This window comes from Photobacterium sp. GB-50, from assembly GCF_003026755.1.
In the GTDB taxonomy this organism is placed as follows: Bacteria; Pseudomonadota; Gammaproteobacteria; order Enterobacterales; family Vibrionaceae; genus Photobacterium.
In genome coordinates this window covers 173,015-230,685 of record NZ_PYNX01000004.1, presented here as the reverse complement: position 1 = coordinate 230,685, position 57,671 = coordinate 173,015, and the positions used below count along the sequence as shown (strand labels likewise).

The 57,671-nt window shown below is 38.5% G+C and carries 53 protein-coding genes (1 of these 53 cut by a window edge); 25 read left to right on the top strand and 28 right to left on the bottom strand.

Annotated features, from left to right (window positions below; all coding sequences use genetic code 11):
• A protein-coding gene (locus tag C9J41_RS08225) for a lactoylglutathione lyase family protein (RefSeq protein WP_105061909.1) crosses the window boundary here: on the bottom strand, window positions 1-19 show its start. The gene continues 488 nt to the left of window position 1, outside the view; only the first 19 of its 507 coding nucleotides appear in the window; it begins with the start codon at window positions 17-19; its stop codon lies beyond the left edge, outside the window.
• A gap of 99 nt (window positions 20-118) precedes the next feature.
• On the opposite strand from C9J41_RS08225, the gene C9J41_RS08220 reads away from it, so the two are divergent.
• The 5 genes from C9J41_RS08220 (at window position 119) to dtpA (C9J41_RS08200) (ending at window position 6,022) form a co-directional block, all read left to right on the top strand.
• Window positions 119-994: a LysR family transcriptional regulator gene (locus C9J41_RS08220; protein WP_107208337.1), complete on the top strand. Its 876-nt coding sequence runs from the start codon at window positions 119-121 to the stop codon at window positions 992-994.
• A gap of 55 nt (window positions 995-1,049) precedes the next feature.
• Entirely contained in the window at window positions 1,050-1,463 is a 414-nt protein-coding gene (locus C9J41_RS08215) for an NUDIX domain-containing protein (RefSeq protein ID WP_107246787.1), read from the top strand.
• Between the two features lie 572 nt (window positions 1,464-2,035).
• A complete protein-coding gene (dtpA, locus tag C9J41_RS08210; protein WP_107208335.1) occupies window positions 2,036-3,514 on the top strand; it encodes a dipeptide/tripeptide permease DtpA in 1,479 nt (492 codons plus the stop codon).
• 189 nt (window positions 3,515-3,703) lie between these two features.
• Window positions 3,704-3,997, top strand: coding sequence for a SemiSWEET transporter (locus tag C9J41_RS08205; RefSeq protein WP_107208334.1), 294 nt, complete (start codon window positions 3,704-3,706; stop codon window positions 3,995-3,997).
• 552 nt (window positions 3,998-4,549) lie between these two features.
• Entirely contained in the window at window positions 4,550-6,022 is a 1,473-nt protein-coding gene (dtpA, locus tag C9J41_RS08200; protein WP_107294447.1) for a dipeptide/tripeptide permease DtpA, read from the top strand.
• Between the two features lie 87 nt (window positions 6,023-6,109).
• On the opposite strand, the gene C9J41_RS08195 is transcribed toward dtpA (C9J41_RS08200), so the two are convergent.
• Window positions 6,110-7,366: an adenylosuccinate synthase gene (locus C9J41_RS08195; protein ID WP_005364252.1), complete on the bottom strand. Its 1,257-nt coding sequence runs from the start codon at window positions 7,364-7,366 to the stop codon at window positions 6,110-6,112.
• 179 nt (window positions 7,367-7,545) lie between these two features.
• Here C9J41_RS08195 and C9J41_RS08190 point away from each other — a divergent pair, with 179 nt between their 5' ends.
• Window positions 7,546-8,451, top strand: coding sequence for a LysR family transcriptional regulator (locus tag C9J41_RS08190; protein ID WP_107208332.1), 906 nt, complete (start codon window positions 7,546-7,548; stop codon window positions 8,449-8,451).
• 102 nt (window positions 8,452-8,553) lie between these two features.
• On the opposite strand, the gene C9J41_RS08185 is transcribed toward C9J41_RS08190, so the two are convergent.
• The 6 genes from C9J41_RS08185 to C9J41_RS08160 all read right to left on the bottom strand — a co-directional run bounded on the left by C9J41_RS08185 (window position 8,554) and on the right by C9J41_RS08160 (window position 14,720).
• Window positions 8,554-9,018: a copper resistance protein NlpE gene (locus tag C9J41_RS08185; protein ID WP_107246790.1), complete on the bottom strand. Its 465-nt coding sequence runs from the start codon at window positions 9,016-9,018 to the stop codon at window positions 8,554-8,556.
• An 82-nt stretch (window positions 9,019-9,100) separates the two neighbouring features.
• Window positions 9,101-9,406, bottom strand: coding sequence for a hypothetical protein (locus C9J41_RS08180; RefSeq protein WP_107208330.1), 306 nt, complete (start codon window positions 9,404-9,406; stop codon window positions 9,101-9,103).
• Between the two features lie 90 nt (window positions 9,407-9,496).
• Entirely contained in the window at window positions 9,497-10,285 is a 789-nt protein-coding gene (locus tag C9J41_RS08175; RefSeq protein ID WP_107208329.1) for a hypothetical protein, read from the bottom strand.
• A 999-nt stretch (window positions 10,286-11,284) separates the two neighbouring features.
• A complete protein-coding gene (locus tag C9J41_RS08170; RefSeq protein ID WP_107259799.1) occupies window positions 11,285-11,623 on the bottom strand; it encodes a hypothetical protein in 339 nt (112 codons plus the stop codon).
• A gap of 227 nt (window positions 11,624-11,850) precedes the next feature.
• Window positions 11,851-13,761 (bottom strand): alkaline phosphatase D family protein, encoded by a 1,911-nt coding sequence (locus tag C9J41_RS08165; protein WP_107294446.1) that lies wholly within the window; start codon window positions 13,759-13,761, stop codon window positions 11,851-11,853.
• Between the two features lie 80 nt (window positions 13,762-13,841).
• Window positions 13,842-14,720, bottom strand: coding sequence for a LysR family transcriptional regulator (locus C9J41_RS08160; RefSeq protein ID WP_107206981.1), 879 nt, complete (start codon window positions 14,718-14,720; stop codon window positions 13,842-13,844).
• Between the two features lie 119 nt (window positions 14,721-14,839).
• Here C9J41_RS08160 and C9J41_RS08155 point away from each other — a divergent pair, with 119 nt between their 5' ends.
• Window positions 14,840-16,216, top strand: a complete 1,377-nt coding sequence (locus C9J41_RS08155; protein WP_107246801.1) for an MATE family efflux transporter — start codon at window positions 14,840-14,842, stop codon at window positions 16,214-16,216.
• Window positions 16,217-16,314: 98 nt separating this feature from the next.
• On the opposite strand, the gene C9J41_RS08150 is transcribed toward C9J41_RS08155, so the two are convergent.
• The 7 genes from C9J41_RS08150 to C9J41_RS08120 all read right to left on the bottom strand — a co-directional run bounded on the left by C9J41_RS08150 (window position 16,315) and on the right by C9J41_RS08120 (window position 24,090).
• On the bottom strand, window positions 16,315-16,974 hold the full coding sequence (locus C9J41_RS08150) for an alpha/beta hydrolase (RefSeq protein ID WP_107206983.1): 660 nt from the start codon (window positions 16,972-16,974) through the stop codon (window positions 16,315-16,317).
• A 38-nt stretch (window positions 16,975-17,012) separates the two neighbouring features.
• Window positions 17,013-18,290: an ABC transporter substrate-binding protein gene (locus tag C9J41_RS08145; RefSeq protein ID WP_369917491.1), complete on the bottom strand. Its 1,278-nt coding sequence runs from the start codon at window positions 18,288-18,290 to the stop codon at window positions 17,013-17,015.
• 19 nt (window positions 18,291-18,309) lie between these two features.
• Entirely contained in the window at window positions 18,310-19,755 is a 1,446-nt protein-coding gene (locus C9J41_RS08140; protein ID WP_107206984.1) for an ATP-binding protein, read from the bottom strand.
• An 84-nt stretch (window positions 19,756-19,839) separates the two neighbouring features.
• Complete coding sequence (locus tag C9J41_RS08135; RefSeq protein WP_107206985.1) at window positions 19,840-20,571, bottom strand: response regulator; 732 nt, start codon at window positions 20,569-20,571, stop codon at window positions 19,840-19,842.
• Window positions 20,572-20,841: 270 nt separating this feature from the next.
• Complete coding sequence (locus tag C9J41_RS08130; RefSeq protein WP_107206986.1) at window positions 20,842-22,101, bottom strand: glycine betaine/L-proline ABC transporter ATP-binding protein; 1,260 nt, start codon at window positions 22,099-22,101, stop codon at window positions 20,842-20,844.
• Entirely contained in the window at window positions 22,098-22,991 is an 894-nt protein-coding gene (locus C9J41_RS08125; protein WP_005364222.1) for a proline/glycine betaine ABC transporter permease, read from the bottom strand. The genes C9J41_RS08130 and C9J41_RS08125 overlap by 4 nt, the downstream gene beginning before the upstream one ends.
• A 97-nt stretch (window positions 22,992-23,088) precedes the next feature.
• On the bottom strand, window positions 23,089-24,090 hold the full coding sequence (locus C9J41_RS08120; protein ID WP_107206987.1) for an ABC transporter substrate-binding protein: 1,002 nt from the start codon (window positions 24,088-24,090) through the stop codon (window positions 23,089-23,091).
• 324 nt (window positions 24,091-24,414) lie between these two features.
• Here C9J41_RS08120 and yidA point away from each other — a divergent pair, with 324 nt between their 5' ends.
• Window positions 24,415-25,224 carry a sugar-phosphatase gene (gene yidA / locus C9J41_RS08115; RefSeq protein ID WP_107206988.1) on the top strand — a complete coding sequence of 270 codons (810 nt, stop codon included), beginning with the start codon at window positions 24,415-24,417 and terminating at the stop codon, window positions 25,222-25,224.
• Window positions 25,225-25,287: 63 nt separating this feature from the next.
• Here the strand turns inward: yidA and C9J41_RS08110 are convergent, their stop codons facing one another.
• Entirely contained in the window at window positions 25,288-25,665 is a 378-nt protein-coding gene (locus C9J41_RS08110; RefSeq protein WP_107290746.1) for a YgiW/YdeI family stress tolerance OB fold protein, read from the bottom strand.
• A gap of 200 nt (window positions 25,666-25,865) precedes the next feature.
• Window positions 25,866-26,465: a TetR/AcrR family transcriptional regulator gene (locus C9J41_RS08105; RefSeq protein ID WP_107207113.1), complete on the bottom strand. Its 600-nt coding sequence runs from the start codon at window positions 26,463-26,465 to the stop codon at window positions 25,866-25,868.
• 187 nt (window positions 26,466-26,652) lie between these two features.
• Here C9J41_RS08105 and C9J41_RS08100 point away from each other — a divergent pair, with 187 nt between their 5' ends.
• The 7 genes from C9J41_RS08100 (at window position 26,653) to C9J41_RS08070 (ending at window position 35,443) form a co-directional block, all read left to right on the top strand.
• Window positions 26,653-27,765, top strand: coding sequence for an efflux RND transporter periplasmic adaptor subunit (locus C9J41_RS08100; RefSeq protein ID WP_369917489.1), 1,113 nt, complete (start codon window positions 26,653-26,655; stop codon window positions 27,763-27,765).
• A 4-nt stretch (window positions 27,766-27,769) separates the two neighbouring features.
• Complete coding sequence (locus C9J41_RS08095) at window positions 27,770-30,814, top strand: efflux RND transporter permease subunit (protein WP_107206990.1); 3,045 nt, start codon at window positions 27,770-27,772, stop codon at window positions 30,812-30,814.
• Between the two features lie 178 nt (window positions 30,815-30,992).
• The gene (locus C9J41_RS08090) at window positions 30,993-31,856 is read left to right on the top strand and encodes a phospholipase A (protein ID WP_107207115.1); all 864 of its coding nucleotides are present in this window, start codon (window positions 30,993-30,995) and stop codon (window positions 31,854-31,856) included.
• A 171-nt stretch (window positions 31,857-32,027) separates the two neighbouring features.
• A complete protein-coding gene (locus tag C9J41_RS08085; RefSeq protein ID WP_107206991.1) occupies window positions 32,028-32,516 on the top strand; it encodes a TIGR00645 family protein in 489 nt (162 codons plus the stop codon).
• 139 nt (window positions 32,517-32,655) lie between these two features.
• Complete coding sequence (locus tag C9J41_RS08080; RefSeq protein ID WP_107206992.1) at window positions 32,656-33,000, top strand: hypothetical protein; 345 nt, start codon at window positions 32,656-32,658, stop codon at window positions 32,998-33,000.
• Between the two features lie 111 nt (window positions 33,001-33,111).
• Window positions 33,112-35,028, top strand: a complete 1,917-nt coding sequence (locus C9J41_RS08075; RefSeq protein ID WP_107246811.1) for an ATP-dependent DNA helicase RecQ — start codon at window positions 33,112-33,114, stop codon at window positions 35,026-35,028.
• 115 nt (window positions 35,029-35,143) lie between these two features.
• Window positions 35,144-35,443, top strand: coding sequence for a DUF406 family protein (locus C9J41_RS08070; RefSeq protein WP_005364200.1), 300 nt, complete (start codon window positions 35,144-35,146; stop codon window positions 35,441-35,443).
• A 63-nt stretch (window positions 35,444-35,506) separates the two neighbouring features.
• Here C9J41_RS08070 and C9J41_RS08065 read toward each other — a convergent pair whose 3' ends face one another.
• The 7 genes from C9J41_RS08065 to C9J41_RS08035 all read right to left on the bottom strand — a co-directional run bounded on the left by C9J41_RS08065 (window position 35,507) and on the right by C9J41_RS08035 (window position 42,349).
• The gene (locus C9J41_RS08065) at window positions 35,507-35,803 is read right to left on the bottom strand and encodes a DUF1496 domain-containing protein (protein ID WP_233219066.1); all 297 of its coding nucleotides are present in this window, start codon (window positions 35,801-35,803) and stop codon (window positions 35,507-35,509) included.
• Window positions 35,804-35,900: 97 nt separating this feature from the next.
• Window positions 35,901-36,305, bottom strand: a complete 405-nt coding sequence (locus tag C9J41_RS08060) for a DUF4332 domain-containing protein (RefSeq protein WP_107206995.1) — start codon at window positions 36,303-36,305, stop codon at window positions 35,901-35,903.
• 111 nt (window positions 36,306-36,416) lie between these two features.
• Window positions 36,417-37,826, bottom strand: a complete 1,410-nt coding sequence (locus C9J41_RS08055) for an undecaprenyl-phosphate glucose phosphotransferase (RefSeq protein ID WP_107294445.1) — start codon at window positions 37,824-37,826, stop codon at window positions 36,417-36,419.
• Between the two features lie 211 nt (window positions 37,827-38,037).
• A complete protein-coding gene (gene phaC / locus C9J41_RS08050) occupies window positions 38,038-39,813 on the bottom strand; it encodes a class I poly(R)-hydroxyalkanoic acid synthase (protein WP_107206997.1) in 1,776 nt (591 codons plus the stop codon).
• Between the two features lie 121 nt (window positions 39,814-39,934).
• Entirely contained in the window at window positions 39,935-40,285 is a 351-nt protein-coding gene (locus tag C9J41_RS08045) for a phasin family protein (protein ID WP_005364186.1), read from the bottom strand.
• A 70-nt stretch (window positions 40,286-40,355) separates the two neighbouring features.
• Window positions 40,356-41,561, bottom strand: a complete 1,206-nt coding sequence (locus C9J41_RS08040) for an acetyl-CoA C-acetyltransferase (RefSeq protein ID WP_107294444.1) — start codon at window positions 41,559-41,561, stop codon at window positions 40,356-40,358.
• Between the two features lie 47 nt (window positions 41,562-41,608).
• Window positions 41,609-42,349 (bottom strand): SDR family oxidoreductase, encoded by a 741-nt coding sequence (locus C9J41_RS08035; RefSeq protein WP_107206999.1) that lies wholly within the window; start codon window positions 42,347-42,349, stop codon window positions 41,609-41,611.
• Window positions 42,350-43,050: 701 nt separating this feature from the next.
• On the opposite strand from C9J41_RS08035, the gene C9J41_RS08030 reads away from it, so the two are divergent.
• The 7 genes from C9J41_RS08030 to sstT all read left to right on the top strand — a co-directional run bounded on the left by C9J41_RS08030 (window position 43,051) and on the right by sstT (window position 51,852).
• Window positions 43,051-44,007 carry a MoxR family ATPase gene (locus tag C9J41_RS08030; RefSeq protein WP_105061879.1) on the top strand — a complete coding sequence of 319 codons (957 nt, stop codon included), beginning with the start codon at window positions 43,051-43,053 and terminating at the stop codon, window positions 44,005-44,007.
• A complete protein-coding gene (locus C9J41_RS08025) occupies window positions 44,004-44,948 on the top strand; it encodes a DUF58 domain-containing protein (protein WP_107294443.1) in 945 nt (314 codons plus the stop codon). The genes C9J41_RS08030 and C9J41_RS08025 overlap by 4 nt, the downstream gene beginning before the upstream one ends.
• Before the next feature lie 3 nt (window positions 44,949-44,951).
• Window positions 44,952-45,461 carry a DUF4381 domain-containing protein gene (locus C9J41_RS08020; RefSeq protein ID WP_107294442.1) on the top strand — a complete coding sequence of 170 codons (510 nt, stop codon included), beginning with the start codon at window positions 44,952-44,954 and terminating at the stop codon, window positions 45,459-45,461.
• Window positions 45,454-46,419 (top strand): VWA domain-containing protein, encoded by a 966-nt coding sequence (locus tag C9J41_RS08015; RefSeq protein WP_107259822.1) that lies wholly within the window; start codon window positions 45,454-45,456, stop codon window positions 46,417-46,419. Before C9J41_RS08020 ends, C9J41_RS08015 begins: the two co-directional genes overlap by 8 nt.
• The gene (locus C9J41_RS08010) at window positions 46,412-48,529 is read left to right on the top strand and encodes a VWA domain-containing protein (protein WP_107294441.1); all 2,118 of its coding nucleotides are present in this window, start codon (window positions 46,412-46,414) and stop codon (window positions 48,527-48,529) included. The genes C9J41_RS08015 and C9J41_RS08010 overlap by 8 nt, the downstream gene beginning before the upstream one ends.
• Window positions 48,530-48,548: 19 nt before the next feature.
• Window positions 48,549-50,243 (top strand): BatD family protein, encoded by a 1,695-nt coding sequence (locus C9J41_RS08005; RefSeq protein WP_107246820.1) that lies wholly within the window; start codon window positions 48,549-48,551, stop codon window positions 50,241-50,243.
• Window positions 50,244-50,610: 367 nt separating this feature from the next.
• Complete coding sequence (gene sstT / locus C9J41_RS08000; RefSeq protein WP_107207005.1) at window positions 50,611-51,852, top strand: serine/threonine transporter SstT; 1,242 nt, start codon at window positions 50,611-50,613, stop codon at window positions 51,850-51,852.
• 118 nt (window positions 51,853-51,970) lie between these two features.
• Here the strand turns inward: sstT and C9J41_RS07995 are convergent, their stop codons facing one another.
• On the bottom strand, window positions 51,971-52,294 hold the full coding sequence (locus C9J41_RS07995) for a hypothetical protein (RefSeq protein WP_107246821.1): 324 nt from the start codon (window positions 52,292-52,294) through the stop codon (window positions 51,971-51,973).
• 314 nt (window positions 52,295-52,608) lie between these two features.
• On the opposite strand from C9J41_RS07995, the gene C9J41_RS07990 reads away from it, so the two are divergent.
• Both C9J41_RS07990 and C9J41_RS07985 read left to right on the top strand, forming a co-directional pair.
• The gene (locus C9J41_RS07990; protein ID WP_105061871.1) at window positions 52,609-52,923 is read left to right on the top strand and encodes a hypothetical protein; all 315 of its coding nucleotides are present in this window, start codon (window positions 52,609-52,611) and stop codon (window positions 52,921-52,923) included.
• Window positions 52,924-53,132: 209 nt separating this feature from the next.
• A complete protein-coding gene (locus C9J41_RS07985; protein WP_107207006.1) occupies window positions 53,133-54,305 on the top strand; it encodes a cation:proton antiporter in 1,173 nt (390 codons plus the stop codon).
• Between the two features lie 57 nt (window positions 54,306-54,362).
• On the opposite strand, the gene C9J41_RS07980 is transcribed toward C9J41_RS07985, so the two are convergent.
• Both C9J41_RS07980 and C9J41_RS07975 read right to left on the bottom strand, forming a co-directional pair.
• Window positions 54,363-55,586, bottom strand: a complete 1,224-nt coding sequence (locus tag C9J41_RS07980; RefSeq protein ID WP_107207007.1) for an HlyD family secretion protein — start codon at window positions 55,584-55,586, stop codon at window positions 54,363-54,365.
• On the bottom strand, window positions 55,579-55,950 hold the full coding sequence (locus tag C9J41_RS07975) for an MFS transporter (protein ID WP_107207008.1): 372 nt from the start codon (window positions 55,948-55,950) through the stop codon (window positions 55,579-55,581). The genes C9J41_RS07980 and C9J41_RS07975 overlap by 8 nt, the downstream gene beginning before the upstream one ends.
• A 170-nt stretch (window positions 55,951-56,120) precedes the next feature.
• Between C9J41_RS07975 and C9J41_RS07970 the strand changes: the two genes are divergently transcribed.
• Window positions 56,121-57,134: an AraC family transcriptional regulator gene (locus C9J41_RS07970; protein WP_107207009.1), complete on the top strand. Its 1,014-nt coding sequence runs from the start codon at window positions 56,121-56,123 to the stop codon at window positions 57,132-57,134.
• 67 nt (window positions 57,135-57,201) lie between these two features.
• Here C9J41_RS07970 and C9J41_RS07965 read toward each other — a convergent pair whose 3' ends face one another.
• Window positions 57,202-57,555 (bottom strand): hypothetical protein, encoded by a 354-nt coding sequence (locus tag C9J41_RS07965; RefSeq protein ID WP_107207010.1) that lies wholly within the window; start codon window positions 57,553-57,555, stop codon window positions 57,202-57,204.
• Window positions 57,556-57,671 lie beyond the last annotated feature (116 nt).

The window sequence follows — 57,671 nt, the reverse complement described above, 5'->3', positions numbered from 1 at the left end:
GGTAAGTCTGATTTGTCATGGTTTGTTCTCTTCATCGTTATTGTTGATGTGAGTAGATTACAAATCACATGTTATTAAGTAAAATTATCATTCATAATAAAAATGAGTACGTTTTGTAATGATTAATCCCATTTGGTTACGTAGCTTTTGTACTTTGGTAGAAACTGGACATTTTACTCATACCGCTGAAAAGCTTTATATGACGCAATCCGGTGTCAGCCAACATATAAAGAAATTAGAGCAATATTTAGAGCAACCTCTGCTCACTCGCCACGGAAAAAAATTCACGTTGACTCACGCTGGTGAACGCTTGTACAACGAAGCTAACCAAATTGTATTGTCGCTTACAGATTTAGATAAAAGGATCAGTATTGATCCTCGTTATGAAGGCATGGTACGCATTGCTTCTCCTGGTAGCATTGGTTTGAAGCTCTACCCTCATTTGCTGGCTTTTCAACAACAATATCCTGAATTAGTTATTGATTATCGCTTTGCACCTAACCATGAAATAGAAACCTTACTTGCAGAGCAGCGTATCGATATTGGCTTTATGACACGCCTTTCAAATAAAGCCGATATAACCCTGAATGCCATGGGTAAAGAAGCGCTTTTGCTGGTTACGCCAGCCTCTATTTCATCGCCAAGTTGGGACAAGCTTACTGAGTTAGGTTTTATTGATCACCCTGATGGGGTTTATCATGCAAGCCAGTTACTCAGTGTTAATTACCCTGAGTTTAAGCATATTAACCAATTTAAGCGGTCAGGATTTTCTAACCAAATTAACCTTATTTTAGAACCCGTAAAACGAGGACTAGGGTTTACTATTTTACCTCGTTACGCTGTGGATGCCTTTCAAGATAAAGCGCATGTAAATATCCATTTATTTAACAATGAAGTCAGCGAGAATATATACTTAGGCACTCACGCCAACCGATTTATTCCTAACCGCGTTGCAGCTGTGATTGAAGAAGTAATGACCTGTCTAAGTGCTTAAACTATAAGAATGAAAAATGGCGCAACGTTTTTAGAGCAAATTATTGAGTAAATAAATGAGTAAAGTAATTGATAAGCTCGCTTGGGTTTTAATTCAAGACGGTAAATTTTTAGTAGTAAGATCTCAAGGTAAAGCGCTGTTTTACCTTCCTGGTGGTAAACGTGAAGCCGGTGAAAGTGACATTGAAGCACTAACCCGTGAAATCAAAGAAGAACTGTCCGTTGATCTTATACCAAACAGTATTAAATACATGGAAACATTTACGGCTCAGGCCGATGGTAAGGCAGAAGGCATCTCAGTAAAACTGACGTGTTACTTTGCTGATTATTCTGGGGATCTTATACCTGCAGCTGAAATCGAAGAACAAAGATTCATTGATAGTACCGATGAAAGCCTGTGTTCTACCGCTGCATTAGCGGTATTAAAGTGGCTAGAAAAAACCTCACTGATTGCAGGAACACTTGCCTAACAGATAAATATAGGTGTCGTTCAATCGGCACCTATCAAGAGTGTTAGACAAGCCCGAGCATCTTTGCAAGTAAATATCTTAGGTAATTCCTATCCATTGTTAGCTAATCATTATCGTTAATTCGTAATCGTAAATCGCTCTGCTATTATTTTAAATCCATATTCAACCTATTAACATCCTTCTTTACATCCCTCGTTAAAACGTATAACTATATTTAATAATTACCCACTTTATTTGCATATATAGCTAATATACAATCGTTCACACATGCTAGCCTTTATATTTTTCGCCATTTGTTTTCTGATATTTGGCAGCCACTCGAATTTTTTAACTCTTTTTTATTACTGTATTTTAATAATAAGATTGCAGCTAAAAAACTAACGCAAGCCACTGTTTTAACTACACATAAAAAATAGTGACAACTAAATGCAATCAACCAAAATTAACAACTTATATTTAGGTAATTGCTGATGACGGATAATACTAGTACTTTTTCAAATAGGTGTCTTTTTCTAACACTGAATAGCTAAAAATACAGAAAATAAAATAATTATAAAATTTAAGGGTACGCAATGTCCGAAGTAAATATATTTAAACAACCAAAACCTTTCTATTTAATATTTTCAATTGAATTTTGGGAACGCTTTGGCTTTTATGGTATGCAAGCGATTTTAACTGTGTATATGGTTAAAATTCTTGGTATGTCGGAATCTGCGTCATTTACTTTATTTGGTGCCTTTTCAGCACTGGTGTATGGATCTGTCGCGATTGGCGGCTGGGTGGGTGATAAAGTATTAGGAACCAAGCGTACCATCACACTGGGTGCCATTATTCTTACTGCGGGTTATGTTTTTCTTGGGCTTTCAGCCAGCCATGAAAATAGCAGTCCAATGCTGATTTACATGGCGATGGGCTTTATTACTATGGGTAATGGTTTATTTAAAGCGAACCCTTCAAGTTTATTAGCCAAAGTTTATGGCGAGAATGATCCCCGTTTAGACGGTGCCTTTACCTTGTATTATATGGCGATAAATTTAGGCTCTTTTTTCTCAATGCTATTAACACCTTGGATTGCAGAAAAATTTGGCTATGATTTGGCGTTTTCCGTCAGTGCTATCGGCTTGGTGATCACGATTGTGAATTTTATAATCAGTCACTCTACCGTGAAAAACGTTGGTTCAAAACCTGATATGAAGCCTGTTAATGTTGTGCATTATATTAGTGTATTAGTCGGTGCAATTGTGCTGAGCTTCGTCAGTGCTTTTTTGCTACAACATTTATTCTACGCACACGCTATTTTGGTGGTAGTGGGAATCACTATTGTTGCGTTGTATTTCAAAGAAGCATTAAAAACATCTGGTATTGAACGCGCTAAAATGTTGGTGGCATTTTTATTAATGTTACAGGGCATTGTTTTCTTTGTACTGTATTTCCAAATGCCAACCTCGCTTAATTTCTTTGCTATCCATAATATCTCTCATGATCTGTTTGGTATTAGTGTTGCGCCAGAACAATTTCAAGCGCTGAATCCACTATGGATCATGATTGCTAGCCCTGTTCTTGCCATTATTTATAATAAGTTTGGTGATCGTTTCTCTATGCCGTTCAAATTTGCACTCGGCATGGTGCTATGTAGCTTTTCTTTCTTAGTACTGACTTTTGGTTCGCACTTTGCCAATAGCCAAAGTGTTATCAGCTCTAACTGGTTAGTGTTATCTTACTTCTTCCAATCTATTGGTGAGCTGCTAGTATCTGGTCTTGGATTAGCGATGGTCGCTCAGCTTGTTCCTCAACGTATGATGGGATTTGCGATGGGTATGTGGTTCTTAACATCAGCAACGGCTGCGGTTCTTGCTGGCTGGGTAGCAACACTAACAACAGATTCAAGCAAGATTGTGGATCCACAACAAACATTAGCCATTTATAGCCATGTCTTTGGGGTGATTGGCTATGTTACTGCCGCGATTGCTCTACTTACCCTAATTATTGCGCCAAAACTAACACGCGTGATCTACGCTAAAGAGACAACAGAAGAAACTGCTGCAGCATAATATTTTCTAGCGATTTCTTTTAACGAAAATTTGAACAATGTACCCAAGCAGCTTCAAACAACAGGTTTTGATAATACGATAGGCCTTGTAGTTTGAAATTACTTGGGTATATTTTTAGCATTTTATCAGCAATATAGCTAAACTTTTAAAAATATTATTTATTATTAGTTGTTTAGGAGTTTAATTCATATGTCGCTGTTGGAGAGTTTAGGGAAGAAACTTGAACCGCTCATGTTGTTTATGGGGTTAGTAAGCCCAATTGCAACATTGCCTCAGTTATATAAGCTTTTTATATCCCATCCCAATCATGCCCATGGTTTATCGTTAACCACCTGGTCTATGTATGCGCTTATTTCTTTGCTCTGGTTTATTTATGGTCTCTACCATAAAAACCCGACAATTTGGGTTGGTAATTTTTTAGGATTTCTCGCTTACTTTGCCATGATGGTAGGCATAGTAATGAAGGCAGGTATCACCTTCTAGGTATTCATAAAAATGAAAGAATGGAATATCTTCCCTTCTTTTCATTAGTTTAAAGAAAATGGGCGAGTTGATAATTAACACGCTCATTTATTGTGATAACAAAGGCCATCTCAATATTGCATATTAGCTACTTCGCTATCATTAATTCGTAAATCACTCTGCTTTTTTTAAACCTATATAAACCTATTACCTCCCCCCCTCTTACGCATCGCTCCCAATATAAAACAAAGTTTTATATTTATTCATTTTTGGTGCAATTTTAAGTAATACACAACCTATTAAACACTGTGTAATTTATATTTTTCAGTCACTCGATATTTATAACTTTTTTCTCTATTATATTTTAACAATAAAAAAGTTGACCATTATAAATGTAACCTATTGTTTTTATGTTATAAATAAAAAACATAAAGCCATTAATTGCAATCAACCAAAAATAATAACTTATATTTACCCAATTGCTGATGACTATTCAAAATAGTAGCTTCGTCAAGAATGCAACCTTATCACAACAAAGATACAAAAAAACAACAATGTAAACTAAGGAATGTAATGTCTGACGTTAATATATTTAAACAACCAAAACCCTTCTATTTGATATTCTCCATCGAATTTTGGGAACGCTTTGGCTTTTATGGAATGAATGCAATTTTGACTGTTTATATGGTCAAAATTCTTAATATGCCAGAGTCTGCTTCCTTTACATTATTTGGTGCCTTTACAGCATTGATATATGGTTCAGTAGCGCTTGGCGGTTGGGTTGGTGATAAAGTTTTAGGAACCAAACGTACAATTACGCTTGGTGCAATCGTCCTGACAATAGGTTATGCATTACTTGGTCTTTCAGCGAGTCACGGTAATGGTAGCCCATCTATGATTTATATCGCGATGGGTTTCATTGCTATGGGTAATGGTTTATTTAAAGCTAACCCTTCAAGCTTACTGGCGAAAGTATACGGTGAAAATGACCCTCGCTTAGATGGTGCTTTTACCATGTATTACATGGCGATTAACTTAGGCTCGTTCTTTTCAATGCTTTTAACACCATGGATTGCTGACAAATTCGGTTATAACTTTGCGTTTTCAGTGAGTGCTATTGGTTTAATCATTACCATTGCAAACTTTATTGTGAGCAAAAAAACCGTTCAAGATGTTGGCTCCCCAGCTGATATGAAACCCATGAATAGCTTTTACTTTTTATGTGTTGTTATTGGTACAGTCGCTTTAAGCTTTGTGAGTTCATTCTTGCTTCAGCATTTATTTTACGCACATGCCATTCTAGTCGTTGCAGGTATTGCTATTGTTTCACTGTATTTTAAAGAAGCTTTTTCAACATCAGGCAACGAACGAGCAAAAATGCTCGTTGCTTTTGTACTTATGCTTCAGGGAGTTGTGTTCTTCGTACTTTACTTCCAGATGCCGACATCATTGAACTTCTTCGCCATTCACAATGTTGAACATAACATCTTCGGAATATCCGTTGCTCCAGAACAATTCCAAGCACTAAACCCAATGTGGATTATGCTTGCAAGCCCACTATTAGCGATTCTTTACAATAAGCTAGGCGAACGCTTTTCAATGCCGTTCAAATTTGCATTCGGTATGGTGCTATGTAGCCTTGCTTTCTTAGTCCTTCCAGTAGGTGCTAAGTTTGCAAATAGCCAAAGCATTATTAATTCTGGTTGGTTAGTGGTCTCTTACCTATTCCAGTCTATTGGTGAATTATTGGTATCAGGTCTAGGTTTAGCCATGGTGGCACAGCTTGTACCACAACGTATGATGGGCTTTGCTATGGGAATGTGGTTCTTAACCTCTGCAACAGCGGCTGTTATCGGTGGCTGGGTAGCATCATTAACAGCAGTACCGAGTAATATTGATGACCCACATCAGACACTTATCATATATAGCAAAGTGTTTAATGAAATTGGTGTTGGTACAGCCGCAATAGCTCTGATTACATTACTTATTGCGCCTAAATTAACGCGTATTATTTATGCAAAAGATACAACAGAAAAAAAACAGTAACAGCGGCGGCTTAGAATAACAAATACAACAGCGGTCGTGTTAATAATTAACACGACCGCTGTTTTTATTTTTTACTTTGAACGTATATTAGCGAAGGATCATTTGATCACGCTCAGGACCAACAGAAACCATTTTAACTGGCACGCCCATTAGCTCTTCAATACGAAGTACGTACTCTTGTGCACCTTTAGGTAGCGATTCAAATGTACGACAACCTGTAATATCTTCTTCCCAACCAGTCATTTGCTCGTATACAGCCGTTAGTGATGCAGTTTGAGGCCAAATTGGGTTTTCAGTATGCTCACCGTTGTAAGCCACACAGATTTTCAGATCTTTCATACCTGTTAGACAGTCGATCTTAGTTAGTGCAATTTCAGTTGCTGCTTGTAGTTCAACACCGTTACGAGTAGCCACTGCATCGAAGTAACCCATATCACGTGGGCGACCGGTTGTTGCACCGAATTCTTTTGCATCTTCACGGAATTGATCTTGATCTTCCATTGCAGTGATCAACGTACCCGTACCTACTGAAGAGCTGAATGCTTTTGCTACTGCAATAACACGCTCAGGATGAAGAGCAGGTAAACCACTACCAATACCAGCGTAAGCTGCAGTTACGTTAGAAGATGTTGTCCATGGGTATTCACCGTAAACTAAGTCACGACCCGCACCCAGTTGTGCTTCAAACAACAACGTTTTGTCTTCTTTTTGTAGTGCTTTAAGTGGCTCTGTTACGTTACAAATACTGTCACGCCAAGGTTGAGAAACCTCTAATAGCCACTCTGTCATTTCTTCTGCTGTTTGGGTGAATTCAAATGATGGGTATAGCGCTTTAAGTTGAGGAAGTTTCCAATCCATCATGAATTGAATACGTTCACGTAACACTGCAGGTTGTTTTAACCAACCAACAAGAATACCTTTTTTCATTACACGATCGCCGTATGCAGGTGCGATACCTTGACGTGTTGAACCGTAAGCACCATCACCTAGACGTTGTTCTTCTAAGGTATCTTCCAGTGCGTGAAGCGGTAGACATAATGTTGCACGATCTGAGATGCAAAGTTTCACTTCAACACCTGATGTTGCTACTTCTTCGATTTCTAAAGACAGTTTTTCAGGGCTGATCACCATGCCAGGGCCTAACACAGCAATACAATCAGGATTAAATACGCCGCTAGGTAATTGGTGCAATTTGAACGTACCAAAATCGTTAACAACAGTGTGACCTGCGTTATTACCACCTTGGAAACGGATACTTGCTGAAGCTTGGTCTGCTAAATAATCAACAATACGACCTTTACCTTCATCACCCCAGTTAGCACCAACAACAACAATAGACGACATAATTTAAATCTCCTCAAAAGCAATGACACCTATCCTATGCTCATCTAGTCAATAAGAATAATTAATAATCGTTATTAACTTGATAAGAATATCATATATGGAGTATGGTTAATCTTCTCTACTCAATATGTTATGTATGATAATAAATATCATCTACTGCTTAGGAAATCATTGCTAATATGATTGATATCCACTGGCTCAATACCTTTGTCGCTTTGGCAAAGCACCAGCACTTTGGTAAAACTGCAGCTGCGCTACATATGACGCAACCTAATGTAAGCCTTCATCTCAAGCAATTAGAACAAACCACGCGGGTTAAGTTAATTGAGCGTAACCCTTTTCGTTTAACTCAAGCCGGTGAACGTCTGTTACAAAGTGCAGAAAATACTTTAATGGAACTGCAAATTTGTCAGGCCGATCTGAACGCTATCAATGAGCTTAATCGCGGTACTTTAACCATAGCAGCCAGTGATATTATTTCTCGTTTGTTATTAATTAGCCCTTTTCAGTCTTTCAAGAAAGAATATCCAGGGATTGATCTGTCTCTTTTTAATACCACTTCATCTCAAGCAACCGAGTTAGTCAAAAGCGCGAAGGCGGATCTTGGGTTCGTTATTGCACAGAAAGAGAGTCAACCACTGCATTTTACTGAATTACGACAAGTTAAATGGTGCGCATTAGGTAATGGCTTATCACGCTGGCAGGCATTGTCGGCTAACCCTTCACAAATCATCCCAGCCGAACCTCTCGCAGCAGAAGAACCCACCTTGATTTTGCTCGGCCACGATACCCGAACCCGTGAATTAATTGATATGGCATTGCCTTTATTAAAATTAAAAAAATACCATGTAATGGAAGTAGGCAGTGTAGATGCGCAGATTGATTGGGCGGAAGCGGGATTTGGTGTCGCAATAGTACCGAGTTTTTCTTTACATTCAAAACCACACTTACAAACACAAATAACACCACTGCCTGATTTCCCGACAACCAGTTTGGGATATATCGTGCGTCAAAACCAAGTGCTTTCACGAGCGATTAAGCAACTCTTACGCTGGGTAGATGATGAAATCCAACGCTCTCAGTAGTACTCGCGATCTTCATCGCCTATCCTAGCACTAGATATAATTAAGCCCTGTGATCAGGGCTTAATATATATGCTAACAACAAAGTGTTCCGAGCATAATGAGTTATTTGTGATCTTGTTTTTTTAATGTATACGCATCAGCAAGATCACCTTGGACACGCTTACCATCTTTATCTAAATGGAAGATACGTTGTTCACCCACGAAATACTGAGCTGTTTGACCACCACCTAAATTCAAGGTGATCGTATCGCCTTTATCATTCCAGTCAAACTTACCTTCTGTAGTTAAAGGTTTGGTTTCTTTATCTTGATAAGTTTGATCTAAAATGTAAGTGCCATTGTCTTTTAGCGTTAAGCTTGTTTCAATTCCAGAACAATCAGCACAAGGCTCAATACCTGTATATTCCCCCATCCAATCAAGTGAGTTCTTCGCATTATCAGCAGCCTGTGATAATTCTGTAACTTGATCATTCGCCGCAGATGCCGTTGATGACGTTTTATCTGAAGCTTGATCACAACCCACAAGTACTAAACCAAGAAGGGCTGTAGCTAAAAGTGTTTTTTTCATCTTAATCTCCTTGAAATAACACAAAATATTATGGATATGTACACGTCATAAAACAGAACACCATAATAAACTATGTTATCAATTACTCAGCAGTTGCATCCTTAACTGCGTCTTTCATATTGTCCGCAGCTTTGCCTGCATCATCTGCCATCTCTTTTGTGGCATCAACTGCTTTATCTGCAACATCATTCGCCGCTTTTGCTGTATCGTCAGCCGCTTGCTTTGTGGCATCAACAGCATCATTGGCAACTGCTTTGGTTGAATCAATCACTTGTGTTGCGGTATCTGATGCCTTGTTTTGCATATCTGTCGCGGTTTTATCTGTGCTTTGGTCACAGCCAACAAGTGCTAAACCGAGAATTGCAGCAACTAATAATGTTTTTTTCATCTTAATCTCCTTAGAAAAAACAAGATACCTTGAAACTCGCAACTGAGAGTTTCACGGTATCTTGCTATAATATTCGAAATTTTAGGACGCTTAATTTAGTAAATCTGATGCTTTTTTCTCTAAATCATCAGCAGCATTTTCTGTTTTATCAACAGCAGAATCGGTCATTTCAGCGGCTTTTTTTTGCGCAGCTTGAGCTGAATCATCGACAGACTTCATTGCATCATTTGCGGCATTTTTTACGTTATCTTCTGTCACTGCTGTTTTATCCACTGCAGCATCTTTCATTTCTGTCGCTGAATGTTTCATTTCATCCATTGAATGATCCGCGGAATCTTCAGCTTTATTGACCGCATCAGACGCTTCAGTTGCTTTTTCTTTTGTCACATCTATTAACGCTTTTGAATCATCAGCAACAGTATCTTTTACTTCTGATACTGAACTATTCATTTCTGCAACTGCCGCAGAAGTCTTTTCATCGGCTGATGAATTTGTTAAAGAGGTTTTCAATTCAGATGCTTTTTCTTTCATAGAATCAACAGAATCATCAACAACTTGCTTTGATTTATTAACCATGTCAGTTGTTTTCTCTTTTACAGCATCTGTCATCTCCGACGCTTTTGTAACCGCTGAATCACTTAATTCAGCCGCTTTATCAACCATTTTGTTGGTTTGATCTTTGACTACGTCAGCAGCATCGGACACCGTATTTTTAGTTGCATCTAACGCCGTACCTGATTGTTCCGTCACTTTATCTTTCATTTCAACGGTTGAATGTTGGGCAGCAGATGTACTATCTGTAGCTGTATTTTGTTTTGCCTGATCACAACCAACTAAAAATAAACCTGCAATAGTCATCGCGATAATTGTTTTTTTCATACAAACCCCTGTAACGAATACTGTTTTAATATGACCCTGACAGTATCTATCTACTAGATAAACCTATGTCTTAATGACGTCATTTCCAAGTCAATAATAGGTCAATTTATTACTTTTAGGTATTAAATCTCTTTTAATTCAAGATGGAAAATATGAAAAATGGAAAATAATATAACATTATTTTCCATTCTTTTTCTAAATAGGTAGAATTTCTCATTAATTGAAATATTCAATATATTAATAACAACCATGTCAATTTTGAATACATTTATTATTCTATACTTTTCACAACCCTTATATAATAATCACCCATTGCCTAAGAAAAACTGCCCATTAAAAATAAACAGAAAAGACAAATAATATTTCAAGACCTAAACAATGTAATGAGAAGCTATTATTTATCAAAAAAACTCTAAATTTAATAGTGTGTTTTTTCTATCCGTTAGTGCATACCCTATTGCGGAAATAACGACGATTAAGGCAGATGCGATCCAAAAACTATGATGAATATATTAATCAAAAAATGAACCTAATTCACAGATAAACATACATGTAAAAAAGGCGGAGACGAGCACAGAAACACAGCGGTGATATCGGCTAACACACCCGATATAAGCGTAGCAAAATGCGTTAACCAACAATAATAATTGTTCTATATATTCAGTTTCTGATTACCTAGGAATCTTATTCTTAAGTACTAATACATCAAAACGTATAATCCATATTGCTTGTGATACTAATAGTAATAATGAAAAAGTTGTAGTACCTTAAAAGTAATTAACCTGTACTGCGAACATTTCTACACCATCTTTTATTAACTAATTAACATATTCCTTTTTATATGTTTTGATATCCATCATTCAGGTGCATAATATGTAAGTAATAACTATGTTTTAATTTTATAAGCTATGATAATGAGTAAAAGACTTTACCTTTGAGAATAGAATGAATAGAGATTAATTTTCCAATGTAAATAAATAGTTATTACTTTATTTAATATTAATAAGTATTAATATCACAACCACATGAAATAAGCTCATATTCTGTAGCTCCGAATAACTTACATTCTTTTTTAAACAGTATAACATCAGAACCAACCGGACAAAAAACACTCGACTTGATAGGAACATTCACTGCTTTTTCACTGTCTTCTGGTATAACTTTTAAAACTAATTCTCGCTCTTCAGTTTCAAACTTTGAGAACGTTTCTGTTACTTCACCAGCAACAGAATCAATGTCATAAGTCTTTTCAGCAACAAAAAAAAGAGCCCCAGCCAAACCTGCAAAAGATAAAAACAAAAAGGCAACAAATACCTTTTCATTGTATAACTGGCTCATCAATCGTTTTCTCAAAATACCTAACCCTATAACAAACTCTCTTTGAGCAATGCCTTACAATTTAGCATTTTAGGCCCCTCAAATTAAGCTATTTTATGTCTAGAATCTTATAAAAAATGAAAACAAATGAATAAACACTCAAAAATAATCAGCATCAGTACTTTAACCCATTGTTATAACAAGGATAAAAAATAATGACACCCAGTTAACACAGTTTGACATAACCCTTACTTTTTTACTGGGAAATGGATAGTTTCACCTTCAGCAGTTAAAATTTCTATCACTTTAGGCGTACCATCTGATGCAAGATATAACTCTCCTATTGCACTTCGATTCACCAATCTGTGCGCGCCTGTAATATCAGGATCACGCTTTTCAATCAGCAATTTCTTACGCTTGGTAAACCAGTTTAACGGGGAATGAGGACTATATAATGCTCTATCCATTGCATCACAAAAGCGTAATAACCGATTAGGGAATTCATTTTTTAAACCACTACACGTGATCTGATAAATATGAAATTTACCTTTGTGGTTACGAAGCGTTATGTCATAAGCAAAAGAATAATGAACATCACCAGATAAAATAATAAATTGAGTCGGTGTTTTGGTATGGGTAAAAATACTCAATAGCGTATTGGCAGAGCCCGGATGCGCCATCCAGTTTTCTGCATCAACAAGCAACGGTTGCCCTATCCATGTCATCATTCGTTGCAATGTTTCAATAAACTTTACACCGAACATTGGTGCGGCAGAGACAATAATCACCGCTGGTTCATGTAATAATTCCTGCTGAAACTCAATCATGGCTTCCCAATCCATTAACCCTGATGGACGGTTATCATTCGATTCTGAACGCCAACGTCGAGTACGCGTATCTAATACCACCATTTTAGGTGTGGTTGAAATGGTATAGTGCCACTGCTCAAACTGATTTAACCGCGCAATAAATGCATCTTGTGTTTGATTACAGGGCTCAGCAAAGTAGCGCTTGGCGTCATCAAGGAACGGCTGTTCAAATTTCTCGGGAGCATTGCCCCACGCCTGACATAGCCAGTAACTCATGAGTGCATTACCAATAATTCGGCGTGAAAATAAGTTATTAAACGCTGCAGTTTCCCAGCGACGATTAAGCATATAATCATCCGTCACATCATGATCATCGAAAATCATATACGTCGGAATATGTGCAAACAAACGCTGAACTTGCGGTAGACCTTGAACAAAATCATCCATAATATGGCTTTCTTGATGCCATTGTTGCTGCCATTTAGGCGCAATTTGGACCCCACCACAGGTGAAATTCTGTTTCTCTAACCGTTTACGATCAACCCAATCCCACAATGTTGGTGACCATACCAGCAAATACATCGCAAAATATTCACTAAAACTGATCAGATGATTTTCACATTCTCGCGAGCTAAAGATAGGCACAACACGATCAGGCAATAATTTACCTAACCATGTTTGAGTATCAATATACGTTGGTAATAATTTATCTCGTCCATATAAATGATAAGGACTCTGATACAAGGCTTCTGTATCTGCAATGCTAGTCTGTTCAAACGTTTCAGAAGGTAAACCTAGCAATTGGATCACTTGTTCAATCGCATCAAGTGTTGGACCTGCAACATGATCTGCGTAAATTTGATCGCCACTCATCATTAATAAACTTGGGCGTTCAAGAATGGGTTGCTCAGCCACTTTACTATCTGCTACCACTAAGCTGTCTTTGCTTGGATAATGAGGGTTACGACAAGAACCATGTAACACATAATCGGCTCTAGTGTTGATCACTATGTTGATCATGGATTCATTATCGTAGGTTAATGACGGAATTAAATCGGTTAAAAGCCCTTGCTGGGTATCAAGCTGGTAAGCAAGTGGAGTATTAACTGCAAATTCACCTTCAAACTGTGCGAGTACAACCCATGCATGTTTACCAATTTGAATTTGATGTTCATCTGCAATAATGGCTTGGTAGCAAGGATTATCATCACCTTGTTGATATAAGTAAAAAGTAGCATCCAATCGTTCCGTGGTCACAAACCATAGTACTAATTGCGTTGCTGTCGCTTTCCGTAAAATAGGACCGGCAATAATAAGTGGTAAGGATGATGCTGGTGCTTCTTTAGACATTTACTTCTCAACTCGCGCGTAATAATTCAGTGTCATTCACTGCGATACCATCAAAACAACAATAGATAATCAAACTTAATCTATTGAGTAAACATTTTCTTTAGTTCTTGCTGAATCCATTTTATAACGGGCCCTGTCGCTCGATCACGGCGTTTAACAACACCCATTTCAATCCATTGCGAAGCGGGAATATTTTCCATCGACAGTTTTACAACCCCTTCGGAGAAAAAGTCATATGTAAAAACATGATCAGGCACAAATGCCCAGCCCATATTTCTCAATACAAACGAGGTGATTGAATAGTAGCTGTCAATTTGCCAATAATTTGCGGATAACGCTTCACTGTGGTGGCGTCCACTTCGATCGCAAATTAATAGTTGACGGTGCTGGCTTAATTGCTGCACTGTGGGTGCTGAAATTTGTGCTAATGAATGATTTTTCCCCACAATTAATGATGAATTAAATTCACAAATTGGTGTAAATTCTAAACTACTCGGCAAAGTTTTACTGAAAAATAATATGCCAATATCCGCCATTTTTTCATCTACACGGCTTGCTATATCATCTTTCGAGCCATTAATAATGGTTAATTTCACCAATGGAAATGTCTCAGAAATACGTTGAAAGAAATCTTCAAAAGCGGTTAATGGTGATGCTTCATCCATTGCGATGGTCAGGGTAACTTCTTCACCTTGCGTTAACGTCAATGCCCGAGATTGTAACCGTTCACATTGGGCTAATACGACCTTTGCTTCTTCATACATTTGCTGACCTTCAGGGGTCAGGATTGGTAATCTGGCACTTCGATCGAATAATTCAAACCCTAAATCTGCTTCTAAGTTACTAATTGCAGTACTGATCCGTGACTGTGCTTTTCCTAACCGCCGAGCGGCTGCCGAAAAAGAGCCTTGTTGTACTGAAATAACAAAAGCATTGAGTTGATCTAATGTCCAATCCATAAATCAATCCATCCGATAATCAGATATATAATATCTTTGAGCAATCTAACATACGGATATAATACAGCGATTCCCACCAACTGAATAGCCTGTGGGTAGACCATTTTATGAGAATATTTATGCACAGTAATGAACCGATGCCGTCGTCGAGCAATATATCTAAAAACTTTTGGCGTTATACCATCCCTTCTATTGCAGCAATGATGGTTAATGGACTCTATCAAATTGTTGATGGGATCTTTGTCGGCCACTACGTTGGCTACCAAGGCTTAGCCGCAATTAATATGGCATGGCCGATAACATTTGTATTATCAGGCTTAGGCTTGATGATTGGTATTGGCAGCGGGACGCTAATTTCAATCGCCCGCGGTGAACAAAATGAGCTTAATGCTCAGCGCGCTTTTAATACCGGTTTGATCCTAACTTTTATTATTAGCTGTCTTTCATTTGCTGCGTTTACATTGTTTGGCGACTATTTTTTACAACTTCAAGGTGCCCAACAAAACATTAAGCACCTTGCTTTAGACTATGTTTCTACTTTTGGTAATGCAGCCTTTATTACTGTATTGGCAGGCGCAATGCCAATGTTGATCCGAAATGATGAAAGCCCAAAAATCGCAACCATGTTATTAGTAATAGGCGCACTGACTAACATTCTTCTTGATTATGTGTTTTTAGGATTAATGGGTTGGGAATTGAAAGGTGCTGCCATTGCGACTTTGATCGCACAAGGTATTACCTGTGTTGGTGGCTTGATTTATTTTCGCTCTCAATACTCAACTTTAAAACTAAAAATTTCACTGCCTGATTTTTCATTATCAGAAAGTAAAAAGATCATGGTGTTAGGCTTATCAGCACTGATCATGTACCTATATGGTAGTTTTGTTGTCGCACTACACAATTATCAATTCATGATATATGGCACAGAATTAACCGTTGGCGCTTTTGCTATTGTCGGCTATATGATGACGATGTACTACTTGGTAGCAGAAGGTATTGGTGAAGGTTTGCAACCGCCAGTAAGTTACTACTTCGGTGCGAAACAACCGCAAAATATCCGAAAAACGTTAATATTAGCCATGAAAACAACGGTGATTGCAGGTATCGCTTGGTTCTTGTTACTGACAAGCTTCCCATCAACTTTGATCAGTTTGTTTAACAGCAGCAACAGCGCGCTGACATTAGAGGCGACCCAAGGTATTCGTTTACATCTGTTTGCAATATTTTTAGATGGCTTTATTGTCTTGGCAACAATGTACTTTATGTCGGTGAATCAAGCGTCAAAAGCATTAGTGATCTCAATTAGTAACATGCTAATACAACTACCGTTTTTGTATTTCTTACCAAAATTACTTGGCGTTGTTGGTGTATGGTTAACCATGCCAATATCCACTATAGTATTGAGCTGTATTGTTGCGGTTATTGTTTGGCGTGATATCAATAAACGTTGTAAGCCGCTTGATTCACTAGAAAATCAAGCTCCCCTGCTCGATTAATAAGTAAAGCAATCGGCAATAAAAACGCATCAGATCGATAACCGCTCTGATGCGTTTTATTTTTCACTACAAATCTTTAAATCCATTTAAGGTCAGATTTAAGACAGTGTTTGTTTTATCCATGCTGAAATATCCTCAATTTGAGGCATGCAAACCTGATGCTCCATGGGATATGTACGCCAGTGCGGTTTAAATCCCGCCTTAATGACATCATCTCGTGCCATTTCACCTAATTTAGGAATAACAACGGGATCATAAGAGCCATGCATAATTTCAATCGGCATATTACGATTCACATCGCTATATTGAATGACCTCTGCAGTTGGGAAATAAGTTGATAGTGCCAATATTCCCGCTAATGGCTTGGAGTAGCTTAATCCTGCTTGATAAACTACCGCACCGCCTTGTGAAAATCCCGCAAGAATAATACGTTCAGAAGGAATGCCACGACTAATTTCACGTTCGACAAGATCTATTACCTTTTGAGCAGATTCCATCAGTTGTGCTTCATTAATTTTACGATATGTATCTAATGAAATAATGTCATACCATGCTGGCATTAAGGCATTACCATTAATGGTGACATTCAGCGTCGGTGAGTGAGGAAATATAAAACGTATTGGCGATGTTTCTTCTAACTGTAAATGCGGTAACAAAGCCTCAAAATCATGGCCATTAGAGCCTAAACCATGTAACCAAATAACACTGGCTGTCGCGGGCACATTGGGTTCTATTTCAACACTCGCTAAATAATCCATTTTCCTATCCTTATTCTTTTCCAAATACAGACACGCAGTTACATTGCTGATTTTACTGCGCGAGATAAGCGAACAGCTGCCATTTTAGGATCCGCGCTTGGATCATCAAAGAAACGGCTTACAACATCAATGATTGCACTTTGAACATCACTGGATGTCGCTAAATTATGCGAAAAACTGGGGACAAGCGCATTGTTTTTTGCTGCAACCTTAAATGCTTTCATTGAGGCTAATGAACAAGAGTCAAATCCCTTTAACGATACATCCTGACGGATCGGGATCGAACCTTTATATAAACTAAAAGCTCGTTGAAATGGCTTGGTTAATAGTATTTGCGCTAAATCTTGTTGTGCTATTTCATCTTCTTCATTACTTTTTAATTTGAAAAAAGTAATAGTATCAAGATTATAAGAAAACATACCTTGTGTTCCCGGTACAGGTACGCATAAATAATCCTTACCTGCAATTTTGTGTTCGCTAGTGAACTCGCCTTTTGCCCAATCTCCCATTATTTGCATTGCGGCTTTGTCATGCATGAGCATTTCGGTGGCTTGGTTCCAACGACGCCCTTTTGCATTTGGATCTATATACTGTCGCATCTTTTTGAACTGACGGAACACCTCAACCATCTTATCACTACTAAGCTCAGTTAAATCTAAATCAACAAACGCTTTCGTATAATCTCTTGCGCCAAGTACGCTTAACGCCACCGCTTCGAACAAAGTCGCATCTTGCCAAGACTCGCCACCATGAGCTAATGGGATATAACCTGCCGCTTTGATTTTGTCAGCCGCCACATAAAATTCAGCTAAGGTTGTGGGTACTTTTGCGCCTGCAAGTTTAAATATATGTGGATTGATCCATAGCCAATTGACACGATGTAAAGTTACTGGTGCTGCCACATAATGACCGTCATATTTTATCAACTGAAGATCATTAACGATTTGCTGCACTTCAGGTAATAACACGTTATCCCAATGATCTTGTTCTGCAACTTTATCAAGTGATGTTAGAAAGCCTAAACGTCCCCACTCTTGAATATCTTGCCCTTTTAACTGTGCCGCGGTGGGTGGATTCCCCGAGATTGCCCGCATTTTTAGGACGGTCATCGCACTTTGGCCACCACCACCGGCAATGGCAAAATCTTTCCAGTGATGCCCTTTCGTTTCCATTTTCTCTTTTAAAACTTGAATCGCTTTAGATTCGCCTTTTGACGTCCACCAATGCAATACTTCAACAGTCCCTTCTGCAAAAGCTGGCTGACAAACAAGCAGTAATAAGGCGCAGAGACGCCATTGCTTGATATTCATTTTCATCTTATATCCGACAATAACATTAAGCATTTTTTAATAACCGAGGAAGTACAACAGTCACTAACAACCCACCTTTAATACTGTTTTTGATCGTTAACTGACCACCATGAGCTCGTACGATATTGCGTGAAATTCCCATCCCAAGCCCATGCCCCGTATTGTCAGTCGCTAAGCGAACATAGGGTTCAAATACCGTTTTTAGCTTTGTATCAGGGATCCCTTGTCCCTTATCACTAATGGTGATGATCAGTTTATCTGGACTATCAATGACATTTATCGTCACGCTGTGTCCATATTTCACACCATTATCGATTAAGTTACTTAAACAACGTTTTAAAGCTAACGGTTTTGCCATAATCGGCAAAATAGGGTGTTGAGGTAAACGAACTTTGGTGTCTTTATGATTATGATGTTCAGCAATACTATTTAATAAAAGTTCGACATCAATGGTCACCAAATTCTCATGTAAATCGGTATCTTTTACACACTGTAGCGCCCCTTTCACCATGATTTCGAGTTCATCGAGATCGTGATTAAATTTATCAATTTTTTCATCATCATCGATCAATTCTGCACGTAACCGTAAGCGAGTAATCGGCGTTTTTAAATCATGTGATATAGAGGAAAATAGCTGTTCACGATCTTCAATATATTTTCTTAAACGCAACTGCATTCGATTAAATGCTTGCGTTGCCATCACTAATTCACTCGCCCCTTGCTCTTTTAATGGCGGCTGGTAAATATCAAGACTTAACGCGTTAGCAGCATCCGCCAATTGTTTTAATGGTCGTGTTTGTCGTCTTACCATGATGTAAGTAAACAGCAGTAATAAAACGGTACTAAAGGTTAGGAATATAATTTGCTGGCGCGTAATAATCTCATCTTTTAGCATCATATAAGGGGCAGGCAATAACGCTGCAATATATAACCACTGACCTTTATCAAGCTCTATTTGCACCACTAAAATAGGGGGATTAAGTGGCTCTAAACTTAGCGTATTATGTACCCAAGAACGCGGTAGATCTGACAGCAAAATATCATTTTTTAATACATGCAGCGTTTCTGGTCGTGAAAACTCAACCTGAATATTACTAAGGGTAGGTAATTTTTCATGTAACACCGTTTTAAAAACTGACACTGCCATTTCTTTTTGTTCAGTATTTTTAATTGGCTTAATATTGATTTCTTGATCATTAAACGATACAAAAAACCGTGTCCCGCCCATATTGCGCAACTGCTCTAATACAATATGGCGATATTCTAGCGGCAATGATTGAAAGAAATTCACTGTCGATGCAAACATGGTTGCCATGCTCGCAGATGTTGATTGCAACCCCTCTAAATCTCGTTTTTTTGATTGGGTGTACCAAATGCCTGTTGCGATCACTTGAGCAAGAAAGACGGCCAACAAAGTTAACCATAAAGTACGTGAAACCAATGATTTAGGCCACAATGATTTCCATTTCATAATTCAATATCTACCTATCTCAAGATATTAAAAAAGTGTGGCTATCACCACACTTAATATTATTTCTCTATAATGTGGCTAACTTTACACATGGTCGTTATAACGAACATCGGCAGTAAATATATAACCGTTACCACGACTGGTTTTAATTAAACGCTGAGTACGACCTTTGTCGCCTAAACGGTTACGTAAACGACTTAATGCGACATCAATACCACGCTCTGACGGTTGTGCATCTCTTCCTCGAGTCGCACATGAAATAGTATCGCGATCTAAAATTTGATTCGGTCTCGATAGAAATAGCATCAACAATGAATAATCACCACTTGTTAACTCAAACGCTTCATTATTAAGTACATTCACTAAACGATGTGCTGTGGTATCTAAACGCCAATTAGAAAAACTAATAAATTTTGCACTAGGGTTAGAATGTTGGTTATCTGACACTTTGCTACGACGTAATATCGCTTTAATACGAGCTAACAGCTGTCTAGGACTAAAGGGTTTGGCGATATAGTCATCGGCTCCAATTTCAAGTCCTATGATTTGATCCATCTCTTCAGAAACAGCCGTCAACATAATAATAGGGACATCTGACTTTTTGCGAATATGCTGACATAAGGTAAACCCATCATCACCAGGCATCATGATATCGAGAAGAATCAAATCTGGATATCCACCAGCAAGGCAACGTTTCATTTCCTCGCCTTCCGCGGCAGTTTGGACTTCAAAACCGTTCTTGGTTAAGTACTCCTCCAGTAGTTCACGGATTTCTTTATCATCATCAACGACGAGGATTTGTTTAGAGATACTCATGTCTTTTGCTCACCATACGACATTAGACTATTTCTCGCTTTTAATCAGCGAATGCATTGAGAAATAGAGCGAATATAGGCTATTTACTATTTCGTGTATTTGACCACTATTTAAAAAAAATGTCAGCAATTTGCGCTATCCATGACGCATTATCGGTACCTTGTTAACATATTTAATACCTTACAACGAAAAAACCAGTGGTAATTACTAATAAAAGCAATAACACACTGGTTATATTTTTATCGCCAATCAATGGTAAGAAAAGCTGACTTAAGCGACTTTAGATTCTACTTTTTTAATGACTTCAACATTTTTATCTGAGGCCGCGTCATTTGCATGATCACTCAATACTTCAGCCAATGTTGAACGAGACAATCGCCCTGTTACCTGTCCATCAGCATCAACTACTGGCAGTGGATGATCACTATCTAAAGTCTCAGGGATCACGGTTTCAAGTAGCGCATCAGTTGAAACTGCTGGGACATCTTCGAGCATTGAAGCGTCTATTGCATTAGCATAATCAGATTCTTTTACGCTCTCTAATTTCTCTTGCGTGATGACCCCTTGATAACCTTGATTATCAACGTAATACGCGAAATCATCTTTTACTTTACGCATTTCAGCAACAGCTTCGCCAATCGTTTCAGAAGAGATACGAACAACTTGTGGCTTCATAACCGTTTCAACCGTCAGTGCTCGAGCACGGTTAACGTCTTTCACAAACGCTTCGACATAGTCGTCAGCTGGGTTTAATAAAATATCAACAGGTTTACCCTGCTGCACTAATACCCCATCTCGTAAAATGGCAATACGATCGCCTAACCGTAATGCTTCATCTAAATCGTGGGTAATAAAGACAATTGTTTTATGTAACTTTTCTTGTAACTCAATAAGCTGATCTTGCATTTCACTTCGAATCAAAGGATCAAGTGCAGAGAATGCTTCATCCATTAATAAAATTTCAGCATCAGTACATAATGCGCGAGCTAAACCAACACGTTGTTGCTGACCACCAGAAAGATTTGCTGGGTAGCTATTTTCATATCCCGTCAAACCAACAGTCGCTAACCACTCTTTGGCTTTGGCTTGCCATGCGCTTTTACTCAGTCCCTGTACTTGCAACCCATAACCAACATTTTGTAAAACCGTGCGATGCGGCATTAAACCAAAGCGTTGGAAAACCATCGACATTTTATGACGGCGAAAATCCTGAAGCTGCTTTTCATTGAGTGACATAACATCTGTCCCTTCAATTTCAATGACCCCTTCAGTTGGATCAATCAAGCGATTAAAGTGACGGATCAGGGTTGATTTACCAGAACCTGATAGGCCCATAATCACAAAAATTTCACCCGGATAAATATCTAAGTTGATATCGCTTAATCCAACCGTATGACCGGTTTTCGCTAAAATGTCATCTTTAGATGCACCATCTTTCACTTGTTGAACAACTTTTTTTGCTTTTGGACCGAACACTTTATAGAGGTTTTTCACTCTAATGAGGGGATCCTGCTTTGATAATGAACTCATGATCGACCTCCTAAGTGTTGCTGTGTACGTTTAGCATAGCTTTGTGATATACGATCAAAAATAATTGCGAGCGCAACAATCGCTAAGCCGTTTAATAAACCTAAGGTGAAATACTGGTTGGTAATCGATTTTAATACCGGTTGACCTAACCCTTTCACACCAATCATTGAAGCAATAACAACCATCGCAAGTGCCATCATGATGGTTTGGTTTATCCCTGCCATAATATTAGGCATTGCCAGTGGAATCTGCACCCCAAATAAGCGCTGCATTGGACTTGCGCCATAGGCTGTCGCTGCCTCAAGCACCTCTTCATCAACCAAACGAATACCAAGGTTGGTTAAGCGAATAACAGGTGGGACAGAATAAATAACAACAGCGATTAAGCCTGGAATTTTACCAAGACCGAGTAACATAACAACGGGGATCAAATAAACAAAGGCTGGCATAGTCTGCATCACATCAAGTAGTGGTGTGACAACCCGCTGAACCTTCTCAGAACGTGCCATAGCAATACCTATTGGTATTCCGATCCCTATGGCAACCATCGTAGAAACTAAAATAATACTCATGGTTCGCATGGTATTATCCCACATACCAAACACACCGATGAAACCAAAAGACAACACGACACCAAGTGATAATTTCCACGATCGGCTTGCGACGAAAGCAATCGCTGCCAATACAGCAATCACTATCCACCAAGGAGTGGCGAGTAAAAGTTTTTCAAACCAGATAAGAAAAGAAAGAAGAGGATCGAAGAAGCCTTCGATTGTGTCGCCATATTCACGAGAAAAAGAACGATAAGCACCGTCCAACGTTTTTCGAATTTCAACTAGCTGAGCACGCTCAAGCTGCGGAAATTCAGTTAACCATGATTTATCTGACATAACTGTTATCCATACATACTACTTTTATTCCCCACTTACGCTATATCCTTAGCGAAGTGGCTACAGTGGTAGTTAGCTACCACTGTAGACGTACAGCTTACAAATCAGCTAAAGCACCACGTACTTTATCTGCAACTTCAGGAGAAACCCACTTCACCCAAATATCTTCGTGATTCGTTAAAATCTCTTCCATTACGGTTTCGCCATCAGCTTGGTTATCTTCCATCCACGCTAAAAGGCTATTCATTTGTGCATTAGTAAAAGAACGTTGACCTAGGTATTTCACCGCTTCAGGTGCACGTTTCGCAAACGAGGTGGTAATAACGGTATCGACTTCTGACGGTGGGTACATAGAAACTTTCGGATCAACACATTCAGGCTTGGTTAAACACTCTTTAAAGTACTTCGCATCAACACCTGAGCCAAAGTCCACTTTTACCATTTTGTATTTACCTAACACCGCTGTCGGTGCCCAGTAATAACCAAACCATGCTTCACCACGCTCATAAGCTTTAGCAATTGAACCTGAAAGGCCTGCACCTGAACCTGGATCAATAAGATCAAACCCTGCATCTTCAAGTTTTAGTGCTTCGAATAGGTTACCAGCAGAAATCTGGCAGTTCCAACCTGCTGGACAATTATAAAATGCTGCTTTTTCAGGATCTTCTGGGTGAGTGAAAAGTTTGGCATTCTTCTTAATGCCCGCAATAGTCGCTAGGCTTGGATCTTTTTTCACCATGTATTCTGGAACCCAAAAGCCTTCTTCACCACCATCAGAAAAGCTCGTACCTGCATATTGGATACGCCCTTCTTCAACACCACGATCTAACGCGGCTTTCATCGAATTACTCCAAAATTCAGGTGCAATATCCGGTTCGCCCTTCTCAACCATTGATGTACCAGTCGGCATCGTATCGCCAGGAACAAGATCCGTTTCACAACCATATCCATGCTGTAAAATGAAACTGTCGACGTTGGCTAATAATGTTGCTGAGTTCCAATTCATATCAGCAATAGTGACTTTTCCACATTCACTTGCATGAACTTGAGATGCTGACATTGCTGATAGCAATACCGTCGCAGCCAGAAGCTTTCGCATAAATATTATCCTTATCATTTATATCGAATCGGTCAGCGCAAACGAGTAAAAAACAATTTTTCTGTGCGCTAATAACTACTCAAAAGGCAATTTATTGTGCCAATTTATTAAGTAGTCTAAACAAATTAAACTAAAAATACCAAGTTTATTAACAATAAATAATTATTTGGTAACAATTTTTAATAATACATTAATGCTTATTACATTCATAAACTTGTCAGCGATTAATGATCAAAAGAACGCTTATTAAACATTATTCTTATCGTTTTCGGCGCTCAATTTGCTTATGATGAAAACCGTTTTAATTCTGTAATGGGTAGAATGATGTATAAATTAGTTGCGCTTGATATGGACGGTACTCTTCTGAGTTCTGACGGTACGATTTCCCAAGAAAATAAAGCTGCAATTTCAGCGGCTCGCAAGCAAGGGGTATCAATTGTGTTAGCGTCAGGACGCCCTTTAGAAGGGATGACATGGGCACTAAACGAACTAGAAATGACAGGCAGTAATGACTTTGTTTTAAGTTACAATGCTTCACTCGTTCAACGCGTCTCTAATAAAGAGATTATTCGTAGCGAAACATTAACGGGTTTGGACGCTAAAAACATTGCTTCACTGGCTCATGAGCTTGGTGTTCATGTTCATGCATTTACTCGTCGTCAAGGCCTGATTACACCAGAAAATAACTATTACACTGATCATGAAGCAAAAATTAATGGTCTTGAAATTACTGTTGAAGACTTTGCAACACTAGAAAATGACGAAGAAGTGATGAAAGTAATGATAATCGATGAACCTGATCGCCTATCAGCCGCCATTGCTCAATTACCAAAAGCGTTTTATCAATCCTACACGATTGTACAAAGTGCTCCCTTTTTTCTTGAATTTATGAATCCAAATAGTAATAAAGGTGTAGGTGTTGAAGCGCTAGCAGAATACTTAGACATCAAACAAAGTGAAGTTATTTGTATGGGGGATGCCGGCAATGATCACCATATGATTGAGTATGCTGGTCTTGGTGTTGCAATGGGAAATGCAACAGAAGAAACGAAAGCTATCGCTAATTTTATTACTGACACTAACAATAATGCAGGTGTTGCCAAAGTTATTCAGCAGTTTATTTTAGATAAATAACAAAAAAATCGCTATTTCTAAATCAGAAATAGCGATTTATTCAAATTATTTTTGAGGAAATAATTAGTTAGCTAAAGCAACGGCTTTTACATCAATCGTACGCTCAGACCAATCTTTGTCTACTTCGCCACGGATCTTAAGTTTCGTTGATGGTGTTGCATTCACGCCGTTCCAATCATTATGATCGATTTCAACTTTGATTTCACCGGTATTGTCTTTAAACATGTAATCATCATTACCCAGTGAAGTTGTGATGTAACCTGTTAATTCAACAGCCGCGTCATCTTGTGCATTTTTAACTTGGCTAATTGTATTAATAACAGGTGTTACTGAAGGACCAGTGAACCCACCGTGAGCAGGTTGTGCCGGTGCAGCGGTAGTTGCAGCAAACGCTGACGTTGATGCAAGAAGAAAAGCAGAAACAACTAATAATTTTTTCATCACGTTAATCCGATGTTATGAATATTATATTACGGTTGACAATAAGTGTTATTGCTAAAGCAAATATACACCACCATTCAATAACTACAAATAAGTATTTACTTTCCCAACCTATTTCTTAGAGGGATTATATCATGCTATATATCAAATAAACGTGAAGTAATATTGTAAATATCGAGATATCTTTTTTATGAAGAATATTACTTGGCAATAGCAAACGAATTCAAAAATACATCAACAACAGTATTAATATTTTCTTCTACTTGCATACCTTCACAAGGTGGCGCTAGCTCCATGACTTGAGGCCAGAAAAATAAGCCTTGGAATAAACTCATGTAGATATTTGTTAACAAAGCGACATCTTTATCAACAATTGCTTTTTCTTCAATAGCCAATTTAAACCAATCTGCAATTGCACTGGTGCTATACAAATCTTTCACTAAGTTTTTAGCTAATTCTGGCTGGCGAATAAATTCCATTACAATAATACGAGAAAGAGAAATACCATACGTATGGTACAAAATATCAACTTCACGACGTGTAATTTCAATTAACTGTGTTTTTAATGGCATTTGTGGATCAAAATGGTATTGCACATTTTCATTCACTGAGTCTTGAATGATCTTCAATACTGAAATAAATAGCGTTTCTTTACTATCAAAATGACGATATAAAGTCCGTTTTGATACTTCAGCAACCTGTGAAATTCTATCCATATTGGCAGCAATAAATCCATGTTCGATAAATTCTGCTTTTGCTGCCGCAATAATTGCTAAATGTTTACGTTCTGTTTGCTTCATTGATTCACTGCCTATTTTCACCACCTGTGATCCTAATCTAACATTTTGTCACAAAAAAGTACACTTAGTAGTTTACAAAATACCATTCCCCCATAAAATACACCCAAAAGTTTACTTGTTATATTTCCATACAAATAAACATGTTTTCTAATTTTTATACCGTCCCATACTGATAGCGGAGAATCCGGTGAAAACTCAATCAGCAATGTCTAAAATGGCATCATTCTCATTTAGTAAACTCGCAGTGAGTTTTTCAATCGTGCTTGTCGCACTGTCAGGTTGTGGCGATAAAGAACAACAAGAACAAGTTCAAGAACCCATCATTAGCCCTGCGCTTACTGAAATTGTAAAGCCCAAAGCAAATACTAATTTGAGCTTTAACGGTGTCATTCGTTCTGCGCAACGTGCCGATTTATCATTTCAAGTTACAGGTCGAGTAAACCATATCTTTGTTAACGAAGGTGACCGTGTGACTAAAGGTCAACTATTAGCAAAGCTTGATCCCAAAGATGCCCAAACTATTTTTGCCGCTGCACAACTTGAATTAACAGATGCAAGCAAAGCTTACCAACGTGGTAAAGCCATCTATGAAAGCAGCCAAGCGATTTCTAAAAGTGATTTAGATAAACTTATTGTCCGATATAACTTGGCACAAAACCGGGTAAAAGAAGCGAAAAACAAGCTAAATTACACCCAGTTAGTTGCACCATTTAGTGGTATCATTGGACGTAAATTAATTGATAATCACGTTCAAATTCAAGCTAATAATCCGGTATTAACATTACATAATATTGATGACTTAGAAGTGGTTATTAATATTACAGACAGTGTCATGCTTGCAGGAATGACATGTAATAAAGCTGTTGCAGAGTTAAATAACAATACAGATCAATTATTACCTTTGAGTTTGCGTACCTACTCAACCCAAGCCGATCCGATCACACAAACCTTCTCTGTTGTCCTTAGTATTAACGACGACAAAGGGTTAAATCTCTTACCAGGTATGCCCGTTAAAGTTTCTCCAAACCTAGCATTGTGTCCACAAGAAAACCGAAACCCAATTATTGTTCCACTGGCATCTGTCGTTCCAGATAACAAGAGCAAACAATTTGTATGGGTGGTGAATAAAGACAATTCAGTATCAAAACGCTACATCACAGTGGGGAGTGTCAACAAAAACTGTATTACCGTTCTTAATGGCCTAACAGTTGGTGAACGTATTGTCATCGCTGGTGTATCTAAGTTGAAGCCAGGTATGGAAGTACGCCCATACACTGATAACACAAAAAATGGAGCGTAAATAGATGGATATCGCTCGCTATACCATCGCCAAACGAACAAGTGTTTGGGTGATCATTGCACTGATCTTAATTGGCGGTTACATCAGTTACTTAAAGCTAGGTCGTTTTGAAGATCCTGAATTTGTGATCCGCCAAGCCGTCATTGTTACCCCTTATTCAGGAGCAACAGCACAAGAAGTTTCCGACGAAGTCACAGATGTCATTGAAGGTGCGGTGCAATCTTTACAGGAACTAAAAGAAGTTAAGTCTGTTTCCAAACAAGGGATGTCAGAAGTTACTGTTGAGATAAAACTTGAATTTTCAAAAGATCAGGCAGCGCTTCAACAAGTTTGGGATAAGCTACGTCGTAAAGTTGTTGATGCCCAACGTCTTCTTCCTCCTGGTGCTGGCCCATCAATCGTAAACGATGACTTCTCTGATGTTTATGCGCTATTTTTCGCTGTAACGGGAGAAGGCTTTACCGATAAGCAAATACAAGACTATGTTGATTCACTGCGTCGTGAACTTGTGTTAGTACCTGGTGTAGCTAAAACGGCAACATTAGCAGAGCAACAAGAAGGTATTTTTGTTGAGATCACCAGTGAGCGCTTAGCTAATTATGGTTTGTCAGTTGATAACGTTTTATCAGTATTACAAAAACAAAATATTGTTAATGTTGCAGGTAGTCTGACATCTAATGGTATGCGTTTACCTGTTATTCCAACACCTAACGTTAATTCATTTGAAGATTTACGTAACCTTCAAATTGGTATTGGTGATAACCATACTGTTTTACGTTTAAAAGACATTGCCGATGTTAGCCGAGGTTATCAAGAACCCACTAGCATGCTAATGCGCTTTAATGGTGAACGGGCGATTGGCTTTGGTATTTCCAATGTCACTGGTGGTAACGTGGTTGATATGGGTGATGCGGTTAAAGCGCGTATTGCTGAACTTGAAAACCAACGTCCACTGGGTATGGATCTTCATATTATCTCAATGCAATCAGACTCTGTTCGTGATTCGGTAACGAATTTTATCGATAACTTGATTGCTGCTGTGGTGATTGTTTTCATCGTTTTACTGCTATTTATGGGTATTCGATCTGGCGTGATTATTGGCTTTGTATTGCTTTTAACAGTGGCCGGTACTCTATGCATCATGTTAATTGATGACATCGCAATGCAACGAATTTCGTTAGGTGCGCTGATCATCGCATTAGGCATGTTAGTAGATAATGCCATTGTGGTAACTGACAGTATTCTGGTACGCCTCCAAAACAATGAAGATCGTAATGTCGTTATTCCAGAGGTTGTCAATGCAACTAAATGGCCGCTTTTAGGCGGTACTGTTGTGGGTATTTGTGCTTTCAGTGCGATTGGCTTATCACCGTCAGATATGGGTGAATATGCCGGTTCGCTATTTTGGGTGATCTTATACTCAATGTTACTTAGCTGGGTCTTTGCTGTTACCGTAACACCGTTACTGTGCCATCAGTTCTTAAAAGTTAAGATCAAACAACAAGATACTAAGCCAAGTAAAATTGTAGAAAGTTACAAAGCTTTATTAACTTGGGTTTTGTCACACCGTAAAATAACTGGGGCATTGCTACTGGCAACACTGGTTGGCGCTATTTGGGGGATGAAATTTGTACCACCTGGCTTTATGCCAGAATCACAACGTGCGCAATTTGTTGTTGATGTCTACCTTCCTCAGGGAACAGACATCACCAATACAGAAAAAACGATCGCTCGGATTGAACAAGATATTACCAATAAAGAAGGTATCGGGAATATCTCAAGCTTCATTGGTGGTGGTGGCTTACGCTTTATGCTGACTTATGCACCAGAAGCACGCAATCCAAGTTATGGTCAATTACTGATTGATATTGATGATTACCGTAACATAGCTCCATTACTTGTTGAGTTACAAACTGAGCTTGATAATAAATACCCAGAAGCCTCGATCAAAGTATGGAAATTCATGCTAGGTCGTGGGGGCGGTAAAAAAATTGAAGCCGGTTTCCAAGGCCCTGACAGTAGAGTCCTACGTGATCTTGCTGAACAAGCGAAGTCAATCATGCTGTCTGATCAAAACTTGATTGCCGTTCAAGATGATTGGCGTCAACAAGTACCTGTTATTAAACCTGTTTATTCAACAGAAAAAGCGCAACGTTATGGACTAACCAATCAGGAAATTAGCCAAGCAATTGCACAAACGCTATCAGGTCGAACGGTTGGTGTATATCGTGAAGGAAATGACTTAATTCCAATTGTTGTTCGTGCGCCAGAAAGTGAACGTACTCATGAACGTGCTATTGAAAACACAGAAGTCCATAGTCGTATGGTCAATGGACCAATCTCTGTTAGCCAATTAATCGAATCTGTTAATGTCACGTGGGAAGATGCCATCTTACGTCGAATTAACCGTATACCAACCATTTTGGTTCAGGCAGATCCTGCACCAGGTGTACTGACGGCCGATGCATTTAATGAACTGCGTGGAAAAATCGAAGCTATCGAGTTACCACCAGGTTATAAATTGACATGGTACGGTGAATATAAAGCATCCAAAGACGCAAATGAAGGACTCGCGATTTCTGCACCTTATGGTTTTGCTGCGATGATTTTATCCGTGATATTTATGTTTAATGCATTAAAACAGCCATTGATTATTTGGCTAACAGCGCCATTAGCTATTATTGGCGTTACCATTGGTCTGGTTATTTTCCAAACACCTTTCGAGTTTATGGCTATTCTTGGCTTCCTTAGCTTAATTGGTATGATGGTTAAAAATGCGATTGTTCTGGTTGACCAAACAGATGTAGAAATAAAAGAAGGCAAAACACCTTATCAAGCGATTATTGACTCAGCCTTAAGTCGTGCACGCCCTGTTTTACTTGGTGCATTAACCACAATTTTAGGCGTTGCTCCTTTACTTATTGATCCTTTCTTCAAGAGTATGGCAGTAACAATCATGTTTGGTTTATTGTTTGCAACCATTTTAACTTTGGTGATTATTCCACTACTTTATGCAGTACTGTTTAAAGTGGAAATCGAATCACAATAGTAACCACATAGCCAGATATCTTATCCAAGGGACGTATTGTAATACGTCCCTTTTTCATACTTATTTTAATAAATAAACCCAACCAATTTATGATTTCATTAATATCTGTATACATAATATAAAAATTCTGTCTATGATAATAAGAATTTACTCTTAAATGACTGTGACGATAAAAATTATGACGCAATTTGTATGGCAACCAATTAGATACCCTCTACTTTTTTCTACCCTGCTAATTGGCTGTTCTTTTTTTTCTAGTAATGTTTTAGCTGAAGAAGTGGTTAATAACTCGTTAGATTACTCAAGCTCAAATAATCTATTGCTTCAGCAGTACAAAGACAATTACGTTCTACCTTTTTACTACACTCAAAAACCTAACTATCAAGAATACCAATCGATTATTCCTGAAGACGGTAAATTAAGTAAGTACAACGTTAACTTTCAGATCAGCCTAAAGTACCGTTTAGCATCTGGTGTTTTAAATAGAAACGACAAGCTCTATGTTACTTATACACAGCGTTCAAATTGGCAAGCGTACGCTTCTTCAGCCTATTTTAGGGACACTGAATATGAGCCATCTATTTTTTGGACCCTTCCTGAAAAAGCCGAAAATAATGCGTTGGGGTATGCTGGAACAACGGTTGGTCTCGTCCATGAATCTAATGGTAGAGGCGGCGAACAAGAAAGAAGCTGGAATCGTGCATTTGCTGATTTCACATTCGAACATAACAACTACACATTAAGTATCAAGCCATGGCTACGTCTCGACTTTGGTGCAAAAGATTACAATAAAGATATTACCAACTACATGGGATACGGACGCATCAGCATGAACTGGGCTGTTGATAATAATAATCTGATTTCATTAACCGTGCGTAACGCTTTAGAAAGTGGATTTTCACGTGGTTATGAGCGCATTACCTGGAGTTTTCCAATCTATAAGCGCCTACGTGGATATATGATGTTAGAAAGTGGTTACGGTATTTCGATCTCTGACTACAACCATTACGATAATGCAGGTGGTATTGGTTTTTCTTTTTAATCAGTAAAGAGGTTCTATCTGTAATCTTAAGATAGAGCCTTTTATTTACTTCAAGCATAAAATTTTCAGCAAAAAATGCTTTCATCGTGCATTCTAACTATTCACTTCTAGATTTTCGATCTAAAATCCCACTTTAGATTACCCTTCCCCCCTTTTACGAGACACTTTGTGATGGAAAAACTATTTGAACGAATAATGTATGGGTCACGTTGGTTAATGGCACCTATCTACTTCGGTCTCAGCTTTGTGTTATTGGCACTTTCAGTGAAATTCTTTCAAGAGATATTTGATCTAATCCCAGTTATTATCACAATGAAAAGTATGGACTTAGTTCTGATTATTCTTTCACTTGTTGATATTGCTCTTGTTGGCGGACTCGTTGTTATGGTGATGTTTTCTGGCTATGAAAACTTCGTTTCACGCCTAGATCTCGATGATCATGACGACAAATTAGGCTGGTTAGGTAAACTTGATGCAAGCTCATTGAAAAACAAAGTATCAGCCTCTATTGTTGCAATATCTTCAATTCATTTATTAAAAATATTTATGAATATAGAAAATATTGATAACTCAAAATTAATATGGTACCTGCTAATTCATATTACCTTTGTATTATCTGCTTTTGCTATGGGATATCTTGATAAAATCACAAAACACTAAGTAAACAGCAACGCAAGGATGCGTTCACGCGTTATCTACAAACGATTTATTTTTCCTTTTTCTCGAATAATTAGCAATAAACATCATATTGGAACACTATATGCATTTTCTTGTTATATCCCAATAACGAGAAAGACCAATGAAATTATACTTATTGTTTTTTGTGCTTCTTTCATCACCATCAGCGTATAGTTTTAATAATCATTCCCCTATTACTACCTTCGAAGCAAAAACAGCATTAACGTTTGATTCTTCAAACTGTAATACACTCCTCCAACTATCATTTTTCCATGCTGGCTTATGTGCAAACAAAGCGTTAAACAATTTTCAGCCACTTTCGTTAAAACCAACATCATCTCACTATCAAGAAGCAAATATCGCCATAAGTTTTGATTCTGATACACGTTTGTATATCACGTCGTATAGTGAGAATGATGCTTATGGTTTCCATTTACATATTCCTTTAAATATATTTAGTCGGTAGGAATACAACGATAATTATTTCGCAATTTTGTAACGTGATTTAATATCTCATTCCCCTTATGACATCAACATACGGTATGATGCTATCAATTAAGACAATTGAGTATTCAGCATGTATCATCAAACACTTAAAAAATATTTTGGTTTTGATTCTCTTAGAACAGGTCAGGAAGAAGTCATTACTCGTGTTCTTGATGGCCATTCTGCAGCCGCTATTTTTCCTACTGGCTCGGGTAAATCACTGTGTTACCAACTCCCAGCAATTGAATTACCACACTTAACACTGGTGATCTCACCACTCTTAGCATTAATGAAAGATCAGTTGGATTTCCTTGCATCAAAAGGTATTCCCGCAGCATCTATCGACTCAAGCCAAACTTGGCAACAGACTCAGCAAGTTATGCAAAATATTCGCCAAGGCGAAATTAAAGTATTAATGATCTCTGTTGAGCGATTGAAAAATGAGCGCTTTAGACATTTTATCAGTCAAGTCCCTATCTCATTACTCGTCGTTGATGAAGCTCACTGTATTTCAGAATGGGGGCACAATTTCAGACCCGATTACCTGAAATTACCTTATTACCAACAGTCTTTAAATATTCCACAAGTATTACTACTAACAGCCACGGCGACGCCAGCTGTTATTAATGATATGCAAGATAAATTCAATATTGCAAAAGATGATATCGTCGTAACAGGTTTCTATCGCAAGAATCTTGATCTCTCTATTTTGGCAGCCCAAGATGATGAAAAATTGGATGTACTACAGCAACAATTGATAGCACAACCCAATACACCATCTATTGTTTACGTCACTTTACAGCATACTGCAGAAGAGATTGCGGCAACTCTCACAAGTAATCATATTCCCGCTCAAGCTTACCATGCAGGTATGGATGCCGATCGCCGCCAGCATATACAACAACAGTTTATGGCAGGAGAAATCAATTGCATTGTTGCCACCATCGCCTTTGGCATGGGGATCGACAAATCTGATATTCGCCAAGTGATACACTTCGATCTACCAAAATCAATTGAAAACTATAGTCAGGAAATAGGTCGTGCTGGTCGTGATGGTGAAAACTCAACCTGCACAGTCATTGCAAATAAATCAGGTCTAAATGTGCTACAAAATTTCATTTATGGAGATACTCCTGATCGCAGTTCGATAGCAACCGTATTACATGAAATCAAAGCACAATCACAACAGTGGGAAGTAATGAATAATCGGCTATCAAAAGATGCCAATATTCGATTATTGCCTTTAAAAACACTATTGGTCTATTTAGAGATTCGCCAGATCATTGAGCCTCAATATACTTATTTTGCTGATTACCGTTACAAGCTCAACATTAGCCAGCATGAAATTTTATCGCATTTTAATAATGAGCGTCGCCAGTTCGTCGAAGCAATTTTTGCTTGTTCAACAAAAGCAAGAGTATGGAATACACTAGATATGGACGCATTATGGCAAGGCTATAATGCAGATAGAAAACGTGTTGTTGCTGCGATTGACTATTTTAATGAAAAAGGTTGGATCACTTTAGAAAGCAAACAAATGACTGACGTATATGCTATCAAAAATCATCACTTTGATATCGGTGTTGAGAGTGAGGCGCTGTATCAACTGTTCCAACAAAAAGAGCATAGTGAAATAAAACGTATCAATAGTATGATTGATTTTTTTGAAAGCAAAACCTGTTTAAGTTATCAATTAGCGCGTTATTTTGCTGATCATCATGCTCCGGAACATTGTAACCATTGCTCTGTTTGTCGAGGAAAAAGTATCACATTGCCACCATTACCGACACTACCAGAGGTTTCCGATCACGTTTTAACCCAATGGTGCGATCAATTCATCAATGCATGTGATATAGCACCATCTGTTGCTGCTATTACACGATTTTTAAATGGTATGACAACACCATTGACCACCAAGATAAAAGCCAAGCAATTTGATGGTTTTGGTCAACTTGAAGCGTACCCCTTTGAGCAAACTTTTGCTCACATTACACGCTTATATGGCTAATCTATGTTAATTCTTTATCAATTTAGATATATGAAACTCACTTTTCATTATTAATGAATAGCGATCTACATCACAACGTTCTAGAATAGCCCCTTAACCGATGGGGATTAAAGTTATGACTATTGAAAAAGAAGAATACCAAGTTTGTGAAGCATGTGGTGTATCAGGTGAACTCGGTTTTATCATCAAAGAAAACGATGATACTGCAGACGTTCAAATCTTTGCTCAAGGTAAAGATGCACTAGAAGTAGAATTAGCAAACTACCTTGCACTAGCAAAAGAAGTGAATGCTAACTACAAAGTTGAAACAACCCCAGTAGATGAAAATAGCACTGAATTAACAGCGCGTATTCAATTCGAATGCAGTGCTGAGAAGCTAATTTTCGAACTTCGTAGCCGCTCTCTAGCTAAGTAATTATTGTTCTTTAGCTTAAGCCAGCAATGATTATCAATATAGATAATCATTGCTGGCTTTCTTTTATTTTACTGGTACTAAGTTTTTCCACATTAAGCGACCGTTTAATTCCACTTCATTTTCAACAGCACACTGAAGTTTATAACCATCGATATCAATAATCGCGCCCAATGAATAAGCTTTATCCTCATAGAAGCATAAACGCTGATTGGTTACTTGCCCATCAAGATTAAACTCAATACTTGGCTCTATTTTTGACGTATCTGTAACACTGTAGTTTTTCGCCTGTGTCGGTAGGCTTAAGAGCATCATTACTAAGCAACTTATTACGAAACAATTAATAGAACGCCCGTTCATCATCCCAAACTCCATTCATATCCTTTATTTCTATAGGCGACTATATATTTCAAATAATAAAAAAGCAGCCAAAATGGCTGCTTTCTGATTAGATAAAATATTAATATTCAATTGCTCGAGGCAATTCCTTCGCTTGTGCAATCCAATCTTGAACACTTTTCAATGCCGGTAATTGACGAACTAGTGCCTTTTCTTCATTCACTTCTAGCATTTTTGCATGTAAATTTTCTGCATTACGCTGCGCAAGTTCTGGAACCGTATCAACACCAGAAAACTCTAATAAATCAGCGTATTGAGTGCTAATACCTTTAACACGAGATAAATCAGCTCGGTTAATCCACTTTAATACTAATTTACTACTAATGCCCGTTGCTTCAGCAATAGCTTTTCGGCCTGCAGGTTTCTGACCTTTATCTAATAATTGCTCCATCGTATGGACATCTGCCGCTTCTAATTTAGCCGCATATACTTCACCGATACCTTCAATAGTTGCTAGTTTAGTCATTACCCGCTCCAAATATTAAATAAAGCCCGTCGTTACAACATAATAGACAACAGAAAATTAAAAAACTCAAAAAAATGCAAAAAATAATTTCAATCCAGTAATGGAGGTAAATTAATATGCCGTTTCGCTGACAAAGCCTTTAAAAATGGTTAAGAAAATAATCTTTAAATCTAAGACTAAGCTCCAATTCTGCATATAACGAATATCATATTGAATTCGTTTTTCCATCTTATCAAGCGTGTCCGTTTCACCACGATAACCACTTATTTGTGCAAGCCCCGTGATGCCAGGTTTGATTTTATGACGAATCATATAGTTATCGACAAGAATTCGATATTCTTCATTGTGTGCGACAGCGTGAGGACGCGGACCTACAATCGACATGGTGCCTTGCAATACATTAATAAACTGTGGCAATTCATCTAGTGATGTTCGACGAATAAACGCACCGAATTTAGTCACTCGTGGATCATTTTTAGTTGCTTGTTTCACCACATGGTTATTTTCCATTACTTTCATGGAACGGAATTTCCACACTTTAATTTTGTTACCACGAAGACCATAACGATCTTGCTTAAATAAAATAGGACCAGGCGAACTCAATTTAACACCGATAGCAACAGCGATAAGTACAGGTGAGATAAGAAGCGTAATCACACTACCAATAATCAAATCTTCCAGACGCTTAATGTAATCACCAATACCTTCAAAAGGACTCGCAAAAACACTCAATGTCTCCACATTACCCACACGACAAATTTGAGAAGCATTCAAATTATAAGTAAAGAGATCAGGTACCACAAAAGTATCAACCGTTGTATCTGATAACTGATGTAAGAAGAAATGTATACGTTCTTTGGCAACCATAGGCAAAGCGACATACACATCATCAATTTCGCCTTTTTTTGCAAAGGAAATAAGCTTGTTAACTTTCCCTTTACACTGAGATTTCGTTAAATAACTAAAGCGTTCTTCACCACGATCATCATAATAACTAATTTCAAAATTCGTATTTTTGTATTTCTCTAATAATGCTTTCTCTATTGCTAAACCCGCTGTTGTCATTCCTAGAATAGCAATACGATGTGTTTTTTTATGGCGACCAATGTATTTAGTTACATAATAAACAGCAATACGCGAACTCCAAATAATCAGAAACGATAATAAAAACCACGAAAGTCCTATATTTCCAATAAAGCCCCGTACATTGACATGATCAATGAAAGCGAAGAAAAACGTTATCGATAAAACACAGAACTCAACAAGTAAAAAGTTACCTAATAAGCGCAAAGTCATTCGTCGATAGTTAGCACGATTTTCTTTGTCATAAAAACCAACGTAGTGGCCACAACCGACGAAAGTAACGCTGATAAAAATACCGTATAATAAATCAAACGGTGATGGTTCTTGGGCAAAAAATGCATAGACAAGAGTAAGAGAGAAATTTATAACTAAAAAATCAAAAAAATTAATTATAAATGAATAACCATCATCGGCTACTTCAAGAGTTTTTCTATTCATTAACACGCCCGTTTTATTTCCAATAGGAAAAGTCTACATTCTGACAATTATTTTTATTTTTGTTCAGATATCAACATCGTAAATCGTTAAATAATACATGAATCACAACTAGTATATACATTTTATCTAAAATGGCTGATTTAAAATATCATATTTATGTCAAAAAAAAAGCTCAGCATTTATAATGCTGAGCCTTATTCATTCAGAGGAGTTATTTAAGTGGCAGTGTTTCTTTCACATAATCTCCAGGCGCTGTATAAAGTGCTTTATAATTATCACTTCCAATTTCGCGTGCCGGCACTTTTTCTTTCTTATTAAAATCCCCTAACCAAGTATCCCAATGCGTCCACCAAGAGCCATCTTGACGTTTAGCATTATCTAACCAAGATTCTGGGTTTTCTTCTTGCTTATCACTTAGCCAAAAACCATATTTATTCTTTTTAGGATGATTTACAATCCCAGCAATATGACCAGACTCTCCTAGTACAAATGTCGACTTCCCACTTAATTTCTGAGCGCCTCTGTATGTACCTTGCCATAAAGCGATATGATCTTCTTGAGTAGAAATAAAGTATGTTGGTACTTTGATTTTAGATAAATCAATAAAAACACCACCAATTTTTATTCCTTTATTATCGACTAACTTATTATTTAAATAAAACTCGCGTAAAATAGTACTATGACATGCAGCTGTAACATTCGTACTATCACCGTTCCAATAAAGTAAATCGAAGTCTATTGGACTATTACCTTTTAAGTAATTATTGACATAATAATTCCAATAAAGGCTATTTTCACGCAATAAACTAAACGTCACACTCAAAGAGCGGCCGTCCATATAACCATTAACATCGTTCTGTGCTTCAATTGCTGATACTAATGGATCATTAACATAAGCACCAATTTCACCCGGTTGTGAAAAATCGAGTAATGTTGTGAAGAATGTTGCTGATTTAATACGATTACGCATGCGTTTTGCTGCGTAATACGCCAGAGTAGTAGCTAATAATGTACCACCAATACAGTAACCCGCTGCATTGATTTGTTTTTCGCCAGTGATATCTTCAATAGCGTCAACGGCAGGGATAACACCGTCTAGTACATAGTTTTCAAAATCCACCTCCCTTTGTGGTGTACCTGGATTTCTCCAAGACATCATAAAGACAGTATGACCTTGCTCTACAAGCCAACGAACCATTGAGTTATTTTCACGTAAATCAAGGATATAATATTTATTGATAAACGGAGGAACAATTAACAATGGTGTACTATTAACATTTTCAGTTAATGGCTTATATTGAATAAGTTCAAATAACTCATTTTTAAATACGACGTCACCATCAGTATTTGCAATATTGACACCCAGTTGGAATGCGTCGCGATTAGTCATGCGAATTTTCAGGACATCCGCACTGCTCTGCATGTCTTCTTGCAGTAACTCCATCCCTTTAATTAAGTTTTCACCATTAGTTTCAACGGTCAACTTAGCCAGTTCTGGGTTTGTAGTAACAAAGTTTGTTGGCGACATCGCATTGATTGCTTGGCGTGAAAAAAAGCCTAAACGCTCTTTTGCCTTCTCATCAACACCTTCAATAGAATCAATCGCTTCACGCATTGAGTCGCTAAAAAGCAAATAAGATTGCTTAATATAATTGTAAAACGCTTCATTTTCCCACGCAGGATCGCTAAAACGTTTATCATCTTTTGCTGGCTTAATTAGAGATTGTCCACCATCAGTTGATGGCATCGCGATGTTCTGCCAGATTTTTACTTGTTTTTCCCACCAATCCATTTGGACTTGAGCAAGTGCTGCTGGCTGTGATGCTGCTTTTTCAAAAAACTCTGCAGTATCTTCCAAATTAATATCATTCAGCGCTTTATTTAATGGGGTGTTCATGGCTGCCTTGCCGGAGTCTAACTCCTTCCACCATAGCTGGTTCATATCTTGGAGCTTGGCAAAGTAGTCCGAAAAGAAGTGATTGTTCATAACAAAAACCCTGTACTTGGACTAATTCAATTACACTAAGGAACAGTTGACTCAGCATAATTGAGATAAGCTGTAACAAAAAAGTCGCCCTCATATAAATGAGAGCGACTAGAAATAAACCTTAAGCTACTGGCGTTGCTTTTTTAACATTGTCAGCAACAAGCTCTTCTACTTCTGTTTTGAATGATTGAGCAACAGCGTTGAACTTGTTGCTATCATCAATAAGCTGCTTAGAAAGCTTAGTCAACGTTTCAAGTTGTTGGCTATTGAACGCAGTTAGAGATTGGATATCTTTTACTTCGCTAACAGCTTTAAGCTGAGACAGACCTAAATCACTGTATGCGCGAACAGCAGCAAGTTGAAGTTCAGTTAGTTCTTCAACATTCTTAGTGAATAGTTTGTTGAACTTAACGTATGGTGCTAGAGATTTCTCAGTTTGTTCAGAGAACGACTTAAACATTTCCGTATACATAGATCTTTCCTCATTGATAGTAATAAAGCACTGCATGTATCCTCATACAGCGCCGATATTTAGATAAAAATTAAACGCGTTTTAGAATGACCGCTGTACCCATACCACCACCTACACATAAGGTCGCAATACCGTACTTATCTTCGCGGCGGCGCATTTCATGTAATAAGCTCACTAAAATACGATTACCTGATGCACCTAATGGGTGACCTAGAGCGATGGCTCCGCCATTGACGTTTACACGTTCAACGAGATCTTCAACTTTTGAATTCGTTTCTTTTGCTACTTCATAAAGCACACCCAACGCTTGGCCAGCAAAAGCCTCGTTAAACTCTAAACGCTCAATTTTATCAATTGATAGTTGTGCTTTATCTAATGCTTTAAGTACTGCTGGCACAGGCCCTAAGCCCATGATTTCAGGAGCAATACCTGCTTGCGCATAACTTTCAATTTCAGCAAGTGGCGTCAGGTTATATTTATTTACTGCCGCTTCTGAAACAACAATAATTGCACTACCGCCATCATTAATACCTGATGCGTTACCTGCAGTAACAGAACCATCACGTTTAAATGCAGGACGTAGTTTTGCCAGACCTTCGATTGAAGCATCTTGTTTCGGGTACTCATCGGTATCAACAATAACCGTTGCACGACGACCTACTACTTCTACAGGTGTAATTTCATCAACAAACTTGCCTTGCTCAATAGCAGCAACGGCTTTTTGTTGGCTCGCTAGTGCGAAATTATCTTGCTGTTCACGTGTTAAGCCTACTTTCTCAACAACATTCTCAGCGGTTACACCCATGTGGTAATTATTAAAGGCATCCGTTAAACCGTCAGCAATTAATAAATCGCTAAGTTCCAGATTACCCATTTTTTGCCCATCACGAATTTTCGATGATGCACAAAATGGAATTTGAGACATGTTTTCTGCGCCTGCAGCAACCACGATATCAGCATCACCTGCTTTGATGTGGGCGGCAGCATCCATTACCGCTTTCATACCACTACCACACACCATGTTTAATGTGTATGCAGGTACTTCATTAGGAATGCCCGCTTTTAAAGCTGCTTGTCGACCCGGTCCCATACCTTGACCAGCACCAACGACATTTCCGAAAATCACTTCATCAATCGCTTCTACTGGTACTGATGTTTCTGCTAACGCGCCTTTGATTGAGGCTGCGCCAAGTTCTGCTGCTGTTACTGATTTTAGTGCACCGCTAAAACTACCGATTGGTGTACGTTTTGCAGCAACAATAAATACCCTAGCCATATTAATTCGCGTCCTTACTTAAAAATTCAATAATCAGTCAATCTTGATCAGTTCATGTATAAGCCGCCATTTACTGATAATGTTTCACCAGTAATATAGGCTGCTGCATCACTTGCTAAAAATGTCACTGTTGCCGCTACTTCTTGTGGTAGCGCTAAACGGCGCATCGGAATTTCAGCTTTAATTGAATCAAGTATTTCAGGTTTAATCGCTTCAACCATTGGCGTGCCGGTATAACCAGGAGCGACCGCATTTACCGTTACGCCAGCACGTGCGCCTTCTGCTGCTAGTGCTTTTGTAAAGCCAATCATGCCAGCTTTAGCTGCTGAATAGTTTGCTTGACCAAACTGACCTTTAAGTCCATTTACTGATGTAATATTAATAATGCGAGCATTACCTTTATTACACATTGAGTCGAATAAAGGCTGAGTAACATTGAACAGACTATTTAAATTTGTGTTGATTACTGCATTCCATTGATCAGCAGTCATACGCTTGAATGTCGTATCTTTAGTGATACCTGCGTTGTTAACTAGCACATCGATTTGACCTTCTTCCTGAAGCAATGTTGCTAACGCTTCTTGACAGTAATTCGTATCAGTTACGTCGAGTGGAAATAGTCGAACAGACTCAGATGAATAATTATTATCCGCGAACCACTCTTGAGCCGCTTTTTCACCTGTTGGATAATATGTTGCAACTACTCGAAAACCTGCATCGACTAATGCTTGAGTGATCGATGAACCAATACCACCTTTAGCACCTGTAACTAATGCTACCTTACTCATTTAAGGCTCCTTCCTTTCTATCAAATTATTAATACACTTAATAAGCTCAAGGTTTGTTCCATAAATTTAAACAATTCAACCTATGAGCTCTATCTAATCATTAATACAACATAGCTCACATATTAAGCCGCATATAATACAGATGTATTACAAACACGTTGCATATTTAATATAACAACACAGATGCATATTGATGGCAAGAAAGGAATTAACAATTTCAACGCTATTTGTCACTGGTATTAACAAAAGTGTTAATATAACTAAAGTGACAAATTTGAATTTAACAATATATTTATGGATTAATATCAGAGCATTCTTGGATAAATTTATTATTCCAATAAAAAAAATACTGTTAGAAATCTTGTTAACCGTGCAATAAAACACATTATATATTTGTTAATAATGCATTTCTTATTAAGACGTTGTGAGAAAAGTTATGCGCCATCTTTGAAATACTACTTAGCGTTTACTTTTTGAGCAGCTCTATCTCAACCTTTGTTTGCAGTAATTCAAAACATAAGACGACATAAGTGACTTGATAACTTTCTTGCTGCCCTGATATATATAAAACGCCATGAAACGTATCGAATGAATGGTTAACAGCTATTCTGATAATCTAAAAAACGTGAACTAAAGCCATATTAGATAGTCTCAGGTTTTTTACTTAATGTATTAAGTAAGCTCTATAGGAAAATGAATTTATGTTAGCGAGTACTTTTCAACGATTAAATCACTACTTACAAAGCCAAGTCATTGGTCAACCCGATTTAGTGAAACAGTTATTAATTGCTTTACTGGCTGATGGACACATCCTTGTAGAGGGGCCTCCAGGACTAGCAAAAACACGCGCTGTTAAAGTGCTTTCTGATTGTATTGAAGGTGAATTTCACCGTATTCAGTTTACGCCCGATCTATTACCTGCTGATTTAACAGGTACTGATATTTTTCGTCCTGAGACAGCTGAATTTATTTTCCAGCCAGGCCCTATTTTCAACTCATTAATTCTTGCAGATGAAATCAACCGTGCGCCGGCAAAAGTGCAAGCCGCAATGCTTGAAGCGATGGCTGAAAAGCAGATCACCGCTGGTCGAAAAACATACCCATTACCTGAGTTATTTCTCGTAATGGCAACGCAAAACCCAATTGAGCAAGAAGGTACTTACCCACTGCCTGAGGCACAATTAGACCGTTTCTTATTACAACTTAATGTCGATTATCCTAGTGCTGAAAGTGAATTAGAGATATTACGTCTGAACCGTGGTGAAGCATTAGGTATTGAAAAAGCAGAGCCTATTCATATTAGCCAACATGATATTTTTGCTGCGCGAAAAGAAGTGCTTAACATTCATATGGCAGAAGATGTAGAGCATTACATTATTCGTCTCGTCATGGCGACACGCCAATCTGAAAAATTCAGCTCTCAGCTAAAAGATTGGCTTCAAATGGGTGTTAGCCCACGAGCAACACTAGCTCTTGATCGTTGTGCTCGTGCTCATGCTTGGCTAAGTGGTCGTGATTTTGTTACACCAGAAGATATCCAAATAATGGCATATCCTGTTTTACGTCATCGCTTATTACTTAGCTATGAAGCACAAGCAGAAGGTATTGCCGCAGATCGCGTAGTTGAAGAATTGATTTCACAGGTTGCTAGTATATGAGCAAATCACACTTAACCGTAGCGCTGCCACCCCATAGCGATGGGGTTAATGTGTGTTTGGCTGAGCTACTGCAATATAAGAATCAGGTCGTGCGTTGGTTGCCACCAGCGCACAGTATCTGGTCACAATTAAATGGCCTACATCAAAGTCGCCACAAAGGACGTGGGATGAACTTCTCAGAAGTACGTCCCTATCAAGCTGGTGATGATATTAGAGCTATTGATTGGCGTGTAACCGCACGTACTGGCAAAACACATACCAAACTATTTACCGAAGAACGCGAGCAACCCGTTATGTTGCTTATTGATTTAAGCCGAAGCATGCAATTTGGCTCACAATTAATGCTGAAATCTGTTCAAGCGGCTCACTTTGCTAGCTTATTAAGCTGGCTTGCTATAAGTGAACAAGATCGTATAGGGGCAGTAATTTATAACGGTTTGAATGTTAATGAATGTAAGCCAACGGCACGCCAGCAAGGTCCACTTCATATCATCAATAAGCTGATTGAATCACAACAGTTAGCATTAAATTCATTAGAACAGCCTCAACAATTTAACTTTTCTGATGCATTAAAACGGTTACACCACCTTTGTTCTAAAGGTAGTGAAATTATTGTTATCAGCGATTTTAACCAATTATCGCTTAATGATAAGCGACGTTTAACACAATTACGTCAACATAATCGAATTCAGTTTGTCCAAATCCATGACCCACTAGAACAAGGACAAACACAATTTAGAGGCTATGAACATGTTGCTGATAAAGAGCAATCTGCATGGCTTAATTTTTCATCAAAGAAAACACGTGATTCATTAAGTCAGCAGTATCTAACGCATCAAAACTTTGTGGCTGATATTGCGAAATCACTTGCGATCCCTCTACATTATTTATCTGCAGCGGAACCTTTGTTGCAGCAATTAACAACGCGTCAAAGGAGTTAAGTAATGGCAACACCAAGCGTTCAGCAACTCCCTTTAGCGGATATACATCTTCCTCAAGCTCCAAACTTTTGGCCTTTAGCATGGGGATGGTGGGTATTATTTGCCGTGGTGATCCTCGCTATTGCAGTTGTCGTCACTTTTATTCGGCGTAAAAAGCATGCTGATGCTGCACAAAAAGAAGCATTACAGAAACTGTCGCTAATAACAGCAGAACAAGGGTTACCCGCTCTCAATACGTTACTAAAACAATCCGCGTTAAGTTATTACTCGCGCACCATTGTTGCACCATTAACAGGTGAGGCATGGTTGGCATTTTTAGATAATCAACTGCCCGTAAAATATAGTGGTTTTTCAGAACTTAAATCGGTATGGCTATCAGGTTCATTTTCAAATACGCCACTGAGTCATGATGACTTTCAACAATGTAAAACAATGGCAAACACATGGCTTAAACATGCTTTGCCGCCACGAAAACTACCCAGCATGACGCAAAAGGAGTCTTCAAATGTTTGAATTTGTATGGCTTTGGGCTTGGGCATTGTTGCCTTTAGCATGGCTCGTTTACCGTTTTAGTAAACCGGTTGTGCAACCTGCGGCAATTCAATTACCCAAATTACCCAGCGGTGTTGGTCAAAAACAGCCTCGCTCAATCATACGTAAAGTATTAATGGCTTTACTGTGGACTTGTCTTGTCTGTGCTGCTGCAAGACCGGTTTGGTACGGGAATCCTATCGAAATAAAACCAGAACACCGTGACATGTTATTAGCTGTCGATTTATCAGGCTCAATGTCAATTCCAGATATGGTGACTAAAAATGGGAAAAGTATTGATCGCTTAACCGCAGTAAAACATGTGTTATCGGATTTTATTGAAAAACGAAAAGGTGATCGCTTAGGTTTAGTCCTTTTCGCTGATCATGCTTACTTACAAACACCTCTTACATTTGACCGTAAGACGGTTGAACAACAACTAGATCGTACTGTTTTAGGCTTAATTGGGCAAAGCACTGCAATTGGTGAAGGCCTAGGTATTGCGACAAAAACCTTTATTAACAGTAAAGCGCCACAACGGGTAATTATTTTATTAAGTGATGGTGCAAATACCTCTGGTGTAATTGATCCACTTGAAGCCGCTAAATTAGCCAAAGAAAGCGGTGTGAAAATCTATACCGTAGGTGTTGGTGCCGATCAAATGGTGCAACAAGGTTTCTTCGGTGATCGCATCGTCAATCCATCACAAGATCTTGATGAAAAGACTTTAACTGAAATCGCCAAGATGACGGGCGGTGAATATTTCCGAGCACGTAATCCACAACAGCTTGAGAAAATTTACGACATCATCAATAAACTTCAACCTGTCAATAACGCCCAGCAAACATGGCGTCCACGTGATGAGTTGTTCCGATATCCTTTAGCCATAGCATTACTACTTTCTGTCGTCATTGCTGTTATGAGGAGACGTCATGGCTAATTTTACTTTTATGCACCCTATGTGGTTTTTGGCACTTGTGCCATTAGTCTTTCTTTTACCTTGGCTTAAAACCAAGAAACAAACCACGGGGTTAATTGCGCCACACCTAGCAAAAAAATTAGGTATGGCTCAGCCTAAATCGACATCATGGCCCATTGCCATACTCACTTTGGGCTGGCTAATCGCTGTTATTGCGATGGCTGGTCCTAGTTGGCAAAAAGTAAAACTACCTGCTTATAACTTAAGTGGCGCACGCGTATTGGTAATGGATATGTCCCGCTCTATGTATGCGACCGATATAAAACCGAACCGTTTAACACAGGCGCGTTTTAAAGCGCTTGATATGTTACCGGGCTGGAAAGAAGGCAGTACGGGGTTAGTCACCTATGCGGGAGATGGCTATGAAGTCAGCCCGTTAACTGAAGATAGCCATACTTTAGCAAACTTGATCCCTAGCCTATCGCCAAAGATTATGCCAATTCCTGGTAGTAATGCCGCGGCAGGTATTGCTGAAGCGATAAAGTTACTTAAACAGGCTGGTAATAGTACGGGTGATATTATCTTAGTGACCGATGGTATGTCTAAGCAGGAATCAGCTAAAAGTTTAGCCGAATTAAAAGGTACTAAATATCGTGTCTCTATCTTAGCAATGGGCACAGTTGATGGAGCACCTGTTCCACTGCCTGATGGTCGATTATTAATGGATAATGGCTCTCCTGTTATTTCAAAAATTAACCTGAAAACACTAGAACCTATTGTTAAGCAAACGGGTGGTATTTTGCAGATGGTTCAACCGACAGATCAAGATGTTAATGCGATTGTCCACTTCACTGCAAAACCACAAGATAGCGGTAAAAAAGATCAACAAAAAGAACTGCAAGAACGTTTAAATGGCGGATTTTGGTTAGTTTTACCTTTGTTATTACTGGCATTACTGGGTTTCCGCCGTGGCGTTGTCATTGCCACTATGTTCTTCTTTTTACCTATTGATCATGCACAAGCGAGCCCATGGGTAAATGCTGAGCAGCAAGCTTACCAAACTTATACCGATGGTAAATATAAGCAAGCGGCACAAGATTTTGAATCTCCGCAATGGAAAGGTATCGCTGAATATAAAGCAAAAAATTATGCACAAGCCATTGAAACCTTAAAACCATTACATGATTCAATGTCGCAGTACAACCTAGGTAATGCTTATGCACAAAGTGGGAAGTTACAGCAAGCAGTAGATACCTATGAAAAGCTACAGAAAGCCGATCCTAACTACCCCGATGTTAAGAAAAACCTCGATATAGTGAAGAAAGCACTGGAGCAACAAAAGAAACAACAGCAACAGAATCAGCAGAATCAGCAGAATCAGCAGAATCAGCAGAATCAGCAGAATCAGCAGAATCAGCAGAAGAGTGACAAGCAACAGCAGCAATCACAAGGCTCTAACAACAAAAATCAGAGCCAAGATAACAGCCAGCAGTCACAACAAAACCAAGATCAGCAGAAATCATCAGATAACAAACAATCTAATGATAAGCAGTCTTCACAATCGAAACAAAATGACCAAAAGCAGGATCAGAGCAACACGAGTAAACAGCAACAAGGTCAGTCTGATAAACAACAAGGGAAAGAACAGCAGCAATCTCAGCAAGCAGGTAGTGATAAACAATCACAGCCAGAAAAAGAGAAAACTGCCGAGCAAAAAGCGGCTGAACAACAACGTGCTGATGAAAATGCGAAACAAGCAGCAAAGCAACAGCAACAGCAACAGCAACAGCAACAGCAACAGCAACAGCAACAGCAACAGCAACAGCAACAGCAACAGCAACAGCAACAGCAACAGCAACAGCAACAGCAACAGCAACAGCAACAGCAACAGCAAGCAGAGTCAAAATCAGCCACTAAGTCAGAACAAGATAAAAACAAAGAAACAACCAACAACAATCAAGTACGAATGAGTGACCAAGCAGCAAAAGACGGGGATGTGCTTTCAGCCAGTAACCCTATTTTGAAAAAATTGGAACAAGTGCCTGATGACACCAGTGGTTTGATCCGAGCTCAATTAATTTTGCAAGCGCAACAGAAAGAAGCGCAGCAAAAAACTGAGAACTCATGGTAATAGGACAATGAATAGATTTATGAATAAATTATTTTTTGGCAAAAAAGTAACGACACCATTGTTGTACATTGCTTTGTTTTTCAGTGCGCTACTATCAACCCAAGTGATGGCGGCACAAGCGGAAGCAACAGTGTCTAAAAATATTGTTGGTGTTAATGAGGTTTTCCAATTAACGGTTGCTGTCGATGATAGTGTGAATACCAATTCACTTGATCTTGCGCCATTAAGTCCTGATTTTGCTTATGGTCGTCCTAGCGTAAGTAGCGGGACTTCGATGATTAATGGGGTTATCTCACGTAATACTAGTTGGACAGTAGCACTAGCTGCAACCAAGGTTGGCACTCTTACTATCCCTGCGTTTCAAATTGGTAGCTCAAAAACCGAACCAATTACGATTACTGTTTTAAAAAGCAGTAAACAAACACAGGCAGCCAATGCGAAGCAATCATCTATTTCCATTGAAGGTATTAACGATAAATCAACCATCTATGTGGGCGAATCAATTAATTATCGGGTGCGTATCTTAATTGGCGAGCAAATGGATCAAGCGACTTTAGCACCACCTTATGGTGATGGACTAACAGCAACGCAAGTTGGGCAAGATGCTCAAAACGAAGTTGTTCAAAATGGACGTCGCTATATTGTGATCACCCGCAATTACCAGATCACAGCAGATAAGCCAGGGAATATTACCTTACATGGTGCGAAATTCAGCGGTAGCGTGATTAAAGGGAGTCGTGGCTTCGGCTCAACATTAACAGTGCCAGTGGATAAAACAGCAAAAAATATTGAACTAACAATTAAAGCAAAACCAAGTAACTATAAAGGTTTATGGCTACCAACCTCTGATTTGCAACTCAATCAGGTATGGCAACCATCGGTCAATGGTAAAACAACCGTAGATGCAAAAGTAGGCGAGCCTATTACACGTATTTTAACCTTACGTATTAAAAATATTGCCCAAAGTAATATGCCGAATATCAGCTTAACGTATCCAACATCGGTAAGAAGTTATGATGAGAAACCTGAATATTCAGAAGGGAATGGCTATACAACAATGACGTTAAAGCAAGTCATCATTCCTCGTGAAACAGGCACGATTGAATTACCTGCGGTTAGCATTAATTGGTGGAATACCCAGCAAGAAAAGCAGCAAACCACAAAAGTTGATGGATTAACATTAAATGTAACGGTCGATCCCAATGCAGGCAATACAATTACGCCACCAGCATTAACAACCCCATCCGTTGTTACGCCTCAACATAGCGCTAATACTAACAATGCGGGTAATAATGTAGCACAACATGACTACTGGCAATGGGCGACAGCAGTATTTGCCTTACTTTGGTTAATAACACTAGGACTATTAATTAAAGCCCGTAAAGCGCAGCCTGCATCACATACCGAAATCGTGCTTCAATCAGGAACGACGAATGTAGAGCAAGCGTTGAAAGAAGCCATTACCAAACGTGAAACTGTACAAATTCAAACTTACTACCAACAATGGAAACAGCAGCAGCGTGAGAAACTCTCTGCCAATCCAGATCTAGCAGAACAATTAGATAATGCTGTCGCTGAAATTATGGCATCAACTTACAGCCAAGATCGCCAGCAATGGAATGATAAACGTATTATGCAATTGCTTAATCAAGCACAGCAACTGAAAGCAACTGCATCACGTGCATCATCTCTCTCAGACTTAGATCCTAAATAAATATATAAATTTAATAGCGACCTCAAAAACCTCTGTGGCAGATATAAATGCTGTAGCAGAGGTTTTATTTTCTTACATATTAAAGCATTTAATTCTTTCTGTTTTTTTGCCTTTTCATCACGATTGGCATAACCACACAACATCCATTAACACACATTATACATTCACTGTCATTTATCGTTATCAAACAAGCTGTTTGTATGCCGATTCACCATGTTTTGATAAAAAAATGTTAAATATAACGTTATATTAATGTTGGTTAAAACCTTATAAAAAGATAACTGGCTATTTCAAACAGATCCTGTTAAAAAATGTTTCAGAAGCAAAATAAAAAGCTATTCACAGAATATAAAATGCAGGATGTTATATGAGTCAATCACAACCTTTTTTAGCCAGAGTGGCCAATGGTAGTTTAGTTATACAAATTATGGTCGGTATTGTTGCTGGTGTATTACTTGCAATACTATCACCATCATCAGCGATGAGTGTGAGTTTTCTTGGGGGGTTATTTGTTGCAGCGCTAAAAGCCGTTGCCCCTATTCTTGTTTTCATTTTGGTTGCTTCATCTATTGCCAACCAAAAGAAAGGCACTCATACCAACATGAAGCCAATTATCGTGTTGTATTTATTTGGCACCTTAATGGCGGCATTTACTGCTGTCGCGATGAGCTTTCTTTTCCCGACCACTTTAACGCTTGTTGCTAGTTCTAACTCAATTGCACCACCGGAAGGTATCGCAGAAGTCATTAGTTCCCTGCTATTTAAGATTGTTGATAATCCAGTTCATGCACTTATGAACGGTAACTTTATTGGGATTTTGGCATGGGCTATAGCGCTTGGTTTTGCGCTTCACCAAGCAAGCGATGCAACGAAACAAGTTTTCCATGATATGTCGAATGGCGTTACACTCATTGTTCGCTTTATTATTCGTTTAGCACCTATCGGTATTTTTGGCTTAGTCTCTGAAACCTTTGCTAAAACAGGCTTTGCAGCATTGGCGGGATACGCCCACTTATTAGGTGTACTATTAGGCTCAATGGCAATTCTTGCTTTTGTTATTAACCCAATCATTGTTTACGTAAAAACAGCTGAAAACCCTTACCCACTTGTTTTCCGTTGTGTACGTGAAAGTGGTATTACCGCTTTCTTCACTCGTAGCTCTGCCGCTAACATCCCAGTAAATATGAAACTTTGTAAAGATCTTAACCTGCATGAAGATACTTACTCTGTGTCTATCCCACTGGGCGCTACCATCAATATGGGGGGAGCGGCAATCACTATTACTGTATTAACCCTTGCAGCCGTTCATACCTTAGGTATTGAAGTCGATTTAGCAACAGCCGTTTTACTGAGTGTTGTTGCTGCGGTTTCGGCTTGTGGTGCATCAGGTGTCGCCGGTGGTTCACTACTGTTGATCCCTTTAGCTTCAAGCTTATTTGGTATCCCTAGTGAAGTAGCTATGCAGGTTGTTGCTGTTGGCTTTATTATTGGTGTGATTCAAGATTCAGCAGAAACGGCACTCAACAGTTCAACGGATGTGGTATTTACCGCTGCAGCATGTCGAGCAGCAGAGCGAAAAGAAGCGAAGGCGAAATTACAAAACTCATAATTACGACTTATATACTTAACCCAAATTATGGGTAAAAAAAGCGGCGATATCATTCTATTTATATAGATAATGATATCGCCGCTTTTTTATCACTATACTTAACTTAGTTATGCTTAACTTAATAAACGTTCGTTGCTTTACGTATCGCATTCGATGACTTATTAATGACCCCATTCACGACTTTACGCTTTTGGTTGCGTACTTTTTTTTCAACACGCTTTTCTACATAAGTACCATCTTGAATTTCACTGATAGCACGTTGTGTATTATCAACTTTATTCTGGCCATTGCGTATCGAGTTCTGCGTTCCATGAATTGTATTTTGTACTTTATCTATAGAGTTATCGACACGATTTAACCCTTGAATTAGAGAATCGGCATGGGCCGTTGAGAGAGTCAATAAAGCAACCACTGGGATTAAAGTAAGGTAACGCTTACACATTCATATATTCCTTTAACATATTGAATTTATTGCACCTATCAATAGTAGCAACAGAGATTAAAATTTCAGACTAAAATGAAATAATAAAAAAAATCGACTATTGATTATTCCTGAAATGGATATCCCCTCCTTTCATATGGCTTTAAAATCAGTGAGTTATGCGTTAATAATTGGTTACATTTTAATAAGTAGAACTGATGATAATGATAGATTTTTTTAGTTGGTAACACCTTGTCTTTGCCCGATAAAATCTTCTGACAGCGACAGACGTTTACCAACGTCCTAGCATATTTTAGAACAGAGGGAGACAAGTCATGGCGCAGTATTCTTCCCATGCCGATATCTATACAATTGCAAGATCAGCCTTAACCAAAGCCAGTAAAAAGCTGGCCGATGATGGTTTTGACACCGATCTTTATTGTATCGATGGTCGTATTCGTTTGGTGATTGATAACAATCGACATCAACCTTATGAATACGCATTACAGCTCCATAAAAACACTGATAATGAACAAATTCATCTTGAGGTAATGATTAAAAACAATCAACAATCGTATTTAGTTGATGGGCTGTCTGAGCCTGAATTGATTGCCGATATTTTATCGCAATACAAACGGTATCGCGCTTAATAGTATCAATAAACATAGATAACTAAGCGTTATCTATGTTTATTTCTCGTTATCTCTTCGCTATTTATCACGTTACACACCCGCTTTTACCTATTCCTAATTTCTTGTCGCAAAAACATTCAACCCAATTTTTTTGCAACCACTATGCTTTTATCATTGCCTTCTGCAATCAACTACGCATGCTGCGTTTCATAGCTAGGTAGGTGTCGATGGTTGATAGTATCAATACCATGATTTTCGAGCTTTGCGCGATTGTGATTAGCGCTGCGGGCTTAGGGAGTTTGTTCCTCTTTGCCAAGCAACCGATCATCATCGCGTACATCGTTGCGGGTATTATTATTGGTCCTTATGGGCTCGGCATGATCAATAATGCTGAAGCGATGACCCAAATGGGGCATATTGGCGTCATTTTACTGCTTTTCTTACTTGGCCTAAACTTACAACCTCAACGCTTGCTGCGTCTGTTTAAAGAAAGTGCACTTATCACGCTTTGTTGCAGTCTATTCTTCTTCATTTGCACATTGCTTTTCGCATTAATGATCCAACTTCCTCTCAAAGATGCCATTATCACAGCGGCCGCAATGATGTTTTCTAGTACCGTTATTGGCCTTAAGTTAATTCCTACCACAACGCTTCACCACCAGAAAATGGGAGAAATAATGACCAGTATCTTGTTAATTCAAGATATTTTAGCCATTACTGTTTTACTACTGCTCAATATCGATACCGAGCAGCGTATCGACCTTGCTATCGTTTTGATATTCGCCAAGCTTCTCATTGTGATTGTAAGTGCATACTTCGCCGTTAAGCTCATGCTGCTTCCGCTAATGAAAAAGTTTGATGTTATTCAAGAATACAGTTTTGTCGCAACCCTAGCGTGGTGTTTCTGTTGGGCTGAAATCAGCCATCGTATTGGTCTATCGTACGAAACAGGAGCGTTTATCGCGGGTACATTGTTAGCCGTTAGCCCCATTTCCAATGTTATTTCTATTCACTTGAAACCATTGCGAGAGTTTTTTTTAATCCTGTTCTTTTTCGCTATTGGTGCGAACATTAACTTACTGGCCAGCGATATTTATACTTTATGGGGGATTTTATTTGGTGTAGTACTGATTCGTCTAAAGGCATGGGGATTTTATCGCGCTCTTATCATTTCAAACACAGAAGCTCCTATCAACAAAGAGTTGAGTGCAAGATTAAGCCAAGCCAGCGAGTTTTCTTTATTGCTCGCTTACACTGCCGTCGCTAATGGATTAATTTCAGAACAAGGAAAGACATTTATTCAGATCGTAACATTAACAACTTTCATTCTTTCAACCTATTGGATAGTGAGTCGTTACCCAACCCCTATATCGAATATTAATACGTTACGCCAAGACTAAAAAAGCCAGCTTCTTTATAATAAGAGAGCTGGCTTATTATATATTGTAAGTGATTACCTACATTGACCACACATAGAATAGCTGAGACTTCATTCGAATGATGATCCCACGTACCACATCTAAGAAACCTAAGAAGCTAATCGGCTTTTCTGCGCTGATCCAACCGATACCGACCGATCCGACAGGAATATCATAACCTTCCGTTTCAAGTACTTTCAGGCGGACGAAGTGATGTTTATTTGCCATATTCGCCCCCGTTGTTTGACGCACATTGGTTTCTCGACCAATCAAGTTACCTTGTGATTCACCCGTCGCTTCAACAATACCTTCCACTTCAGCGGTAAACACCTTTCCAGGGTAAACTGCCGTTGCAAATTCAGCCAGTTGTCCCACTTTTACATTACGGATAGCCTGATGGTTAACTCGCATTAATACGTATTTTTCGTCGGTATACATTTGCATACGAGGTACAGAGCCGACAAACTGCCCTTCACGCATAATAAAGTTTGTTACATAACCATCTGCAGGCGCATATACTTTAGTATGATCTAAATCCCATTGTGCTTTTGCTACATTTTCATGCTGTGTATCAACATCAACTTCACGGCTATTCACGGCTAAACGTGACTTTTCTAATGCCAACTTCGCTTTCTTCACTGATATTTTTGCTTTTTCAATTTGTGAAGCAAGCATCACCTTTTGTGACTTAGCAACTTCTACAGCTGTCCGTTGCTCATCTAATTTACTTTGCGTAATCGTATGTTGTACGACTTTATTTTGCTTAATATAACGATTCAGCATTGCTTGTTTTAATTTATAATCTTCATTCGCGGCAACAAGCTGGTTTTGCGCGATCTCAATATCTTTATCTGCGGCGTGATAACTCGCTTGGGCCATATCAACATCTTCTTTAGCAATATCTAAAGCCACTTCTGCTGATGCTAAACTTGCTTGGGCTTTATTAAGCGCAATACGATAGGGTTCCGTATCAAGCTCATACACTAAATCCCCTTCTTTCACCTGACTATTTGGTGTAACGTGAATAGCCTTAACATGGCCATTAATTGTTGTTGCTGCAGGCCTTAACTGAATATGGGGTGACTGTACTAGTGAGCCTCCAGATAAATCCATCGGTGCGAACGTAATTAACCCGTACCATACAAACACTAGCCAACTACCACCGCCAATATACGCAAAAGCCTTAGTAAACTTATTCCATGGCATACCCACCAAACGAAGCAGATAAATAAATAGCGCCCATACTGCTAAACCTTCAAGCATTCGTCTGCTCCTCTTTTGTTGGTGGCGCTAAAGATGAATCATTATCTACACCATTCGTTTTTGTATTAGGACTATCGCCATGCCAGATATCACGTAATCGCTTCAGTGCTTGCTCTCCATCAACGAACGCAATAATCACGGCAAGAACCCATACCCAATGCCAGATAAAGCCTATCCAAGTTAATGCTGTAATTAATCCTATTTGGTGATGTTGACTACTTGATGCTTTATGAATAGGTAATTCATGTAGTTTCCAAAAACCAATGCCAATAGCTGCAATTGTGCCAATCAAGACAACACCTGCAACAATATGTAATACCATATCTATGTTCGTGCCAGTGAAAGGCATACTAAATAAACTCATTAAATTCTCCGGTCATTTAGTCATTATTCTTATTTAACGGATTAGCGTTATTAATTGAGTTCATTGTGAGTAATTTTGTGTATCGAGAAATAAAAACGGGCTGAAAGCATCATTTATTACTACTATTTGATATATTCTATCCATTACATACTTTTTGTCGGTCTGCTAACATGTTAGATATTGCTTTTATAAGAACCTTATTTATCAAGCCTCTCAATAGTGCACTCATAAAGCATTACGACCTTTCATTCAGCCACCTTGAAGTGCCAGATTTATTGCTTAAAGAAAGCATGTCGCTGCTCCCTTTTAATGATTATTTGGCTTGGTTAGAACGTATTGAACAACTCACCGATGACTCCGCTTATATGGTAAAGCTGGCTAAAGAGATAACATTTGAACAAATGGGAGGATTAGGAGAATGGTATTTAAGTTGCCCCGATTTGCCATTAGCACTGAGACGAATCAACTATGGCTTATCATGCTTGCAAAGTGGTGCGTCATACCACAGCGAACTCTCGGGCAATATCTTAAAATGGACTTATCACAACCCTTACTCTAAAGGACGAGGAGGGCTGCATGATAATTTGCGGGTAGCTATCTTATTTGTTCAAACAATTCGTGAGTATTTGGGTGACGACTTCACTCCATTAAAGATCCAACTAAATGCCACTGAAACCCACAACTCAGCTATCAATGATTATTTTCAATGCCCTATTCGCTGGAACGCACATTCAACCCAAGTTTGGCTGCCTATGTCAGTATTAGAGCATGTCGATAATCGTGTGCTTAAATTCAAAAAACCCATGTTAATGTCAAATTTACAACTTGATGATTTTTTAAACATGCCACAACCGACTGATACCGCAAAATTAATGTTTGAGTTGATCAATTATTCACGCTACTACCAGTACCCTAATCTCGATTTTATTGCACAACGTTTAGACTTATCAAAGCAACAGTTACAACGACGATTGCACCGCTTTGGCTGGACATTCACCGATACCACTAACTATGTATTATGTAACATTGCAATAAAGTACATGCAACGCGGGCTGCCCATAACAGAGATCGCGGCAAATTTAAGTTATAAAAATGTCCAAAGCTTTAACAAAGCCTTTCAAAGAAATCGAGGGGTAACGCCAATACAATATCAGCAGCGTTTACTAGAAAAACAAAAATCATAAATAGCAGATACAAAAAAGCGTTAAATAACTCAGTTATTTAACGCTTTTTTCAATTTTAATCATTAATTTAAGCGACAGCTTGTGCAGTTATATCCGTGCCATCGGCTGTAACGTTAATCACTTTATCTCGGATTGTCGACATCAACACGATAGGCCCCATCATATTGACACGCAACGGTGTTCCGCCTAAACCATAGTGTATTTCAGAAGAATCAGATGATGAGTAGTTATATTTGTAGTTAAATTTATCGCACGCCATATGCAACAAATCAAAATCTTTACGATGACAAGAAATATAAGCACGCCAATACATTGCATCAATGATCTCTTCAGGCTGCTCTGCCCGAATGATGAAACGCCAACTTCCATCTTCCCCGTAAAAATCGAGAGGAAAAATTTTCCTTACCTTTCTTTTCTTCAACAAATTAAACCTTCCCACAACCCTTCGTAGAAAAAGATAGCTTTACAAACTGGCCACCTTTTAAGAATAGCTTCTCATTTTAAAGATACGAATTATTTCAAATTTTATTTTTATCA

Bases quoted from the DNA above. Each gene is read 5' to 3' on its own strand.
- C9J41_RS08220 (WP_107208337.1), top strand. From the start codon at position 119: ATGATTAATCCCATTTGGTTACGTAGCTTTTGTACTTTGGTAGAAACT.
- C9J41_RS08215 (WP_107246787.1), top strand. From the start codon at position 1,050: ATGAGTAAAGTAATTGATAAGCTCGCTTGGGTTTTAATTCAAGACGGT.
- dtpA (WP_107208335.1), top strand. From the start codon at position 2,036: ATGTCCGAAGTAAATATATTTAAACAACCAAAACCTTTCTATTTAATA.
- C9J41_RS08205 (WP_107208334.1), top strand. From the start codon at position 3,704: ATGTCGCTGTTGGAGAGTTTAGGGAAGAAACTTGAACCGCTCATGTTG.
- dtpA (WP_107294447.1), top strand. From the start codon at position 4,550: ATGTCTGACGTTAATATATTTAAACAACCAAAACCCTTCTATTTGATA.
- C9J41_RS08195 (WP_005364252.1), bottom strand. From the start codon at position 7,366: ATGTCGTCTATTGTTGTTGTTGGTGCTAACTGGGGTGATGAAGGTAAA.
- C9J41_RS08190 (WP_107208332.1), top strand. From the start codon at position 7,546: ATGATTGATATCCACTGGCTCAATACCTTTGTCGCTTTGGCAAAGCAC.
- C9J41_RS08185 (WP_107246790.1), bottom strand. From the start codon at position 9,018: ATGAAAAAAACACTTTTAGCTACAGCCCTTCTTGGTTTAGTACTTGTG.
- C9J41_RS08180 (WP_107208330.1), bottom strand. From the start codon at position 9,406: ATGAAAAAAACATTATTAGTTGCTGCAATTCTCGGTTTAGCACTTGTT.
- C9J41_RS08175 (WP_107208329.1), bottom strand. From the start codon at position 10,285: ATGAAAAAAACAATTATCGCGATGACTATTGCAGGTTTATTTTTAGTT.
- C9J41_RS08170 (WP_107259799.1), bottom strand. From the start codon at position 11,623: ATGAGCCAGTTATACAATGAAAAGGTATTTGTTGCCTTTTTGTTTTTA.
- C9J41_RS08165 (WP_107294446.1), bottom strand. From the start codon at position 13,761: ATGTCTAAAGAAGCACCAGCATCATCCTTACCACTTATTATTGCCGGT.
- C9J41_RS08160 (WP_107206981.1), bottom strand. From the start codon at position 14,720: ATGGATTGGACATTAGATCAACTCAATGCTTTTGTTATTTCAGTACAA.
- C9J41_RS08155 (WP_107246801.1), top strand. From the start codon at position 14,840: ATGCACAGTAATGAACCGATGCCGTCGTCGAGCAATATATCTAAAAAC.
- C9J41_RS08150 (WP_107206983.1), bottom strand. From the start codon at position 16,974: ATGGATTATTTAGCGAGTGTTGAAATAGAACCCAATGTGCCCGCGACA.
- C9J41_RS08145 (WP_369917491.1), bottom strand. From the start codon at position 18,290: ATGAAAATGAATATCAAGCAATGGCGTCTCTGCGCCTTATTACTGCTT.
- C9J41_RS08140 (WP_107206984.1), bottom strand. From the start codon at position 19,755: ATGAAATGGAAATCATTGTGGCCTAAATCATTGGTTTCACGTACTTTA.
- C9J41_RS08135 (WP_107206985.1), bottom strand. From the start codon at position 20,571: ATGAGTATCTCTAAACAAATCCTCGTCGTTGATGATGATAAAGAAATC.
- C9J41_RS08130 (WP_107206986.1), bottom strand. From the start codon at position 22,101: ATGAGTTCATTATCAAAGCAGGATCCCCTCATTAGAGTGAAAAACCTC.
- C9J41_RS08125 (WP_005364222.1), bottom strand. From the start codon at position 22,991: ATGTCAGATAAATCATGGTTAACTGAATTTCCGCAGCTTGAGCGTGCT.
- C9J41_RS08120 (WP_107206987.1), bottom strand. From the start codon at position 24,090: ATGCGAAAGCTTCTGGCTGCGACGGTATTGCTATCAGCAATGTCAGCA.
- yidA (WP_107206988.1), top strand. From the start codon at position 24,415: ATGTATAAATTAGTTGCGCTTGATATGGACGGTACTCTTCTGAGTTCT.
- C9J41_RS08110 (WP_107290746.1), bottom strand. From the start codon at position 25,665: ATGAAAAAATTATTAGTTGTTTCTGCTTTTCTTCTTGCATCAACGTCA.
- C9J41_RS08105 (WP_107207113.1), bottom strand. From the start codon at position 26,465: ATGAAGCAAACAGAACGTAAACATTTAGCAATTATTGCGGCAGCAAAA.
- C9J41_RS08095 (WP_107206990.1), top strand. From the start codon at position 27,770: ATGGATATCGCTCGCTATACCATCGCCAAACGAACAAGTGTTTGGGTG.
- C9J41_RS08090 (WP_107207115.1), top strand. From the start codon at position 30,993: ATGACGCAATTTGTATGGCAACCAATTAGATACCCTCTACTTTTTTCT.
- C9J41_RS08085 (WP_107206991.1), top strand. From the start codon at position 32,028: ATGGAAAAACTATTTGAACGAATAATGTATGGGTCACGTTGGTTAATG.
- C9J41_RS08080 (WP_107206992.1), top strand. From the start codon at position 32,656: ATGAAATTATACTTATTGTTTTTTGTGCTTCTTTCATCACCATCAGCG.
- C9J41_RS08075 (WP_107246811.1), top strand. From the start codon at position 33,112: ATGTATCATCAAACACTTAAAAAATATTTTGGTTTTGATTCTCTTAGA.
- C9J41_RS08070 (WP_005364200.1), top strand. From the start codon at position 35,144: ATGACTATTGAAAAAGAAGAATACCAAGTTTGTGAAGCATGTGGTGTA.
- C9J41_RS08065 (WP_233219066.1), bottom strand. From the start codon at position 35,803: ATGATGAACGGGCGTTCTATTAATTGTTTCGTAATAAGTTGCTTAGTA.
- C9J41_RS08060 (WP_107206995.1), bottom strand. From the start codon at position 36,305: ATGACTAAACTAGCAACTATTGAAGGTATCGGTGAAGTATATGCGGCT.
- C9J41_RS08055 (WP_107294445.1), bottom strand. From the start codon at position 37,826: ATGAATAGAAAAACTCTTGAAGTAGCCGATGATGGTTATTCATTTATA.
- phaC (WP_107206997.1), bottom strand. From the start codon at position 39,813: ATGAACAATCACTTCTTTTCGGACTACTTTGCCAAGCTCCAAGATATG.
- C9J41_RS08045 (WP_005364186.1), bottom strand. From the start codon at position 40,285: ATGTATACGGAAATGTTTAAGTCGTTCTCTGAACAAACTGAGAAATCT.
- C9J41_RS08040 (WP_107294444.1), bottom strand. From the start codon at position 41,561: ATGGCTAGGGTATTTATTGTTGCTGCAAAACGTACACCAATCGGTAGT.
- C9J41_RS08035 (WP_107206999.1), bottom strand. From the start codon at position 42,349: ATGAGTAAGGTAGCATTAGTTACAGGTGCTAAAGGTGGTATTGGTTCA.
- C9J41_RS08030 (WP_105061879.1), top strand. From the start codon at position 43,051: ATGTTAGCGAGTACTTTTCAACGATTAAATCACTACTTACAAAGCCAA.
- C9J41_RS08025 (WP_107294443.1), top strand. From the start codon at position 44,004: ATGAGCAAATCACACTTAACCGTAGCGCTGCCACCCCATAGCGATGGG.
- C9J41_RS08020 (WP_107294442.1), top strand. From the start codon at position 44,952: ATGGCAACACCAAGCGTTCAGCAACTCCCTTTAGCGGATATACATCTT.
- C9J41_RS08015 (WP_107259822.1), top strand. From the start codon at position 45,454: ATGTTTGAATTTGTATGGCTTTGGGCTTGGGCATTGTTGCCTTTAGCA.
- C9J41_RS08010 (WP_107294441.1), top strand. From the start codon at position 46,412: ATGGCTAATTTTACTTTTATGCACCCTATGTGGTTTTTGGCACTTGTG.
- C9J41_RS08005 (WP_107246820.1), top strand. From the start codon at position 48,549: ATGAATAAATTATTTTTTGGCAAAAAAGTAACGACACCATTGTTGTAC.
- sstT (WP_107207005.1), top strand. From the start codon at position 50,611: ATGAGTCAATCACAACCTTTTTTAGCCAGAGTGGCCAATGGTAGTTTA.
- C9J41_RS07995 (WP_107246821.1), bottom strand. From the start codon at position 52,294: ATGTGTAAGCGTTACCTTACTTTAATCCCAGTGGTTGCTTTATTGACT.
- C9J41_RS07990 (WP_105061871.1), top strand. From the start codon at position 52,609: ATGGCGCAGTATTCTTCCCATGCCGATATCTATACAATTGCAAGATCA.
- C9J41_RS07985 (WP_107207006.1), top strand. From the start codon at position 53,133: ATGGTTGATAGTATCAATACCATGATTTTCGAGCTTTGCGCGATTGTG.
- C9J41_RS07980 (WP_107207007.1), bottom strand. From the start codon at position 55,586: ATGCTTGAAGGTTTAGCAGTATGGGCGCTATTTATTTATCTGCTTCGT.
- C9J41_RS07975 (WP_107207008.1), bottom strand. From the start codon at position 55,950: ATGAGTTTATTTAGTATGCCTTTCACTGGCACGAACATAGATATGGTA.
- C9J41_RS07970 (WP_107207009.1), top strand. From the start codon at position 56,121: ATGTTAGATATTGCTTTTATAAGAACCTTATTTATCAAGCCTCTCAAT.